The sequence below is a fragment of the Arthrobacter sp. AOP29-A2-19 genome (assembly GCF_058138025.1).
This window is the reverse complement of sequence record NZ_CM176894.1, coordinates 677,114-734,784: the sequence shown is the minus strand read 5'-3', so window position 1 is coordinate 734,784 and position 57,671 is coordinate 677,114. Positions and strand designations below refer to the sequence as shown.

The window sequence follows — 57,671 nt, the reverse complement described above, 5'->3', positions numbered from 1 at the left end:
TATTTCGTGGAACGCCGATGCTAGACATTTTGACATGGGCCTAGGCGCCCCGTGGCGGCAGCAGGCGGGCGATGCCTATCCTGTTCAGGGGATAACTGGCGCCTGCATGCTCGTGCAAAAAGCAGTGCATGACCGAATACGCGATCGGAGCGGTCACTTCTTCGATCCGCTTTTCATCGCGTACCGGGAAGACGCGGAGTTAGGTATCAGGGCGCACGCAGGTGGAGTGGAGTCCATGATCGCTCCTGTAAACGGAATCTCTCATATCAGGTCTCAGAGAGGGTTCAAGCGCACGAATCCACTCGTCAACTTACTCGGCGTACGAAACAGATTCCTGATCCGCTGGACCCTGGGCAAGAGCCGCCCGGGCAGCCCGACGAGGGCAACTTTGCGAGACCTCATTGTGATCTTGGCGACGTTAACGATTGAACGTAACAGCATACCGGGCTTGATGGAGGCGTGGAGGGTGCGTCGCTATTGCCGGTCCATGAGAGATGTGTAGCGTCTGCGCGGTCTTGATTGACATCGTCCGTCAAATGCGCTTTCGTGACAGTAGGGCAATCAACCTGTGAGGGGCGGCCATGGATCACGTAGGCAGAAGGACTCTAATCGCCGCAGGGCTTCCCCTAATTGGTGCTGCGGCCGGCGACGCAAGCGTCCGTTCTCAATTGGGCGAAATCAGCCTCGCCCGATCGACACCTGTTGTGGACCAGGTCGTCGTAGCAGATCCTGGTAGCTTCGCTGGTATTGACCCCAGTGGAAGCTCAAATTCTCAGGCCGGCTTGCAGAAAGCCTTCGATGCCACGCCCGCGCACGGCAGTCTCGTCATACCCGAAGGGACGTATCGCGTTGAGGGCCTATTATCCAACCGCGGTCGGCCAATCCACATTTCAGCGTATGGTGCAACGCTAGTAAAAGCGCGTGACGCTAATACGCTATCTCTTTACCGTTCCTGGGATGCGACATTAGCGGTGCGCTCGGTCGCGCCAGACTCAATTCCTTCGGGCGGAACTTCCATACCAACGATCAAGATCACACTCGCCACAGCCGCCGCATGGGCGCCCGGAGACATCGTGAAAGTCTTCGCGGATGACCCAATCCCGGGGGCTCGGCCGGGGACTGATGGAACCGCTTCACGCTCGGGACAGTATTTCGTTGTTCAAGCTCAAGCGGGCACAGAAGCGACTCTAATCGGCACCCTGGTGGATTCGCTGTCTACAAACGTTCGGGTGGCGCGCATGGCGACGGGCAACATCACACTTCGTGGTGCCACGTTTCGAACCGTCGCCGAAGGCCTCACCGCGCAATGGAAAACTGGACTATGCGTATTCAATGGCGTTGCAGGCGCTCTGGTTGAAGATGTAACTGTAACCTCATCGCCAACGGCCGCTATCAACATGAAATCGTGCTTCGGTTACCACATCCGTAACGTGTCGATACGATACGCGAGAGATGTTCCAGAACAAGGCACTTTCGGATACGGCATTATCGACACCTCCGGAGCATTCGGCACAATATCGCAACTTAGCGCGTCATTTGTCCGCCACGCATACTCAGACGACTCCGCTCGCATTAGCAGCAATTCAACAGATGTCAGTGCGTATGGACGATCCTATGGGCACCAAATCATAGATAGCGAGTGTTCCGGTGCAACTGCAGCGGCGTTCGATACGCACCACGCGGCGGAAGGAATAGTCTTCCAAAATTGCCGAGCCTTTGACTCTGCTGCTGGTTTCTCACTACGCGGTCGAAAGCACCGAGTCAACGACTCATCGGCACGAGGATGCCCATATGGAATCCACGTTTTTACGGAGGCTGGAGGTGAATCTTGGGGGCATTTAGTCAACAATTTCCAGGCAATTGGTGCGTCGGCTTCCACTCTGCGTGTCCATCTAAATCAAACTGGCCATCCGCAGGCTGGGCAGCTGGAAAGGCGCCCGATTGACGTTGTGGGACTGAATTCCACCGATGCCGGCCCCGACTTCATCTATGCTGTAAACGCTACGCTGAGGATCACGAACGCGTCCATGCGGATTAGAGATGCGCTGCCGGACGGGAGTCGGTTAATCCATCAAAACAATGGTGCTGTATCGATCGAAAATATGGCCATCGACCTGACGCAGAACTTCTCCGGAACGACACTCGACATTTGGACAATTGTCGGTGGCGCATACACGTCGGCACGAGCAAATAATGTTGCCCTTTCGCTCGCAGGACAGAGTGCGCGAGTGCGTTACTTGACCGTGCGTTCCGGCTCGACGCCCATCCACTTCCGCAATGTCACCTTCTCCGAGCCACTGTCGAGCATCTTCAATCAGCTTTCATCGGGCTCGTTCGTGAACTGGGCAACGGATGATCGGAAATATTCGGCTTCAGCGCTCACGGCCAATCAATGGGACGTTGAGCAAAGCCACACGGCTCAGGGTATTGCAGGTTGTAGTGAGCGCAATATGACGCTAACGTCCGACCCGGGGGCCGTGCCACGGACGCTAACGACCCTACTCCCCGCGTCGTTTCATGGGCAGAACCTTACTGTCATCAACAGCGGATCGGCTAATACGATCAGAATTCGGCACGGGGCTGAGTTCGGCGTTCAATTGGCAAGCAAGGCAGACAAAGTACTTCAGCCGCGAATATCCCTGCGACTTATCGCGTTGCCAGACGGTTTATGGCATGAAGTGGCATAGCCCTTCGTTCCAATCACTTCGCTACTATTCTCCCCGCTGCTCAACCTGTGCCTCTGGCTTGTGGGCGTGAGTGCGGGAGGGTTTTGGCCACGACCCGCAGCAACTAGCGCCGTGTCACTTGTCCGCTGATCACAAGAGTTCTCCCGATCGCTCGACTGTTATATCTTGAAGATATTGGCTGCCATCGTCCAGTCGACGCTCAAGGCCCCTCCGACAAGTTCACGCGTCACAGCGCTCCCGCCTCAAGAACGCCGCCCGAAGAGCGTCCTATGCATACGCAAACCGCGACCACGTGTTGCCTTGGCCTGATTGCCAACCTGGGTCTCGCCACGGTCTAGCGCTGATGTGATGTCACAGCGCCCCCTGTTGACATTAAGCTGTCGCGGGCCCACTGTAATTCCACACATATTTCTTGGGGAAAATGTGTCAACTCACGTCACTTGGGGGCATTCTGATGGTGGATCTCTTCCGGCGGAACCTGCTGGCTGCAGGCGGTGCTTCCTTGCTGAGTCCGTACATGAATCACGGAGTCGGGCAAGCACCCACCGAACTACGAAGCGAACTAGGTGCACCTACCGCCACCGTGAACGCTACAGATTCTGAGGTCTGGAGCCTTCTTGAAAATCCGAATTCGCAAACGGCTGGAGTTCTTCGCAACACCATTCAGGCCGAGATCTCTACTCCTGGAACGGGCTCAGAGACGGCCCTCAGAGCGGCATACGGACACACAATATACGCGGAGGAGTACTTGCAGGCTATTTCCGATCCTCAAACGGCGCTGCAGGCTGCTATGGATGCAACGGCAAATGGTCAAAGACTGGTGATTCCAGCAGGTGACTACGAACTAAGTTCGCCACTGAAGGGGACGGGAAGAACGATCGTTATCGATGCATATGGCTCGAGGTTGATAGCTCTGGGGAATCACGGAGTTTTTTCATGGCAGGGGGCCTACGGTAGCGTGCATGCCGTGACGGCCATCGCGCCGACGCAAGTCATATCCAACGGGTCACCCCTGTGGGCTACATCGTTAACTTTGAAAACCGTTCCCAAACTGGCGCGAGGCGACATTATCAAGATTGTGTCGGACGATACCATTCCAGGCGCACGACCGGGTGACGACCAGTTGGCCTCAAGGCGCGGTCAATTTGCCGTTATTGACTCAGTAGTAGGCACCTCGGTGTTCGTGATGGGTACGCTCTTGGAGACATTCTCAACAAACGTCCGCCTGGCCAAGGTCGAAGATCATGCAGTTCACGTCCGTGGCCTAACTGCTAGCGCTTCGCTCAGCGGAGCTACGGCCAGCCTCTTGGGCTTCACTCGACTTATCGGGCCAACAGTTGACGACCTGCACATCGAACGATCGGGGGGGGCGGGCCTCACTTTTTTGGGCTGCTGCACTTACACGGTGCGGAATGCCTCGATCAACCACGGGGTTAATAACACCGCGGCTGGTCAGTACGGCTACGGAATATTGGACTGCTCAAGCACGGCGGGCAAAATCATTGGATGCTACGCGAGGCACGTGCGCCACGCCTACACGAACGACAGTCATCGGATCGCCGCGAACTCTCCACTCGATAGTTACGGGCGAACCATCAATACGGAGATCAACAGTATGACGGCGGTTGGCACGAGTGTCACCGCATTCGACACACACCATGCTTCTCAAGGCGTGCAATTTGTAAACTGCCAAGCGCTCGACTCCTTCACAGGCTTTGGGCTCCGTGGACGAGGCCATGTTGTCCGGGGTGGCACCGTTCGAGGAGGAAAGAACGCGATATTCATTTTTACCGAGGGAGCAGCCTGCGAATCATTTGGTCACTTGGTCGACGGCACCGTCATAGAAGATATGAAGGAAGCCCCGGTCAACGTCTATCTCAACAGCCACAACGGTGTCCGCGAGAACAGGGTAAGTACAATTCGTGGTCTACGCATTGCGTCAGCAAGCTACCTAAATGCTGCGATTCGTGCGCAAAATGCCACTCTGGAATTATGGGACATCAGTATTGTGGTGCCCACGTCCCTTCCTAACTCAGCCAAGCTGATATCGAGTCAAAACTCGGTGCTTAGCGGAGGCGACGTAGGGATAGATATCGTGGGCAACAGTTCGGGAGCACCCATAGCCCTGTTCGAGACTTCCGCTCGAAGTACCGTCGAACTGGACAGAATCCGCGTGAGGAATACCTCTGAATCGGCCAAGCGCACGCAAGCCATGCGGAACACTCTTGGGGATATTGTTCGTTTGTCAAACGTGACTATGGATTTTGCCCCAGCGACCTTGGTCACAACCGGTGCCGGGGACGTAGTTTTCGGCTATGGAGTGGTGACTACGGGAGAAAACTCAAGTGCGGTGAATCAGACGACCGTGGATATTGGCTCCTCGCTGCGAAGGTGCCCCGATGCGCTGTTTACTGCCAATCTAAAACCCGCCGGCGTGAGTATCACCCTGGCCCCGTTGCCCGTTGCGCGCCTACAGTCACAAGCGCTTCGAATTAACAACTTTGGATCCGCACGCTTGACTGTCCGTCATGGCTCCACATACAGAACAGAAATGATTGGGGCGAAGGACAAGGTGCTGGGCCCGAAGCAGGGGCTGACACTCTATTGGACCGGAGCGTCGTGGGCAGAACTGGCATAGCACGTAGGGCATTCGCCGCGCGTCGTTGAACGCTACGCGTCAGAACGTTGCGAAATGCACTTTATGGGCGGCCTTCGCTATCCCCCGCGTTCTAGGCCCTTCAGGCAGCCTTCGGACGCGGCTCGGCCAGCCGTGCGGCAGTCCCGCTCGCGAGGAATGCTGGCGGTCGCATCTCACGTTTCGATGGCACCAAGAAGGCACTTGTGAAGAACCAAAGTGGGAGAATTGAGCCATCAAGCATCCCCCAACCCGTGAGCGCAATGGGAAGGATTGCGGCTCCAAGCGCAATATATGCGCGGCAATCGGCTGAGAATGACCTCCTAGACAACATGCCACGAATGGATACTGCAAAGGACACAATCCAGTGCCCGAACAGAAGGACAGCGCCAATAACTCCCAGTTCAGCGATCGCCAGAAGGAAGGTGTTATGTACGGGCCATCCTTCGGCCGTGAGACTGTCAAATTGGCCAAAGTAGGCAACGTAATTCTTAGGGCCAACACCCTCCCACAAGTGGTCCGGAATATGATCCAAGGCCACACGCAGGAATCGCTCGCGTTCACCGCCCTCGGTGTCTTCACCAAATCTTTGGACGAGTTGATCCATGAATACGATGGCGCCTGTTCCAAGGACGACGGGAATCGCGATCTTGAGGCCCCGCGCTTTTTTCCTAGGCGCCAGGATGACCCAACCCACGAGAAGTACAGCGACGCCGACAATATTTGCTCGGCTGAGTGAAAGGAGAACAGGCAGGAGCCCTACTACGATCGAGCACGTAGCCAATTTGGATACCGACTTGTTTGCACTCACAGTGAAGGGCAACACCAAGGCCATGAGGCACAAGATTGCCTTCCCCACCGTTCCAGGGTGCGGGAATGTACCACTGCTCCGTCCCTCAGTAAGCTCGGCTGTAGTTTCTGCCACGGCGAATATTGGGAAACCGAGCGTCTGAAATACCGACACAGTCGCTTGGAAAATAAGGATTCCCAAGATGACCAAGATGAAAGCCCTGGCACTCCTCATATTTCCCTTAAGGCCACTGCGAACGGACGTGCCGACGACCCAAGCCATGCCCGCGAGTATCAAGTACGCGAGCCCAGGCGCAGTTTCTATGCCTCCAAACCAAAAGAAGGCCAGTCCGAATGCGCCGAATAGGGCGAACGGCAAGAAGCCGCCGACGGTTCGAAGCCGCAGTAGTCGACAGCAAGCGAGAAAGAGAGCACCACCGAGTATGGCTAACCCGTATGTACTCAGAGGATATGGAGAGACCTCCTTTGGAAATAGCGCCGTAGTGAGCACAAGCGTGCTCGCTACCAGCGTTGGTGCCCCGTAGCGGCCTAGCGCGATGAGAGCGAGAACGGCAAGGGTCACGCCCGCCAGCAGCACGTTTTCAGTCATTCATGTCCTTAGTCTTGGTTCATTTGCAACGCTCCGTGAACAAACTATTATCGGTTCCCTTTCAGCGTCGCTGCTACTTGCCTGAAATCTCGGCGATACGCCGAAAACAGGGCAACGAGACCAGCAGCGGCCAGCGCACCGGCCAATCCACCCGTGATACGCAGAATGGGCATCCAATCGTTCAGGATGGAGTGCGAGACCCCGATGGATGCGATGAAAACCAGGGCGGCGAGCAGAAGCGGCCGCACTACCGGCAGAAGCACACTACGGCGAGTTAGACCTGCTTTCGGAACCACGAACAATGTAAGCAACCCCCAGACAAGCATGTACCCAAGGGAAACGGCCATTGCAACTGCGTAGGCCCCACTCGACGCTGCAACCAACACTGCGGCTACCATCCCGATCCGACCAATCAGCGACCAACGAAATTGGGCTTGCGTCTGGTCGCTTGCAACAAATATCCAGAAGTAAGACCAGCTGAGCGCTTGAAATGCGCCGCCTATGCATAGCAACTGCACTATAGGACCGGCTGCCTCCCACCTCGCTCCGAGAAACACAACAACAATGGGGGAGGCCAATCCAGCCAGCAATGCGAAGCCTTGGAGGACTGAATAGGCCATTACCAGTTGGACCGTCGGAGCATCGCGTCCGAGAGTACCTCTGTGGAAACTCTTAGACATGAACGGAATAGCGACACGTCCAAGGGGGTTTGCCAGCTGTTGACCGGGGATTTTATACAGCTGGAACGCACGATTGTACACGCCGAGAACAGCAGGAGATTGAAGCTTACCTAGGACGAAGACGTCCGCGCTCTGCGAAATGTAATTGATGATTTGAATGCCGGCGGTACTCACGCCAAACCGCAAATGAGCGCGAATGCTCGTTCGTCTAGAAGGCCACGACGGACGCCATCGCGCGAAAAGCGCTAGTCCAATAAATTGCGAAGCGAATAGCGCGATTTGCTGCATAACTAACGCCCAAATGCCGAGCCCTGCGAAAGCCAGTCCGATAGCCAGGAACAGCGCGATCCAAGGGCTCAGAATGTCTACAACTGTTTGGCTCGTGAATCGCAGATTTCGAGACAACTCCGCTCGGAACTGAGCCGTGGCCGATGCGAGCACGAGACATATGGATAGAGCCTTCAACACGGCTTCCAGCGAGCCCAAACCGTAGAATCCGGCTATGAGCGGCGCAGATGTCCAAATGGCAGCAGCCATGGACGTGCCCAACAGCAGATTGGTCCAGAAGAGATTGGACTTCTCGGCATCGGATACCGATTTGGCGCGGATTGAAGACAACGAAAGTCCGAAGTCAGCGAAAATCGTCGCAACCCCGGTTAATGCCAATGCCACAGCAAAGACGCCGAACTCGGCTGGTTCGAGCAGGCGTGACATGACTGCGACCGAAATTACCTGCGCAACAAAAACAAGACCTTGACCTAGGAGTACCGTCTTAGCGGCACCGGCGGCCCCTCCTAAACGGGCCAAGACCGACCTCGACTGACCTCGCGGTAGAAGGCCACGTGCTGCCGCCCTATCACGTCCCATTCGCGGAGAGCCAACTTCGGGCTCTTGTCCGCAATGGCAACCACGAGGCTGTCAATATCCGGGAGCGAGCCTGCATCAAATCGTCCGCTGTACAGGTGCATCCAGCCGTGACCGACTTCATCACGCAGTTGCCGGTTGGTCTCCGTATCCGGAACGACAACCGGACGCCCTACAGATAGTGCCAACAGAACAGCACCGGAGTTGTACATATCACCATAGGGAAGGAGTGCAACCCGAGCTGACGCAAGTTCGTGAAGGAGTTCATCATCGCTCACGTAGTCAAGGAGCACCGTGAGATTACTGAGTCGTGAAGCAGTAGTGTGTAGATTCGCCCGAGTCGCAGCGTCATCGCAGGAACCAACTATCCTGAATGTGGCCTCCACACCCTCGACGGCGGCCAAAAGTCCCGTGATTCCCTTGTATGGCTTTACTCGACCGAAAGTAAGATAGTCGACGCTGCTGCCCGCTGAACTCGCGCTAGTCCGACCGTTTAAAAGTGGGCGATAGTGGCCATGCGGTATGAGTACATCTCTCTCGGCATTGAACCCATCATTTCGTACGCGCGACAGGAAGATGCGTCGCGGCTGGACGGCCTCGTAGAACTTATACGCCAGATCTTGAAGTCCAGATACTGGCTCGTGTGGCTTCAAATTGTGAACGGTGGAAACGATGCGCCGTCGCGTTATCAGGGCTATAACCAGGCCGAGGGCAAATAGCAGGGGCTTCACGCTTTGATTGAACCGATTGCGGCCTCGCAGGATTTCTTCCAACCAGTGGACGTGGAGCAGATCGTAGCGCGCGGTTAGGAAGCGACCCCAACTAAATGGGTAGGCGACTACTTGCGGAGCGACGGCTTGTTTTAGGAGTGGGATGAATGGATTCGTGCGAGGTCCGTCGGGACCGGTCGAAAACATGACCTTGAGCGGTTCACCCATGTGATTTTCCATTCCCCGCATGGCCGCTCCACAATTCTGCTGGAAAAGCCCCCAAGAGTGGCTGGCTATCCCAATTGAGCGGTTCAGTGGCGCCAAGTCGGATAGCATCTTCAACATCACGCGCCAGTTCTGGCAGTTCGCGACCAGTTCCTTGGTAATAGTCCCTGTACTTGAACGAATGTTCACTCTTGGATTCAATTAGCCGATTTGGTATCCCCATAGCATCAGCCAGCACGATGGCGTGCAGTGACGAAGCAGCAACGAAGTCTGCACGAAGAATACTCGCCGCGATGGACCATAGATTCGAAGTCGGGGCGACAAGCGCCTCATGCGATCGGTATCTCGCTAGGTCGTTGAGGTTGGGTATCACGACCAATTCCTGTTTGGGCGCGTCACTTGAGGCAATCTCCGTCGCATAAAGTCGCGGAAACAGCAAGCCAGGGTCACCATAAATCGATGGCACTTCATGGCCGGCGGCTTGAAGGACACGCCGGGTTAGCGGACCCCGAACCGCGCGGATAGAGATAGGCGCGCTAAGCGCGTAATCAGCCTCAACCTTCCCATTGACGCCGCTCCCCCAGACCGTGTCTCCCGCCTTTGCAAAGTGGAGAACGGATCCCACTGAGAGCAGCCGCCCCGACCGAGACTTCGTCCGAGTGTCTAGGTATAGGGAAGACGCGACGGCTTCAACGACCATTGGGCCCAGAAGGTCGCCGAAGTTATTTAGGCGTCGCCGCAGAGGAACGAAACGTCCGAGAGGGCCGGACACCATGGGAATTCTAGGATTCCAATGGAAAAGCTCCACGTTGTACCCCGTCCTAAGGCTGAAGGCGAGCAGATGCTCGCAATGGCGATGAATGGCTAAGTTCACTCCATTCCATCACGTAACGAGAACTCGAGCCTCCCCGACGAAGTCGAGGTCACAAGTCTCGTCGCACCCACGGATGGGCCCTGCACACAATTGGCCCCATGATGTGTTGCGCGCTACATGGGCCCCCTGCGAGTCATTTAGGACCATGTTCCCCGAGACATGACAAACTCAACTTGAGTCTTATCGTCTCTAAGACAAGGGATACTTTTGGAGAAGGAAGAGCAATCGTGAAGATATCCGTGATCGGCACTGGGTATCTAGGTGCCACACACGCCGCATGCATGGCTGAATTAGGGTTCGACGTCCTTGGCCTGGACGTTGATGAAGAAAAGATCCGACGGCTGAGTCAGGGGATCCTACCCTTCCACGAGCCCGCATTGCCGGAACTCCTCAAGAAGCACATCGCGTCCGGGAAGCTTCGGTTCACGACATCCTACGAGGAGGTCGGCAGATGGGCGGACGTACATTTCATCGGTGTGGGCACTCCGCAGAAGCCAGGCGATAATGCCGCCGACTTGAAGTTTGTCGACGCGGCCGCAGTTTCGCTGGCCCGGAGCATAACCAAAGACGCACTCATTGTGGGCAAGTCCACGGTGCCGGTGGGGACCGCGCGGAGGCTAAAGGAGCTCATTCAGGATAATCAGCGGGCGGGACTCTCAATAAGGCTGGCATGGAACCCCGAGTTTCTTCGCGAGGGCTTCGCGGTCAAAGACACGCTGACGCCCGATCGATTGGTCGTCGGCGTCGACGATGCGGCGTCGGAGGACGTCCTCCGGGCCGTCTATGGCGCAGCCCTGCAAACGGGCACGCCCTTCATCTCCACCGACTTCGAAACGGCCGAATTGGTGAAGGTTGCGGCGAACGCCTTCCTCGCGACCAAGATCTCCTTCATCAACGCCTTCTCGGAAATCACAGAGCAAGTGGGCGGCAACATTCGCGTTCTCGCGGACGCCATAGGCCACGACGCCCGCATCGGTCGACGGTTCCTGAACGCCGGTGTGGGCTTCGGCGGGGGCTGCCTTCCCAAGGACATCCGGGCACTCCAGGCCCGCGTCAGCGAGCTTGGCATGGACCGGACCATGCGCTTCCTGACCGAGATCGATGAAATCAACCTCCGGCGCAGGGACCGCGTCGTCCACCTTGCCGAAGAAATGATCGGTCCTGTCGAGGGCAAGAAAATTGCCGTGCTGGGCGTCGCGTTCAAGCCCGACAGTGACGACGTTCGCGATTCCCCCGCATTGGACGTCGCCGCGCGTCTGTTCAACTCCGGTGCCGAGGTTAGCGTCTACGATCCACAGGGCAACGCCAACGCGTCAAGGCGGTTTCCCCGCCTTGACTATGTCGACTCCTGGACAGCTGCGACCGCTGAAGCAGACCTTGTGATTCTCCTTACGGAATGGCAAGAATTCCGCGACTTGCAGCCAGATGATCTCAAAGCCAATGTCGCCAGTCTGAACTTCATTGACGCTCGAAATGTCCTCGACATTCAGGCGTGGCAGGATTCGGGGTGGACGATCGCGGCCCTCGGCCACAAGTTTGTTGCCACTACGCCGGCCGCGCTTCCAGTTTGAGTTCGCGCTATTACTGCCCGGGGGGGGCTTAGTTAATTGAAAGTCTTAGGCGAGCCGTGGAGTCGGGGAATCCCCCGCTTACTAGCGGTCATCGATGCCGTGGTTATCGCGGTGGCTCTGATAGTCGCTCAGCTTCTTCGATTTGGTCCCGACGCGAATGCTGAAATCGGGATCGGGTTCGGGGTAGGAGTAGACGCCCGCTACTCCGTTCTGGGCCTCCTGATCGGCCTTGCCTGGTGGACATGCCTGTCGGCATGGAACGCTCGAGATATCAAGATCGTTGGCGTTGGCTCGGAGGAGTACAAGCGTGTCACCGTCAGTTCGCTCTACGTCTTCGGCGCCATCGCCATCGTGTCCTACGCGGCGAATATTCCGACGGCGCGAGGCTACGTCGGCGTCGCCCTACCAGTAGGGCTCTCTCTGCTCTTGATTTCCCGCTTCGTCTACAGGCGCATCGTGGTTGGACGGCGCCGCGACGGCAAGTACACCAGACGGCTGCTGCTGGTGGGTGGACCGTCGGCGGTAGCACACCTTCACAAGAACTTGAGCGGTGCCCCGGCGGCTGGCTACACGCCCGTCGCCGCATTCCTGCCGGGGTTCGCAAGGCAGTCGCCCACCGGGGACGAACTAGCAGTGCCCGTGGCCGGTGTGGGACACACGTTGGCGGACATCCTCCTGGCCATCGAGGCTTATAAGGTGGATGCGATTGCCATATCTTCTGGCTCATCCCTCAAGCCGCGTGTGATTCGCCAACTCGGATGGGAGCTGCACGCGAGGGGCATCTCCATGATCATGGCGCCCGCGCTGACGGATGTTGCGGGACCGCGCATTCACACGGTTCCCGTTGCGGGACTTCCACTCATCCACGTCACCACGCCCAAGCTGGAGGGTCTTAAGGGATTGGGGAAGCGCGCCTTCGACATCGCCGGTAGCGTCCTCGGAATAATCGTCCTGAGTCCCGTCCTGCTGGCCCTGACGATCGCGGTCGTGCTCGACAGTCCCGGCCCAGCATTCTTCCACCAGGACAGAGTCGGCAAGAACGGGTCACTTTTCCGCATGCACAAGTTCCGCTCCATGGTGGTGGACGCTGAGGCCCGGCTGAACGAACTCGCAAAGGCCAGTGAAGGCAACGGCGTCCTGTTCAAGATGAAGGGTGACCCGCGCATCACGAAGCTCGGAGCATTCATTCGCAAGTACAGTCTGGACGAGTTGCCTCAACTCTGGAATGTCCTGGTCGGAGAAATGAGCATCGTCGGCCCGCGGCCGCCCCTACCCGCCGAGGTCGAAACATATGAACAGTACGTGCATCGCCGGCTGCTTGTGCAGCCCGGCATTACCGGTCTGTGGCAGGTCAGCGGCAGGTCGGACCTCTCCTGGGAGGACAGCGTCCGGTTGGACCTCTACTACGTGGAGAACTGGTCGCTTATGCAAGACCTTGTCATCCTGTTCCGAACGGTCAAGGCGGTCGTGGCGAAAGACGGCGCCTACTAGGCCAGGCAAGTTGCCATGAGTTCGCATTCGAAAATCAGCATTGGAGCAACATACGTGAGCAAGTCAGTTGCCATCATTGGCACCCGTGGATACCCCAGCTACTACGGGGGATTCGAAACCGCAGTACGAAAACTCGCACCGTATCTCGCCGAGCAGGGCTGGGATGTCACGGTGTACGGGCGGCCCGGGGCTGTCAACGCAGACGACGAAACCCGGGACACCAGGGTGAAAAGCGTGCAAACCCGAGGAATCGAAACAAAGCAACTGAGCACACTCACCTACGGTCTGACGTCGGCGCTCTCGGCTGCGCGGAACAAGCCAGACGTCGCACTGATCATGAATGTCGCCAACGGATTCTGGTTGCCCATCCTCAAGGCACGCGGCATACCTACGGTAGTCAACGTCGACGGTATTGAGTGGGAACGAGCCAAGTGGGGCAACGCCGCGCGCAAGATGTTCCGCTCCGGCGCGCGATTCACAGCGACCTTCGCGAACCACTTGATCGCCGATGCGATAGAAATCCAGCGACGCTGGGAAGCGAAAACACATAGGAAGCTCGAGTTCATTCCCTACGGAGGAGACGTCGAGGAAAACCTCCCCGTTCCCCGGGGTGTCACGCCGGGCAACTACGCGCTACTCGTCGCCCGGTTCGTCCCCGAGAACTCAATTCTGGAGTTCCTCGAGGCGGCCAAGACCATCGCCAAAACTCACGATGTCGTCTTGGTGGGAACGGCAGGGTACCAGGATCCGATCGAGGACAAAGTCCGTCAACTCGTCGACAGCGAGCCACGCGTCACATGGCTCGGACACGTGAGCGACGACGAATATCTCCACGGGCTGTGGCAGCACGCTGGCGTGTATTTCCACGGACACAGCGTGGGCGGCACCAACCCCGCGCTAGTGCAGGCAATGGCTTGCTCCACACCCACGGTTGCTCGGGACACGCCATACAACCGTGAAGTTCTCGACGACGCCGCCATCTTCGTTCCGGCGGACGGCCAGGCCATCGCGGACGCGTGCCACGCGGTCCTCACCGATTCCGACTTGCGTCGCGAACTGGGCGAGAAAGCCTTCGTGCGCTCCCGGAAGTTCTACAGCTGGGAAGACGTCTGCGAGTCATACGAAAACCTGATCATCAAGGCGGCGGAAGCGGGAAGCCGTCACCTCAAGTTCTAGCGGATCCAATCACCCGTGGTCGGTTTCGTGGCACCCACATTGCCAGCGAAAGACACTGATCGCACAAGAGATCTCCCGCCCGCGCTGACAGCGCTCATTGCATGCAGGTAGGCCGACGATCCAGCAAGGTCCGTGAGGTACCGGGTCGTCGGCCTCCTTGTGCCCGTGGCTAGCGCGGCACCGAGGATCCCGGTGAGAACATCCCCGCTCCCAGCAGTCGCCAGTTCCGGACCAGCCGAGTTGCACACGACGGCGTAACCTTCCGGCGAGACACACACCGTGGCTGGCCCCTTCAGCAGCACTACGGACGAATAGCCGACAGCCGCCCAGCGCGCCCAGCGCACCGGATCGCGCTCGATCGTCGACCGGTCCACCCGCATGCCCGCCCGCTCCAGGAGCCGTTGCAGTTCGCCGGCGTGCGGAGTAAGGACCAGGTTGCCGTGTCCGTCCTCGGGCGTAATCGTGTCCAGGGCGCTGGCGTCCACCACGCACGGTAGCCCGGAGGCGATGGCGACCTTCGCCGCGGCAATCTGAGATTCATCGTCTCCGATCCCGGGGCCAACGGCCCACGCCTGGACGCGGACATCGGCATTCTCTGCGGCGACAGCTTCCGGCACCGCTTGCGCCAACAGTGGGCGCACCGATTCGGGCGTGATCGTGCGCAGCATCCCCAGGCCCGTGTTGACCGCCGCCGTCGCCGAGAGGATCGCGGCCCCGGGGTACTGGGCCGAGCCCGCGACCAGGCCCAGGACGCCGCGCGTGTACTTGTGGTCGCCCGGCCGCGGCCGCGGGCGGAGCCTGGCGGCGTCGTCGGACTCGATGACGTGGAGGTCGGGCTCGCCCAGATGCGGGCGGAGGCCGATGTCCACCACCTCGATCCGGCCCGAGAGCAGGTGGCCCTTGCCCACGGTGAGGCCGGTCTTGAGCGCGCCGAAGGTCACCGTGAGGTCGGCCCGGAGGGCGGAGTCGGGAGCGTCGCCGGTGTCGGCGTCGACGCCGGAGGGAAGGTCGCACGCCACCACGAGTGCCCCGCCGGGGATCTCCGGGAGCTCCACCCCGCCCTTCGCGCCGGTGCCGAGCACGGCGTCGATGACCAGGTCCACACCGTCCAGCGCGGTGGAGGCGGCGCGCCAGCGCCGGCTGTCGCCGCGGGATCCGCTCCCGTTCGTTCGTCGGCCGTCGACGACCCTGCCCCCGGCCTTCCTGAAGGCGGCCAGCCCGGCGTCGTGCGCGTTCTTGCCGAGCAGCACGGCGGTGCACGCCACTCCCCTCTTCGCGAGGAGCGCCATGGCGAAGAGCGCGTCTCCCCCGTTGTTACCGGTGCCAACCAGCGCGGCGACGCGCGTCCCGTAGACCCGGCCGCGCTCGCGCCGCAGCAGTTCCGCTGTGTGCCGGGCGAGCCCGTGGGCGGCGAGGTTCATCAGCTCGGGGCCCCTGCCCGCCTCGAGGAGCGGCGCCTCGGCTGCCCGGATCTGGGTGCCGGTGTAGGCGGGGATCATGCCCCTACTTCTCCGCCACGACCATGGCCGTGGCCAGGTCGCCGTCGTGGCTGAGGGACAGGTGCCAGTAGAGCACGCCCTTCCGCGTGGCGGCCTCGGCGACCGTGCCGTCCATCAGCACGTGGGGGTCCCCCGCGGCGTCGACCACCACCTGGCAGTGCTGCCAGTTCATGCCCACCGGCGCCCCGAGCGCCTTGGCGACGGCCTCCTTCGCGGCGAAGCGGGCGGCCAGCGACCGCACGTTCAACTCCCGCTCGGCGGGGACGAACAGCCGCTCGCGGAGGGCCGGCGTGCGTTCGAGCTGCGCCTTGAAACGGGAAACCTGGACAACGTCCACACCAATGCCGACGATCATAGGGCGAGTCTATCGGCAGGATCCGGGGCGTTTGGCCGGACTACAGCGCCGGGCGCCTCCCGGCCCAGGGCATCAGCGACTCGATGGCCGCGCCGACGCGGAAAACCATGTTCTCCGCGAACGGGTGCCCGACCACCTGCACGCCGGTGGGGACGCCGTTCGCCGCCAGGCCGCTGGGGACCGCGAGGACCGGGCAGCGGTTGGCCACGTTGAAGGGGCTGGTCATGTGCGCCTCCCAGTAGTGGCCCAGCCGGCGGGAGCCGGCGTCGATCCCGTCCAGGTAGTCGCCGTCCGCGTCCAGCGAGGCGACGGCCGACGTCGGGCACAGCAGCGCGTCGAACCCCTCCATCGCGGCGGCCAGCTCCGCCTGGATCCGGGCGTCCATGGCCAGTCCCTCGGCGAGGGTGTTCCGGGCCGCCGCTGCGGCGGCGTCCCCGATGAACCGCGCGGTGTAGGCGGCCACGGGCTCGTCGCTGCCGCCCGTCTCGGCGGCCATGGCGGGGCCCAGGATGTGCCCGAAGTGCGTGAAGATGGTCTCGCGGATCCGGTCCGTGGTCCACGGCAGGCCGACCTCCACCACGTCCGCGCCCGCGGCCCGCAGCGCCTCGGCCACGGCCCGGGTGTTGGACTCGACGGCGGCGTCCACCGGGTAGTCGCCCAGGGTGGCGCTCAGCGCGATCCGCAGCCCCGCCACGGGCGCGTGCTCCAGCGCGATGGGCGCTCCGGCCGGGACGGTGAAGTGGTCCGCGGCGTGCGGGCCGGACATCACGTTGGCCAGCAGGGCGGTGTCCGCGACGGTCCGCGCCATCGGCCCGTCCCCGCGGTACCAGTCCGCGGACAGCGGCGGGGCGCCCGGGATCCGGCCGTAGGGCGCCTTGTAGCCGACGGTCCCGGTGAAGCCCGCCGGGATGCGGGTGGACCCGGCGATGTCGCTGCCGGTGGCCAGCGGCGCGAGCCCGGCCGCGAGCGCGGCACCGGCCCCGCCGGAGGACCCGCCCGGCGAGCACTCCAGGTTCCACGGGTTGCGCGTGACGCCCCACATGGGGCTGTGCGTGACGGTGGCGCAGCTGAACTCGGGCGAGGTGGTGCGGGCGTGGACGATCCCGCCGGCCGCGCGGATCCGCTCCACCACCGGGTGGTCCGCCGCGGCCGTGCGCCCGCGGTGCGCGCCCAGGCCCTGCTCCAGGGTCCGGCCGGCCAGGGCGTGCTTCTCCTTGGTGGCGACCGGGAGCCCCAACAGCGCGCCGGGGGGCGCGCCGGCGTCGTCCTCCGCCCGCGCGTAGCGCGCCTCCGCCAGGCGGGCCGCGGCGAGCGCGTCCTCGAACAGCGTCTCGGTGAGCGCGTTGACGGCGCCGTTGACGGCCTCGGTCCGCGCGATCAGCGAGCCCATCAGCTCCACCGGCGAAAGCTCGCGGCCGCGGAACAGCCGCAGCGCGCTGGCGGCGTCCAGGTAGTGGAGCTCGTCGACGCGGGCCGGCGCCCCCACGCTAAGCGCCCGCGCCCGCGGCGGCGAGCGGCGCGGCGCCCGCCGGCAGGGCGCCGCGGACCATCTCCCACGCGACGCCGGCGAGTGCGTCCACGCCCGCCGCCATGTCCTCGTCCGTGGTGAACTCCCGCTCGCAGTGGGAAACGCCGTCGACCGACGGGATGAACATCATGACCGTGGGGACGATCCGGTTCAGCGCCACGGAGTCGTGCCCCGCCATGGTGCGGATCCGGCGGGCGCCTAGGCCCAGGTCGGCGGCCACCTTCTCCGCCAGCTCGATGCCTTCCTCCGGGTAGTACTGGATGCCGCGGACGTCGAAGTCGCGCACGTTGATCTTGATGTCGTGTTCGATGGCGAGCGCCTCCATCTTCGCCAGCAGCGTGGCGCGGGCGGCGTTGACCGTGTCCGGGCTGGCGGAGCGCAGGTCGGCGACCAGGCGGACCCGGCGCGGGACCACGATCGGCGAGTTGGGCTCCAGGGTCAGCTGGCCGACGGAGGAGACCAGCGCCTCCTCCTCGAAGTCGCCCGTGACGTCGTGGACCATCAGGACGATCTTCGACGCCGCGACCAGGGCGTCGTGGCGGTCCGCCATGGCCGTGGCGCCGGTGTGGGACTGCTCCCCCAGCACCTCGATGTCCAGCTTCTGGGTGTGCCAGGAGTAGTCGACGGCGCCGATCGTATAGCCCTCGCGCTCCAGGATCCGGCCCTGCTCGATGTGGATCTCGGCGTAGCCGGCCACGTCCGGGCGCTCGTCCGTGCCCAGGTAGCCGATGGACTCCAGCGCCTCCCGGACGGTGGTGCCCTGCAGGTCCCGGACCTGCAGCATGCTCTCCTGGTCCATCAACCCGGCGAACACCGAGCTGCCCATGATCGACGGCGCGAACCGGCCGCCCTCCTCGTTGAACCAGTTCACGACGCACAGGTTCAGCGGCGGCGTGCCGCCCTCCTCGCGGAGCCGCTCCGCCACGCGCTCGGCGGCGTGGAGCCCGGCGACGACGCCGTAGGCGCCGTCGAAGCGGCCGCCGAGCGGCTGCGAGTCCAGGTGCGAGCCGATGAGGATGTACGGCGCGCCGGGCGCGAACTCGACGAGGGCGAACATGTTGCCGATGCCGTCCACGCGCACCTCCCAGCCGCGCTGGGCGGCGAAGGCGGCGAACCAGTCGCGGCTGAGCCTGTCCTCCGGCGTGGCGGCCTGGCGGTCGACGCCGTTGTTGTCGGTGGCGCCGAAGGTGGCGACGTGGTGGAAGTCGGTGAGGAATGCTTGGGCGTTCACGGTGGAGCTCCTGGTGTTGTCGCGTCGGTTCTAGTGGAGGGTGCCGCGGGTCTCGGGGACCTTGGTCAGCGTCAGCAGCAGCAGGACGATGACCGCGGCGACCGCGAGGTAGATGCCGGGGGCGATGTTGTTGCCCGAGGCCCCGATGAGCGCCGTGCCGATGAACGGGGCGGTGCCGCCGAACAGGGCGTAGGCCACGTTGTAGCTGACGGCCGCGGACGTGAACCGGGTGCGGGTCGTGAAGATCTCGACGAAGAAGGTGTAGCAGCCGCCGCCGTAGATGCAGAGCGGGACCACGAACAGCAGCTGCCCGACGATGGCCAGGGCCAGGGACCCGCTGGTGACCAGCATGAAGCACGGGATGGCGAAGACGGCGATGGCCGCGGCGCCGGCGATGAGCATGGGCTTGCGTCCCACCTTGTCGCCGATGATGCCGCCGATCGGGAGCAGGATCGCGTAGAGCAGCAGGGCCGCGGCGTTGGCCATCAGCGACTGTTCGCGGGACAGGTTGCCGCTGGTCTGCACGAACGGGACGAAGTAGCCGACCAGGAAGTAGAAGCCCATGGCGGTCAGGCCCATAACGAAGACGACCTGCAGCATGCGCAGGCGGTTCTCGCGGAAGGCCTCGCGGATGGGGCTGTACTCCTTGGTCTGCTCCTGGGCGGCGACCTGCTTGAACGCCTCCGACTCCTCGGTGCGGGAGCGGATCCACAGCCCGAAGACGGCCAGCGGCAGGGCCAGCAGGAACGGCACGCGCCATCCCCAGCTGGTGAAGGCCTCGTCGCTCATCGTCTGGCTGAGGACCAGGATCATGGAGCCGGCGACCACGGAGGGCAGCGCGGTGGCGGCGAGCGTGATGTTCAGCCAGAAGCCGCGGCGGTCCACCGGCGCGTGCTCGAACACAAACGCGGGGGCGCCGACGGACTCGCCGCCCGCGGAGAAGCCCTGCAGCAGCCGGCAGAGGACCAGCAGGATCGGGGCGAGCGCGCCGATCTGGGCGAACGTCGGGAGCAGGCCGATGCCGGCCGTGGCGGCGCCGATGGTCAGCAGCGTGATGTAGAGGACCTTGCGCCGGCCGATCTTGTCGCCCAGCGCGCCAAAGAAGAGTCCGCCGAGCGGGCGGATGAAGAAGGCGACGCCGAAGGTGGCGAACACGGAGAGCAGCGCCACAACCGGGCTCTGGCTGGGGAAGAAGAGCTGGGAGAGCATCACGGCGGAGAGGCCGTAGAGGGAGAAGTCGTAGAACTCGATGAACTGGCCGACGCTGCCTCCGGCGAGGACGCGCTTCTGCAGTCCGGTGGACTTGGTGCCGCGGTTGAATTCCGTGGCGCTGGTGGGCGCCGCGCCGGTTCCGGACTCGGCCGCGAGCGACTGTGGTGTTGTGTTCATGGCAGCAACCGTACGGAGGCGGCGTTTCGCGCCGGGGCTGCGGTGTTTCGCGACGGTGAATCCATGCTTGCGGTGTTGTTTCGCGAACGGCCGTCCGTGCCGGTGTGTCGCGAAACACCGTTGTAACGCTGTTCCTGCTCGGTCATGGGAACTCCTGGTAAGTGGGCTGTGCACACCAGTCTGGGTGAGCTGGATCACACCTGTCCAATTGATTCTTTTGCAAGTTTGCATCGACCCACTCGATGCAAACGGCGTCCGACAGGGGCGCCCTTGCAAGCGTCCTAGTCAGCGGTGCCGGGCGGGCCGGGTCTAGCCGCGCGGCGCCCCGTAGAGCCTCAGGCAGACCTCTTCGAAGGCCAGGGCCTTCCGCGTGGGGCGGACGCCGTCGGGACGGACCAGCAGGACCTCGATCGGCGGGAGGTCGTCGGCCAGCCGCAGGGGCACCACGCGCCCGCCGGCGTACGTCTGGTTGTGGTGCAGGCGCTGGTTGAGCACGGAGTAGCCGTGCCCCTTGCCCACGAACGACCGGACGGTCTCGTAGCCGGTGGCGCGGTGCCGGATGCGCGGCTCCACCCCGGCCAGCCGGAACAGCTTGAGGAAGTACTCGCGGGTGTGCGGGAGGTCCAGGAGGATCAGCGGGTCCTCGGCCAGCTCGGACAGCCACACCTCTCGGTCCGGGTCCGCCGCCAGCCGGTGGCCGGCGTGGACGATCACGTGGGCGGGCACGCGCTCCACCACGTGCGTGGTGAAGCCCTCCTCCAGCCCGATGTCGTACATCAGCGCCACGTCGCAGCGCCCCTCGGCGAGCGCGCGCTGGATGAACTCCTGGTCCCCCTCGAGGAAGGAGACGTGAACCCCCGGGTGGCTGCGCCCGAAGGCGGACAGGATCACCGGCGCGCGGAAGGGTGCGAGCGGGGCGAAGACGCCGACGCGGAGCTCCCCGTCCAGGGAGTCCGATTCCCCCGCGACGATTCCGTGGAGCCGGTCCGCCTCCTCGAGGAAGGGCCCGAGCTCCCGCGCCAGCCGGCGGCCGGACTCGGTGAGCTGCAGGCCGCGGCGCGGCAGGCGCACGAACAGCGCGGCGCCGAGCTCCGATTCGAGCTGGGCGATCGCGGAGGAGAGCGTGGACTGGGTGACGTTCAGGCGAACGGCCGCCTCTGTCATGTTCTGCGTCTGGGCGACCACCGCGAAGTAGCGCAGCTGGACCAGCGTAAAGGGCTTCGGCACTCCCCCATTCTCCCCCGGCCGGCGTCAGCGCTTCGCGGCCGCCATCGCGTCCATCACCGAACTGCCGGCCAGCCGCGGCAGGGATCCGTCGGCGGCCGCCTCCAGAGCGGCGACGATGCGGCGCCCCACCTGGTTCGTCGTGCCGCCCATGGCCGCGCCGCCGAGCCCCTCCATCTCCCCCAGGACGCCGACCACGGCCGTCTCCACGGCCCGCGCCGCCTCGGCCTCGCCCAGGTGGGCCAGGCACATGGCGAGCGAGAGCACGGCCCCGGCCGGATTCGCCAGTCCGCGCCCGGCGATGTCCGGCGCGGAGCCGTGGATGGCCTCGAACATGCTGGGGTGGCGCCCGTCCAGGTTCAGGTTGGCGCTGGCGGCCACGCCGAGGCCGCCCTGGATCACGGCGCCCAGGTCCGTGATGATGTCGCCGAACAGGTTGTCGGTGACGACGACGTCGAAGCGCTCGGGCGAGACGGGCAGGTGGAAGCACATCGCGTCCACGTGCACGTAGTCGGTCTCGACGTCGGGGTAGCGGACGGCGACGTCGTTGACCGTGGCCTGCCACAGGTTGCCGGCCTCCACCAGGATGTTGGTCTTGTGGCAGAGCGTGAGCTTCTTCCGGCGAACGGCCGCGAGGCGGAACGCGTAGTCGACGACGCGCTCGACGCCGGCACGGGTGTTGACGGACTCCTGGACCGCGACGGCGTTGGGGGTTCCGGCGTGGACGGTCGAGCCGCGGCCCACGTAGGCGCCCTCGGTGTTCTCGCGCACGATCACCAGGTCGCAACGCTCCGGTTCCAGCCCCGCCATGGGCGTCTTCACGCCGGGATACAGCCTGACGGGACGCAGGTTCACGGCCTGCTCGAACGCCTGGCGCATGGCCAGGATAAACCCGCGCTCCAGAATTCCCGGCGCCACGGACGGGTCGCCCATCGACCCGAACAGGATGGCGTCCTTGTCCTGGAGCCGCGCGCGGACGGCGCCGTCGAACAGCTCCCCGGTCTCCAGGTAGTGCCGCGCGCCGGCCGCGATCTCCTCGCGCCGGGTCGTGAATCCGTAGAGGCGCTCGGCCGCGTCCAGCACCGCGACCGCGCAGCCGGTGACCTCCGGGCCGATCCCGTCCCCCGGGACGATCGCCAGGGAGTACGTGCGCCGGTCCGGCGCGGGAACGTCGGGAGTGGTCATGGTCATTGCCTCCACGGATGATTGGCTAGTAGTCTGCTCATGTTACTGGTAAGACCACTCGTTAAACAGGGGCCCGAGGCCGCGCCCGGAACAGGAGACGCCCGTGGGCACCGATTCCCCCTTCCCCACCCGCTTGGCCGCGACGCTCCCCGTCGGCGAGGCCGGCGTGCAGTGCTCCGCGCAGTCCGACGTCGTATTCCCCTACGACGGGTCGGTGGTCGGGCGGGCCCCGGTGGCGGACGCCGCGACCGCCGCGACCGCGATGGACGCCGCCGCCGCGGCCGCGCCTGCCATCGCCGCCGCGAGCACCGGGCTGCGGCGCTCGGTCCTCGCCGACGTCCGCGCGGCCCTGGCCGGCCACTCCGCGGAGCTCCAGAAGCTGCTGGTGCTCGAGACCGGCAAGCCGGCGGTCGACTGCGCGGTGGAGATGGCCCGCACCCTGACCACATGGGAGGCCGCGTCCGAGGAGGTCACCCGCACGACAGGCGAGACCGTCCCGCTGGACCTCCAGCCGCTGGGCAGCGGCATGCTGGGCTACTACACGCGCCGGCCGGCCGGCGTGATCGTGGGCATCGCCGGGTTCAACTACCCCGTGCTGCTGGCGAGCCACAAGATTGCCCCGGCGCTCGCCGCCGGCTGCCCCATTGTCCTCAAGCCCTCCCCCGACACCCCGCTGGCGACGCTCTGGATGGTCGACCTGATCCGCGGGGTCCTGGAGTTCCACGGGCTCCCCCGGGCGACAGTCCAACTGGTGAACGGCGGCACGGACGTGGGAGAGACCCTGGTGGCGGACCCCCGGGCCGCCGTCGTCTCCTTCACCGGATCCGCCGCCGTCGGCCACCGGATCGCCCGGGCGGCGGCCCCGCGCAAGGCTGTCCTCGAGCTCGGCTCCAACACCGGCCTGATCGTCGACGCGGACGCCGACCTCGACGCCGCCGTCGACGCGGTGATCCGCGGCGCCTTCTACGCGAACGGGCAGGCGTGCATCTCCGTGCAGCGCGTTGTCCTGCTGGAATCCGTCGCCGAGACGTTCGCGGACAAGCTCGCCGCCCGCCTGCCGGAGGTGGTCGTCGGCGATCCGCGCGACCCCGCCACGCGGGTGGCCCCGGTCATCAACGCCGCCTCGGCCGGGCGGATCAACGCCTGGGTCGACGACGCGCTGGCCGCGGGGGCGCGCGTGGTGGCCGGCGGGCCCGCGGCCGATCCCGCCGGGCGTGACGAGCCGGCCCTCGTCCGCCCGACGGTGCTGGCGGGAGTGCCCCACGACTCCCCGCTGTGGTGCGAGGAGATCTTCGGGCCGGTGGTCTGCCTGGACAGCGTCGGCGGCATGGACGAGGCCATCAGGCTGGTCAACGACTCGCGCTACGGGCTGCAGGCGGCCGTCTACACCCGCTCCCTCGCGAACGCGTTCGCGGCCATCAACCGGCTCGACGTCGGCGGGGTGGTGGTCAACGAGATCCCCGGCTTCCGCTCGGACATCATGCCGTACGGCGGCGTGAAGGACTCGGGGACCGGCCGGGAGGGCCCCCGCTGGGCCATCGAAGAGTTCACCGTCACCCGCATGGCCATGATCCGCCCCGCCTGAGCGCGGCCGTACCCACACCCCTTCGAAAGGACCGCCGTGAACGCTAACCCCGGCATCGACTACACCAGGCTGTTCCGCCTGGACGGACGCAAGATCATGGTCATCGGCGCCGGAAGCGGCATAGGCCGCGAGTCCGCGCTGGCGCTGGCGGCGCACGGGGCGGACGTGGTGTGCGCGGACCGCAACCTGGACGCCGCCGCGGAGACCGCGGAACTGGCGGGACGCCCGGCGGTGGCGTACGCGCTCGACGTCACCGACCTCGACGCCGTGACCGCGGCGGCCGCCGCGCACACCGACCTCGATTCGCTGGTCTTCACTGCGGCGACCAACGTCCGGAAGCGCATCGCGGACTACACCATGGACGAGTTCGACCGGGTCGTGAACCTGAACCTGCGGGCGTCCTTCGCCTTGATCCGCGCGTTCGCCCCGGCGATGGCGGCGCGGGGCGGCGGGTCCATCACGGGCTTCGCCTCCATCCGCGCCTCGGTGGTGGAGCCCGGGCAGGGCGCCTACGCGGCGACCAAGGCCGGGATGGTGCAGCTGCTGAAGACCGCCGCCGCCGAGTTCGGGCCGCAGGGCGTCCGCGTCAACGCGATCGCGCCCGGCGTTGTGGAGACCCCGCTGACCGCCCAGATCACCTCCAACGCCGAGTGGTACCAGGCCTACGCGTCCAAGAGCGCGCTGGGGCGGTGGTCGCGTCCCGAGGAGCTGGCGGGCGCCGTCGTCTACCTGTGCTCCGATGCCGCCAGCTTCGTCACGGGCTCCACGCTCACCGTCGACGGCGGGTGGACGGCGATCGACGGCCGCTTCACCCCGCCGGACTGACGGCCGCCGAGGCGGGTCAGGGCACCAGCGACCAGTCCGGCGCCGCGTCACCGCGCACGGACTCGTACCAGGCGGCCGCCGCCAGGACGCGGTCGTCGGCCCCGACCCGGCCGGCCAGCTGCAGCCCGATGGTTCGGCCGTCCGCGGTGAACCCGCAGTTGACGGTTGCCGCCGGCTGCCCTGACATGTTGTAGGGCACGGTGAAGGAGATGTGCGCCATCGGCAGGTCCGGGTCGTTGACCGGCATCGGCTGCTCGGCCGCGAACGCCGCCATGGGCGCGACGGGCGACAGGACCAGGTCGAAGGGCTCCGTGGCCGCCCGCGTGGCCTGCTGGACCTCGGCGAAGCGGTGGTAGTTCCGGACGGTCTCCACCCCGTCGTACCGCTTTCCGCCCTCGCACCAGCGGGCGATGTACGGCAGGACGTGCGCCCGCGCCGCCTCGTCCAGCGCGCTGTAGTCGGCCCAGGAGCGCGTGCGCCAGAAGGCGTCGATCCCGGCGAGCTGGTCCGGCGCCATAAACGGGGTCAGGGGAACGATCGCGGCGCCGGCGCCGGCGAACACGCGCGCGGCCCGCTCGACGGCGGCGGCGACCTCCGGGTCCACCGGCGCCCCGGAACCGGCGTCAAGCTGCAGGCCGATCCGCAGCCCGCGCGGGGCCGCCGCGCCCGCGGCCCAGTCCATCGCGGGGAACTCCCGGGCCGAGTAGTCGCGGCGGTCCGGGCGGGCGATGACGCCCATCAGCAGGGCGGCGTCCGCCACCGAACGGGCCAGCGGACCGGCCGCCCGCCCGAGGTACGGCGCGTGCAGCGGGACCAGCCCCGCGCTCGGCTTAAGGGTGGCCAGCCCGGCCCACGTCCCCGGGAGCCTGATGGACCCCCCGATGTCCGTGCCGACGTGCAGCGGGCCGTATCCCGCGGCGGCCGCGGCGCCGGCGCCGGCGCTCGATCCGCCCGTGGTCAGGGCCGGATCCCAGGCGTTCCTGGTGATGCCGTGCAGGGAGGACACCCCGGAGGAGAGCATGCCCCAGTCCGGCATGGTGGTGGAACCGAGGATCACCATGCCGGCCTCCAGCAGCCGGTCGGTGACCGGGGCGTTCTCCGAGGCGGTGGGCGGGTTGGGGACCGCGGTGCCCGCGGGGACCTCGATTCCCGCGCGGGGAATGTTCTCCTTGACGGTGACCGGGATCCCGTCGCAGGCGGAGAGCTGGGTTCCGGAGGCCCAGCGCGCGGCGGAGGCGGCCGCGTCGCGCCGCACCTGCTCCGGGTCGTGGCGGTAGAACGCGTTGAGCACGGGCTCGCGTTCGGCGATCCGCGCCAGCACCGTCTCCGCGACCTCGCGCGGGTCCAGGCCCTCGGCGTAGCGCGCGGCGAGGGCGGTGGCGGGAAGGTCGAGCGTCTGCCTGGTCATGGGAACTCCTTTATACGCCATGGGCGCGGTTCATTCGGGCTGGTTCGCGACCAGTTCCTTGGCCAGGACCTCGCTGCGCAGGTTCATTGAACTGGCGACGAGCTTCTGGGTGTACGGGTGCTGCGGATCCGCGTAGACGGACTCGGTCATGCCCTCCTCGACGATTTCGCCGCTGCGCATCACCACCACGCGGTCGCAGAGGTGCCTGACCACGGCCAGGTCGTGGGAGACGAACACCAAGGTCAGCCGGTACTGCTCGACCAGGTCCGAGAGGAGGTTGAGCACCTGCGCGCGGACGGACACGTCCAGGGCGGAGACGGGCTCGTCGGCGACGAGCACGCGGCGGCGGCAGATCAGCGCCCGGGCGATGGAGATGCGCTGCCGCTGTCCGCCGGAGAACTGGTGGGGATAGCGTTCCAGCGTCTCGGCGCCGAGCCCCACGGCCTCCAGCATCTCGGTGGCCATCCGCCGGCGGTCCGCGGCGGTCTCGGTCCGCCCGGGAACCAAGAGCGGCTCGGTGATGATGTCCAGCACCTTCATCCGCGGGTCCAGGGACCCCATGGGATCCTGGAACACGATCTGGAGCTCCTGGCGCAGCTGGACCAGATCGGCCTCCCGGGCCCCGGCCACCTCGTTGCCGGCGACGACCACCGAGCCGGCGGTGGGACGGTCGAGGCCGGCGAGGATGCGCAGCAGCGTCGTCTTGCCGGAGCCGGACTCCCCCACCACGCCGAGCCGTTCGCCCGCCCTGACCTGGAAGTTCACGTCCTTGAGCGCGTGCACCTCGGTGGGCTTGCCAAAGAGCCGGGTCCTGCCGCGGGTGTAGGTACGCCCGAGGTTGCCCACGGTGATGACCGCGGGTCCCGTGCCCTCGGCCGCCGGCGCGGCCACGGCCGCGGACGCTTCGGCGGCCAACTGGCGCGCCTCCTCCACGCTCGGCGGGACATAGGCGGCGGACGAGGCGACGGTGAAGAGCCGGCCCTCGCGGTCCGTGGCCTCCAGGTCGCTGGCGGCCAGCAGCCCGCGCGTGTAAGGGTGCCGGGGCGTCGAGAAGATGTCCTCCGTGGCCCCTTCCTCGACGATCCTGCCGTTGTTCATGACCAGCACGCGGGTGCACATGTTCGCCACCACCGCCAAGTCGTGAGTGATGAACAACAGGCCCGTTCCGCGCAGGACCACGGACTCGAGGACCAGGTCCAGGACCTGGCGCTGCACGGTGACGTCGAGCGCGGTGGTGGGCTCGTCGCACAGCAGCAGTGACGGGTCGTTGGCCAGGGCCATGGCGAGCATCACGCGCTGCCGCTGTCCCCCGGAGAGCTGGTGCGGGTAGGCCTTGGCAGCCTCAGCGGGGTCCGGAAGCTTCACCGAGGCCAGCATGGACACCGCCTTGGCGTTGGCCTCCCGGCGGGAGGCGACCGTCCGGTGCTGGAGCATGATCTCCGCCACCTGGGCACCCACCTTCATCAGGGGGTTCAGCGCTGTCAGCGGCTCCTGGAAGACCATGGCCATGTCGCGGCCGCGGATCTTGCGCATGGTCGCGTCCGGCGCGTCGACGAAGTTGGCGTTGTGCCCGGCGAGGGTCACCGAACCGGAGGCCTGGAGCCCCTCCGGCAGCAGGCCCATGATGGCGGTGCTGGTCAGCGACTTGCCGGAGCCCGACTCGCCGATCAGTCCGATGCGTTCGCCCTGCGCCATCGCGAAGGAGACGTTCTCCACCAGGGGCACTCCGCGGATCCCGATGCCGAGGTTCTCCACGTTCAGGAGCGTGTTGCCGGGGACTCCCGCCGGATTGTTCATCAGCGCTCTCCATTCAGTTTCGGGTCAAAACGGTCGCGGAGGGCGTCGCCGAGCAGGTTGAAGCCCATGACCGCGACCGCGATGGCCAGGCCCGGCCACACGGCGAGCATGGGTTCCGTGCCCCAGAACTCCTGCGAGGTCTGCAGCATCCGGCCCCAGGACGGGATGGGGGGCGGGGTGCCCAGGCCCAGGAAGGACAGCGCGGCCTCCGCGAGGACGGCCAGGCCGAAGGTCACGGAGCACTGGACCACCACCATGCCCGCGATGTTGGGCAGGACGTGGCGCCGCGCGATGCGCAGCGCCGGCTGCGACGACGCCCGGGCCGCCTGCACGTATTCGGTGCTCATCACCTGCAGCGTGCCGGAGCGCGCCACCCGCGCGAAGCCGGGAACCGAGCCGATGCCGATGGCGACCATGGCCGTCATCGTGCTGGCGCCGAACACGGCCGAGAAGACGATGGCGACCAGGAGCGCCGGAAACGCGAGCAGGACGTCGGCGAAGCGCATGGTGGCCTCCTCCACCGCCCCGCGCCGCATGCCGGCCAGGATGCCCAGTGGTGTGCCGACCACCAGCGCGATCAGCACTGCTACGACCCCCACGAGGAGCGTGATCTGCGCGCCGGCGAGGATGGCGGAGAAGGTGTCGCGGCCAAACTTGTCCGTGCCCATCAGGTGTTCCGCGCTGGAGCCCTGGAGCCGGTCCGCGGGCATCGCCTGGACCGGATCGAACGGCGTCCAAAACAGCGACACGACGGCGGCCAGGACCACCAGTCCCACCAGGACGGATCCCGCGATCATGCTGCCGCCCGGCGGGCGCCTTTTCCTGACGCGGGTCCGGGGCGTTGAAGTGGTTGTCATGGACTGCCCCTTAGGCCGATTTCCGGATGCGCGGGTCGACGACGGTGTAGAGGACGTCGACCACAAGATTGATGACCAGGGTGATGCCAACGAGCACCATCACGATCGATTGCACCGCCAGCATGTCCCGGTTGGCGACCGAATCCAGCAGCATCGATCCGAGGCCCGGGATCGCGAACACCTTCTCGATCACCACCGCGCCGATGATCAACGCGGCCAGCTGCACCGACGTGACGGTGATGACCGGGATGGCCGCGTTGCGCAACCCGTGCTTGACCAGGGCCTTCATTGGCGAGAGCCCCTTGGCCCGCGCCGTCCGGAGGTAGTCCTCGCTCATGACCTCCAGCACCGCGGAACGCACGTACCGGGTGAGGATGGCCGCCTGGACGGAGGCCAGCGCCACCACGGGCAGCGTGACGCGGGACAGGAAGTCGGCGAAATCCCGCCCGGGGGGCGTCCAACCGTTGGCGGGGAACCAGCCCAGCCCCAGCGCGAACACCACCACCAGCATGATTCCGGCCAGGAAGCCGGGAATGGCGATGCCCAGCTGGCTCACCGCGCTGATGATCGCGCCCGAGGCCTTCCGGTGCCGCACCGCGGCGAGCGTGCCGAAGGGAATGGCGACGATCAGGGCCAGCAGCATCGCCAAGACCACCAGGATCAGGGACACCTGGACGCGGTCGGCGATCAGCGGCGAGATGTCGCTCCGCGTCACGTAGGACATTCCGAAGTCGCCGAACGGCAGGCCCAGCACCCAGTCGAGGTACTGGGCCACCAGCGGCCTATCGGTGCCGAACTCGCGCTGCATCTGGGCCAGAAGCTCCGGCGTCGCATGCTCGCCGAGGGCGATCTTCGCCGGGTCGCCGGGCACCGCGCGCAGCAGCAGGAAGACCATCACCGTCGCGACGGTGAACGTGACCACGAACCTGAGAAGGTTGGTGAGGATTCTGGGGATCATGCCGCCGGCCTTCCCGCGCCGCTACTGCCAGCCGATGTCGGTCAGGTCCAGCGCCTCGGTGACCGAGTTGGCGGGGATGTTGGCGACCCCGGCCTTGGCGACCACAACGTTCGGGAAGATGAAGAGCGTGTCCGCGCCGGCGTCGTCGACGATGGTGCGGACCACCTTCTTCATCCCGTCCACGTACCCGGCCTCGTCGGCCTTGTCCGCGGCCGCCGCCAGCGGAGCGATCTCCTTGTTGTCGAACCCGAGGTAGTAGTCCGGGTTGTTGAACATCGTCAGCACGTCGCGGGCCTCGACCGCCAGGACCACGGACATCTGGTAGTCGTGCTGCGTGAAAACCTTGTCCAGCCAGACCGCGGGGAATTCGGCGCTCTCGATGGTCGCGTTGATTCCGACGTCCTTGAGCTGGGACACCACGATCTCGGAGACGGCGGAGGCGTAGGGGCGCGTCGGGACGGTGAACACGATGTCGAGGTTCTCGACGCCGGCCTCCTTCAGCAGCGACTTGGCCTTCTCGGGGTCGTACGGGTACACCGCGTTGAGGTCCTCGTAGTACGGATCGGTCGGCGGCACCGGGCCGCCGACGGCAGTGCCCAAACCGTTCCAGGCGGTGTCGACGACGGCCTGCCGGTCGATCGCGTACATCACGGCCTGCCGCACGCGCACGTCGTCGAAGGGCTTGGCCTTGTTGTTCATGGACAGGACGATCTCGCCGTTGGAGGTCCCCTCGATCACCTGGTAGTTGCTGTCCGTCTCGAAGGAGTTGACCAGCTCCGGGGCCTGCATGTTGTAGACGACGTCCACGTCGCCGGACCGGAGGGCGTTGGTGGTGGCGACCGCGTCGCCGAAGTAGCGTAGCGTCGCCTTCTGGACCTTGGGCGCGGTCCCCCAATAGTCCCCGCGGGCCGCGAACTCGATCGACTCGCCGCGGGTCCAGGACTCGAGCTGGAACGGACCGGTGCCGACGGCCTCGTTGGCCAGGTCGTCCACGCCGGAGGGGTCGAACATTGCGCCGACCAGCGTGGTCATGCTGAAGAGCCAGGCGTTGGAGGGCTGCTTGAGGGACACGGTGACGGACGTGGGCGACTCCACCGTGACCGAGTCGACGATGTCCATCTTCGCCTTCATGCCGGAAACCCAGGCGTCCGACTGGACGCGTTCGATGGAGAACTTCACGTCGTCGGCGTCGAAGGCCTCGCCGTTGGAGAACGTGACTCCGTCGCGGAGCGTGAAGGTGTAGTCCTTGCGGTCCTCCGACAGCTCCCAGGACTCTGCGAGCAGCGGCTGGATCTCGCCGTCCTGGTCCACCTCCACCAGGCCCTCGTAGACGTTGGACATGAGCGCCTGCGGAATGGCCGCCCCGGCCGTGGTGGTGAAGTCCAGGTTCACGGGCTCGCCGGTGAGCGCCACCACGATGTCCGTCCTCGCGGCGCCGTCCGCGGTGTCCGCGCCGCCCGATCCCGCGTTGCATCCCGAGAGGGCCAGGGCGGCGGTGACGGCCAGGGCCGGGACGGCCAGGGTTTTCTTGCCCAAGTTTCGCAGCGGCATGTCCGGTCCTTTGCTTGTTACTAGTCCGAGTGCTGATGATCCCAGGTTTCCGTTCAGGTGACGGCCACCACAGGTTCATTGTGATCCATGCAACGGGGAATTGCACGCATATTTCTACTGAGTTCGATGGTAAGACCAGTTGGATGAATTTGGCCGTAAACTGTGAGGCATTGCAACATCGGCAGCCACACCCCACCCGAGGGAGCACCTTGACGACGAACTTCACCCCTGCCGTCCCGGTCCGCACCTACGAAAGGGTCGTGGAGCAGATCGAGTCCGCGATCACGTCCGGGAGCGTCCGCCCGGGAGACCACCTCCCGTCCGAGCGGGAACTGATGGTCCAGTTCTCGGTCTCCCGGCCCACCATCCGCGAAGCCCTGCGGGTCCTGCAGTCCATGGGCCTGATCGAGTCCAAGCCCGGGGGGCGCGGCGGCCCCCTGGTCCTCGAGCCCTCCCCCGCGTCCCTCACCCGGTCCTTCGCGACCATGGTGCGGCTGGAGTCCCTGTCCATGACGGAGCTGGTGCAGTTCCGCCTGGTTTTGGACTCCTCGGCGTGCCGGCTCGCGTCGGCCCTGCACACGGAGGAGCAGCTGGAGCGCATGCGCTCGTGCATCGAGCGCATGGAGGGCGAGGTGGGGAAGGACGCCGAAGCGTTCGCCCGCGCCGACATGGACTTCCACCTCGCCGTCTGGGAGGCCAGCGGAAACGCCCTCTTGGCCATGTGCGGGCGCGCCGTGGCCGGCGCGATCCTGGAACTCATCACGCGGCAGTTGAAGGACTCCGGCTCCACGGAGCGGACCGAGGCGGAGTCGGCCGCGCTGGACCGCGGCATCTTCGAGGCCATCGCCGCGGGCGAGGCCGCCGAGGCGGGCAGCCGCGCGCGGGCCGCCATCTACGACCGGTACGCCTCGCTGCTGCCCGCCACCGACGGTGCGGGACTCGACTCGCTCATGGGCTGACGCGGCCAACGGCCCCTGCGCGCGCCGGGCGGTCCGTCGCCTTGAGGCCTGGCGCCCTTCGGGGCAAGACGAACTGGAGCTTGGCGCCCCGCGGCGCGAGGCGGACTAGGCGCCGGCGGCCCGATCCCCCGCGCCGACGCCATCGAGGCGGTCCAGGTGCGAGGCGCCGGGCGCGGGGTCCGGTCCCGTCACGTGCGTCTCCCACCAGGCGGTCAGGTTCTCGTGGAGCGTTTCGAGAATGTGCATGCGGGTCGCCTCTCGCGTCGGTCGTGCAATCGCCATTGATTGCCGCCAGCATTGCACAACTTGTGATCCGCACCACAATTAGTTAACTCCTACCTCACTAGTTGTTTTGGCAACTTTCGCCCCGCTGCTTGACGCCTCCCCCGCATGGCCCGCATCTTGACGGTTCGCCCGATCTGTCGGACGGTCGGTGGGGGCGCACGCCCCCGCCTGACCGGAGGAGAGCACGCATGGACCGCTTGGTCGACAAGTCCATCGGGGCGCACATGATCGCACCCAAGGAACGACTGCCCGGGGAGGCGTCCGGGCCGGGCCTCCCCCGCCACGTGGGCCACGTGGTGGTGGGCGGAGGGATCGTTGGGCTGAGCATCGCCGCGCACCTGGCGATGCGGGGGGCGCCGGTGGCCGTCCTGGAGGCCAACGTGCTCGGGTCCGGGACCACCTGGCACGCCGCCGGGCTGGTGACGGCGAGCCGCTCCACCACGGTGCTGACCCGGCTCGCCTCCTACGGCAGGGACATGTACGCGGGCCTGCAGGAGCTAACCGGAATCGACGTCGCCTTCAGCCCGGTCGGCTCGCTGATGGTCGCCCGGACGGACGGCCGCGCGGCGGAGGTCGAGTACGCGCACGACGTCGCCCGGCTCAACGGCGTGGAGGCGCACGTCCTCACCCCGGAGCAGGTGCTCGGGCACTGGCCCGCCGCGGACCCGGCCGGCATCCGCAAGGCCCTGTTCGTTCCAGGGGACGGGCACGTCAACCCCGGCCACGCGGCCATCGCGCTGGGCAAGCTCGCCGCCGACCACGGGGCCGCCCTGCACGAGCGGGTCCGCGTCACCGGAATCCTGGTCGAGGGTGGCCGCGCGACGGGCGTGCGGACCACCGCCGGCGACGTCCTGGCCGACACCGTCACGCTCGCCGCCGGGCTGTGGACCCGTGACCTGGCGCGGACCGCCGGGGCGCACGTGCCGGTCTATCCCGCGGAGCACGTCCACGTGCGGACGGCCCCCGTCGACGGCGCCGACGGCCTGCCCGTCTTCCGCGACCTGGACAACCACTACTACATCCGCGCAGAGGGCGGCCACCTGCTGGTCGGGGCCTTCGAGCCGCACGGCCTGCCACGGACCGTGGAGAGCGTTCCCGCGGACGGGTTCGCGGAGTTCCCCGCCGACTGGGGGCACTTCGCCCCCGTCCGAGCCAAGGCCGAGGCCGCCGTCCCGCTGCTGGCGGACGCCGGGTTCGAGCGCTTCCTCAACGCGCCGGAGGGCTTCACACCGGACGGGGACTTCGCCCTCGGCGAGACCGCGGAGGTGCCCGGGCTCTACGTCGCCGCCGGGTTCAACTCGCAGGGGATCATCTTCGCGCCGGGCGCCGGCAAGGAGCTGGCCGCCTGGATCCTCGACGGCGCCCCGGCCTTCGATGCCTCCGCCGTGGACGTCCGCCGGTTCTCCCGCCACCAGGCCAGCGCGCGCTACCTCCACGCGCGCACCACCGAGGCCCTGGGGCGGCTCTACGCCATGCACTGGCCGCAGCTGCAGCCCGCCACGGCCCGCGGCGTCCGCCGCTCACCGCTGCACGAACGCACGGCCGCGCTCGGCGCCTGCTTCGGGGAACTCAACGGCTGGGAGCGCGCCAACTGGTATGGGGACCCGGGGACGACGCCGGCGTACGACTACGGCTTCGGCCGGCAGCGGTGGTTTGGGCGCGTCGGCGACGAACACCGGGCGGCGCGCACCGGCGTCGCACTCTTCGACCTCAGCTCCTTCGCGAAGATCGAGGTGGCCGGCCCCGCCGCCCTGGACGTGCTCCAGCGGACGGTGACCGCCGACGTCGACCTGCCGGTCGGGAAGTCGGTCTACACCCTGGCCCTCAACCGGCGGGGCGGCATCCAGCTCGACGGCACGGTGCTGCGGCTGGGCCGCGACAGGTTCTGGTTCGTCGCGCCGGCCGCGGCGCAGGACCTCGCCCTCCAGCTCCTGCGCCGCGCCGCGGACGGCCATGCCGCCGCGGTCTTCGACGCGACCGCGGGCTGGGCCACGATCGCGGTGATGGGACCCGAGAGCCGAAGGCTGATGGCGGCCGTTTCCCCCGCGGACTGGGCCAACGCGGACTGGTCCAACGGGGCCTGGTCCAACGCATCGCTTCCCTACACACACGGCCGGGAGGTGCAGCTGGGAGACGGGTACGCCTACGCGCTGCGCGTGAGCTTCGTCGGCGAACTGGGCTTCGAGCTGTACGTGCCGGCGGACCTCGCCGTGAACGCCTTCGACGCGCTCTGGGACGCCGGCGCCGGATTCGGGGCCCGCATGGCCGGCTACCACGCCCTGGACACGCTGCGCAGCGAACGCGGGTTCCGGCATCTCGGCCACGACATCGGCCCGGCGGACGACCCCTACACCGCGGGCCTGGGGTTCACGGTGGCCATGGGCAAGCCGGCACGGTTCACGGGACGGGAGGCGCTGGAGGCGCTCGACCGGTCCGCCCTCCCCGAGCGCACTGTCCACGTGTTGCTCCACGACCCCGAGCCGCTCCTCTTCCACGACGAGGCCGTCTCCGTCGGCGGGCGCGTGGTGGGCCGCATGACCAGTGGCGCCTACGGCCACACGCTCGGCGCCGCCGTGGGGCACGCCCGCATCGCCGCGGACGCCCCGGACGGGCCCGCGACGGTCCGCATCCGCGGCGCCGACGTCCCCGCGACGCTCGGCCGCCGCCCCTTCTACGATCCGCAGGGCAGGCGGATGCGGGGCTAGCTCCGGCGAGCCGCGCCGCGGGCCGCCCCGCCGATGACGCGGGCCGGCACTGCCGAACGGCGGGCCACCCGATGACGGTCGTGTAAATTCCGCCGCCGACCCTAGCGGCCGGACTATCGGCGTCGTATCGTCGCTCTCAACACTTCGTATAGTGAACCGGATCACAGGAGGGGGCTCCATGCCGTCGAACGCCGTGGACGGGACGGGGGACATCGGCGCGCGGATCCGCGCGGCGCGGACCGTCCGCGGGCTGTCGGTCCGGCGGCTGGCGGGCGACGCCGGCGTCAGCCCCGCCTTCGTCTCCCATCTGGAGAACGGGCGCTCGGGCGCCAGCATCTCCACGCTGCGGCGGATGTCGCGTGCGCTCGGCCTGACGGTCGCGGAGCTGATCGACGGCGACAATCCGCACGGCCGCGGCGTGCTCCGCCACGGCGAGCGCACCGTGATCCTCTCCGAGGGCGGCCTCACCAAGTACCTGCTGTCCTCCACACCCCTGCGGAACCTGGAGGTGTACCTCGGCGTGCTGGAGCCGGGGGCCGGGACGGGCGGGGAGCTCTACACGCACGGCGACGCCCAGGAGATGCTGCTGTGCCTCCGCGGCGCGGTCGACGTGGCCGTCGGGGACACCAGCCACCACCTGGAACAGGGGGACCTGGTGGACCTCAACACCTCCGTCCCGCACGGCCTGCGCAACAACGGCGCCGGCCCCGCCGAGGTCCTCTGGATCATCAGCCCGCCCACACCCGACTAGCACCCCGCCGAACGGAAGAGAAGCGCAAGTCCGCCACACCGGAACCCATCCTGGAAAGGAAGTCCCATGAAGAAGACAAGTACCCGCGTGAGGATAACCCTGGCCCTCGGAGCCGCGTCGCTCCTGGGCCTCACCGCCTGCGGCGGGGGCTCGGCCCCGGCCCCGGAGGTGGACCTCGGGAGCGAGCCGGCCCAGGCCGGGACGGTCAAGGCCGGCGCGCTCGACGGCACCACGCTGACGTTCGCCTCCTACGGAGGCATCTACCAGGACGGCCAGATGGAGGCCGCCGGCACACCGTTCGGCGAGGAGTCCGGCGCGGAGATCCTCTCCGACGGCCCCATGGAGTACGCGAAGATCCAGGCCCAGGTCGAATCCGACAACGTCACCTGGGACGTGGTGGACATGGACTCCACGTGGGCGGCGGGCCAGTGCGGCAAGAACCTCCAGAAGCTCGACTACGACATCATCGACGTCTCCCAGGTCCCCGAGGGACTCGTCAGCGACTGCTACGTGCCCGCCATGCAGTACGCCAACGTCATGATGTCCAACAACGCGAAGTACGGCGGCAACGGGCCCCAGACCTGGGAGGACTTCTTCGACACGGAGGCCTTCCCCGGCAAGCGGGCGATCAACGGCGGCGACGTCGGACCCATCCTCGAGGGCGCCCTCCTCGCCGACGGCGTGGCGGAGGAGGAGATCTACCCGCTGGACGTCGACCGGGCGCTCGCCAAGCTCGGCACCATCAAGGACAGCCTGATCTACTGGAAGACCGGCGCCGAGTCGCAGCAAATGATCGAATCCGGCGACGCCGACATCGCCGTCGTCTGGTCCGGGCGCGCCTACTCGGCCGTGAAGAACGGCGCGGACTACTCGCCCGCCTGGGACACCGGCATGCTGGTCATGGACGTCATCGGCGTCCCCACCAACGCGAAGAACCCCAAGGCTTCCATGGCGTTCATCAACTACTACCTGGGCAAGGAGCAGCAGGAAAAGCTGACGGAAACGACGTCTTACTCCCCCGTCAACAAGGAGGCCGAGCCGGACGTCGACGACCTGGCCAAGCAGTACCTGGTGACGTCGCCGGACGTCGAGTCCAAGATCTTCAAGACCGACTTCGCCTGGTGGGGTGAGAACTACCCCGCCGCTCTGGAGAAGTACCTCGCTTGGATCAACGGATGACCACGGTCCTCGGCAGCGCAGTGGGGTCCGCCGTCCCGGCGGGCCCCGCCGCCGGGCGCCCCGCGCCCGGCACCACGCCCCACGGCCGCCGGAACAACTGGGCGGTCTTCTTCCTCCTGCTCCCCGCGGCGCTGCTCACCCTCGGCATCTTCTCCTACCCCCTGGTGGTGGCCCTCTGGCGCAGCTTCGCGTTCCCCGAGCTGGGACTGCAGAACTACGAGTGGTTCTTCGGCAGCGCCAGCAACCTCGGCATCCTCTGGCGCACCCTCTGGGTGGCGTTCCTGACCATGGCCATCTGCCTGGCGCTGGCCTACCCGTACGCGTACCTAATGACGATCTCCGGGAAAAGGACCCGCAACGTCCTGCTGATCCTGGTCATGGTGCCGTTCTGGACGTCGCTGATGATCCGGACGTTCGCGTGGATCATCCTGCTGCAGGACAACGGGCTGGTCAACGCGGGGCTCGAGGCCATCGGGATCGGTCCCCTGGCCCTGATGCGCAACCCGATCGGGGTGCTCATCGGCATGGTCCAGGTGCTGCTTCCCTTTATGGTCCTGCCACTCTACAACGCCATGTCCGGGGTGGACCTGCGGCTGATGCAGGCCGCCACCAGCCTGGGCGCCACGCCAACGGTGGCCTTCATAAAGGTCTTTGTCCCGCTGGCCATGCCCGGCGTCCTCTCCGGAAGCCTGCTGGTGTTCATCCAGGCCCTCGGGTTCTACATCACGCCCGCGCTGCTGGGGTCCCCCACCGAAATGCTTATCTCCCAGTACATCTACACGCAGGTCAGCGGCCAACTCCAATGGGGCCGCGGCGCCGTGCTCGGCGTCGTCCTGCTGGTGGCCGTGCTCATCCTGCTGGCGGCCATGGCCGCGCTGGGCAGGCTGGGCCGCAAACGGGCCACCGCACCCACGCCTGACGGGGGCGCAGCATGAAAACCTCCGCCACCACCCGGACCCTGCTGTGGGTGTTCTCCGCGCTGGTCGCCGCGATCCTGGTGCTGCCCACGCTGATCGTCATCCCGCTCAGCTTCACGGACAAGGCTTCGCTGACCTTCCCGCCCACCGGCTGGTCCACCGAGTGGTACCAGAACTTCTTCACGGACCGCGCGTGGCTGAAGGCCATGGGCAACTCCATGCTGGTCGGCCTGATCGTCACGGTCGTGGCCACGGCGATCGGCACGGCGGCCGCCGTCGGACTGCGGCGCTGGACCAACCGCAGGGCCTCCGCCGTGGGCCAGGCCCTGATCCTGGCGCCGATGGTGGTTCCCGCCATCATCATTGCGATCGGCGTGTACGCGGTGTTCCTCGAGGCGCGCATGCTCGGCACCCTCCTGGGCTTTGTCCTGGCGCACACCGTGCTGGCCGTGCCGTTCGTCGTCGTCTCCGTCGCCGCGACCCTCACCGGGTACGACGACCGGCTGACGCTGGCCGCGATCAGCCTGGGCGCCAACCGCATCCAGGCCTTCCGCCAGGTCACCCTGCCGCTGATCATGCCCGGCGTGGTCTCCGGCGCCCTGTTCGCGTTCGTGACCTCGTTCGACGAGGTGGTGGTCTCGATCTTCATCAAGAGCCCGTTCCTGGAGACCCTCCCGGTGAAGATGTACGCGTCCGTCACCCGAGACACCGACCCGACCATCGCCGCGGCGGCCACCATGATCATGCTTCTGACCACCACCATCATCACCATCGGCCTTCTAGGCATGCGCAGGAGGAAACGTGGCTAAGACCCAGCTCGTGGACGGCGGGCCCGGCACCCGCATCGACATCACCAACGTGACCAAGAGATACGGGGACGCTGCCGCCGTCGAGGACGTCACGCTGACCATCGAGCCCGGGGAGTTCATCACGCTGCTGGGGCCCTCCGGCAGCGGGAAAACGACGACGCTCAACCTCATCGCCGGGTTCACCGACCTGACCGCGGGGCACATCGAGATCGACGGCAAGCGGGTGGACAACATCCGCGCGGACAAGCGCGGGCTGGGCGTGGTGTTCCAGCACTACGCGCTGTTCCCGCACATGAGCGTGGGGCAGAACATCGCGTTCCCGCTGGTTCAGCGCAAGGTTGCGCGGGCGGAGCAGAAGCGCCGCGTGGCGGAGGCGCTGGCGACCGTGGGACTCGCGTCCTACGCCGACCGCTACCCCGCCGAGCTCTCCGGCGGCCAGCAGCAGCGCATCGCGTTCGCGCGCGCCATGGTCTTCGAGCCGCGCGCGCTCCTGATGGACGAGCCGCTCGGCGCGCTGGACAAGAACCTGCGCGAGAAGCTGCAGCTGGAGATCAAGCGCATCCACCAAGAGGTGGGGCGGACGTTTGTGTTCGTCACCCACGACCAGGAGGAGGCCCTGGTCCTGAGCGACCGCATCGCGATCTTCAACAACGGGCGGATCGAACAGGTCGGCGCCAGCTCCCGGCTGTACGAGGCGCCGCAGACGCTGTTCGTGGCCACCTTCATGGGCGAATCCACCGTGTTCCGCGGGACGCCGGACTGGTCCGGGGACGAGTGGACCCTAGGCTTCCACGGGGCGGTGCTGCGCGGACGGCGGACCCCTTTCGCCGGGCCGGCCGCCCTGGTGCTGCGCCCGGAGCACATCAGGCTGGCGCGCTCCGCGGAGCGGGTTCCGCCGGGCCACCTCGGCTGCCCCGTCACCGTGACGCAGAGCATCTACCTGGGCTCCGGGCGCAAGTTCGAGCTGCGGCTGCCCGACGGCTCCACCGGAATCGTCCGCGGGTCCCTCGCGGACGGCGCGGACATCGGGGCGGGCGAACAGGCCTACGCGCACTGGGACCCGGAGACGGGGTCGCTGCTCCCGGACACCGGCGAGCAGTCCGTCACGTAGCGCGGCAGTCGGTGACCGCGGCCAATAACCCCCAACGAGAAGAGACCCGATGACAGTCAACGGCAACGTTTCCTTCTGGTACGCGGCGGCCGGTGTGCCCGCGCCGCGGGCGCCGCTGCCGGGAGACCTCGAGGCCGACGTCGCCATCGTGGGCGCCGGCTACACCGGACTCTGGACGGCGTACTACCTCAAGAAGGCGGAGCCGTCCCTGAACGTGGTGGTGCTCGAGTCCCGCTTCGCCGGCTTCGGCGCGTCCGGGCGCAACGGCGGCTGGCTCGCCAACACGATCACCGGCGGGCGCACGGGCTACGCGCGGTCCCACGGCCGGGAGGTCACGGGGCGCTTCCAGGAGCTGTTCAACGAGTCCGTCGACGAGGTCATCCGGGCCGCCGCCGACGAGGCAATCGACGCGGACATCGTGAAGGGCGGCGAGCTTCTGGTGGCGCGCAACGCGGCGCAGCTGGGGCGGCTGCGCGAGCTCGCCGCGGAGGAGGCGCGCTGGCCGGAGGACGACGCGCGGCTCCTGGACGCCGAGGAGACCCGGGGCCGGGTCGGCGTCGCCGGGGCCGTGGGAGGGATGCACATCCCCCACTGCGCCCGCATCCACCCGGCCAAGCTGGTCCGGGGCCTGGCTGGCGCCGTCGAGCGGCTCGGGGTCCCGATCTTCGAGGACACCGAGGTCCTCGAGATCGTCCCGGGCTCGGCGGCCACCGCCCGGGGCCGCGTGCGCGCCCGGACCATCCTGCGCGCGACCGAAGGCTTCACCGCCAACATCAAGGGCCTGCACCGCGAGTGGCTGCCGATGAACTCGTCGATGATCGTCACCGAGCCGCTGCCCGGGGACTTCTGGAGGGACGCCCGGTGGGAGAGGCGCGAGACGCTCGAGGACCTGGCCCACGCGTACGTGTATCTGCAACGCACGGCGGACGACCGCATCGCGATCGGCGGACGCGGCGTCCCCTACCGCTTCGGCTCCAAGACGGACATGGACGGGGCCACCCAGCCCCAGACCATCGTGGCGCTCACGGCCATGCTCAACGAAATGTTCCCCGCGACCCGCGGCGCCGCGATCGACCACGCCTGGGCAGGCGTGCTGGGGGTTCCCCGCGACTGGAAGTCCACCGTCAACTACGACCCGGCCACGGGCCTCGGCTTCGCCGGAGGGTACGTGGGGACCGGGGTGACGGCCACGAACCTGGCGGGGCGGACGCTTCGGGACCTGGTCCGGGGAGACCGGACGGAGCTCACGGCCATGCCCTGGGTCAACAGGACGGTCCGCAAGTGGGAGCCGGAACCCCTGCGTTGGCTCGCCGTGAAGACCATGTACGCGGCCTACCACCACGCGGACCGGAGGGAACGCGACGGGCGGGCGACGACGTCCGGCGTCGCCCGCTTGGCCGATCGGGTCTCCGGGCGGACGGGCTAGGTGCGGGCACGGGACACGGCCGACCTGGTCCTGCGGGGCGGCCGCATCTTCGACGGCGCGCGCAGGCATCTGACGGCGACCGCGGTGGCCGTTGTGGACGGAACCATCGCCGCCGTCGGGAGCGACGACGACGTCCGCGAGCGTTTCCCGCACGCCCGCGACGTGTTGGACGTGCGCGGCGGCCTGGTGACGCCGGGGTTCGTCGACGCGCACGTGCACGCCGCGTTCGCCGGATACGAGGCCACGACGTGCGACCTTTCCGGCGCGCTGGGCCGCTCAGACTATCCCGGGCTGGTCCGCGCCTACGCCGACGCGTCCGACCCCTTCGCGCCCGACCCCGGCGGCACGACCGCGCGCGGATGGATCACAGGCGCGGGCTGGTCCATGGCGCACTTCCCCGGAGGCAATCCCACGGCCGCGGAACTGGACCTGGTGGTCCCGGACCGCCCCGCGTTCCTCCTCAACCGCGACCACCACGGCGCATGGGTGAACTCCGCGGCGCTCCGACTCGCGGGCATCCACGCCGGCACCCCGGATCCGGCGGACGGGCGGATCGAGCGCGGCTCCGACGGCTCCCCCAGCGGGGCACTGCACGAGGGCGCCATGGACCTGGTGACCCGGATCCTGCCCGAGCCCTCCATCGAGCGCCTGGCGGCAGGCATCCTCGCGGCCCAGGAGCACCTCGCGGGCTTCGGCGTCACGGGCTGGCAGGAGGCGATCGTCGGGCAGTACGCGGGATACCCGGACGTGGCCGCGGCCTACCGGCACACCATCGCGGACGGAACGCTGCGGGCGCGGGCCACGGGCGCGCTGTGGCTGCCCCGCGACGCGGACTCGGTGCCGCTCGCCGACCTCGTCGGCAGCTTCGTTGAGCGGCGGGCGGCCAACGCCGCGCGGGGCTTCCGGACGGACACGATCAAGCTGATGGTGGACGGGGTTCCGGAGAACAGGTCCGCCGCGCTCGAGGAACCGTATCTGGAACCGTGCGGTTGCTCCGGTGTGGCCGCGGCGGCGGGCGGCTGGTGCCCCAGCGAGGACCGCGGCATGTCCTACCTCGGCCCCGAACTCCTCAACAGCGTGGTCCCGGCCCTCCACAACGCCGGCTTCAACCTGCATTTCCACGTGATCGGGGACCGTGCGGTCCGGACGGCCCTGGACGCGGTCGCGCTGACCCGCCCCGCGGGCGGCCCCGCGGGACTGCGCCACCACATGGCGCACCTGCAGATCGTGAACCCCCGCGACGTCCCACGGTTCGCCGAGTTGGGCGTCACGGCCAACCTGCAGGCGCTGTGGGCCTGCAACGACGCGCAGATGCGCGAGCTGACCTTGCCGATCCTGGGCACGGAACGCGCCGCGTGGCAGTACCCGTTCGCGGACCTGGACGCGAGCGGGGCGGAGCTGGCCATGGGGTCGGACTGGTCGGTCTCCACCCCGGATCCGTGGCAGGCCATCCATGTGGCGGTCAACCGCACGCCGCCCGGCCGCACCACCGAAGAGCCGCTGCTGCCTCGCCAGGCGCTCGGCCTGCGCCGCGCGCTGGAGGCCTACACGGCGGGATCGGCCCGGGTGCTGCACTTCGACGACGCCGGACGCGTCGCCGTGGGCGCGCGGGCGGACCTCGCCGTCAGTTCAGTGGATCCGTTTGGGCTGCCGGCCGGCGAGCTGCACACCGTCCGCAACGTGGCCACCGTCGTCGCGGGCAGCCTCGCCGCCGACGCGCTGCCCGGATAGGCGCGCCGGGCTCGACACCCGCCCCGTGGCCGTCCATGCTGTTCGGCATGGACACCGAACTCGCGAGGGAACTGCTGGCCGACGGCTTCGGGCGGGTGCGGGAGAACGTCTCCGCCGTGCTCGACGGGCTCGACGCCGACGCGCTCCTGTACCGTCCCGATGCCGCCGCGAACCCCATCGCCTGGCTGGTCTGGCACCTGACACGCGTCCAAGACGACCACGTCGCCGGCATCGTGGAGGTGCTCGGCGGCGCGGAGCCTCCCGCGCGGGGCTTCGGGCGCGCCCCGGGCGGCCAAGCCTGGGCCGAGGGCGGGTGGGCGGAGCGGTTCGGCCTCCCCTACTCCCCCATGGCCTCGGGATTCGGCCAGGACGCGGACGACGTCGGGCGCTTTACCACCGTGGACCCGGTGTTGCTCGACGGCTACCACGCCGAGGTGCACGCCAGGACGCTGGACCTGGTCGGGGGCATGGACCGCGGCTCCTACGCCAGCATTGTCGACCGCCGCTGGAACCCGCCCGTCACGGCCGCGGTCCGCCTGATCAGCGTGCTGGACGACACCGCGCAGCACGTGGGCCAGGCCGCCTACGTGCGCGGCCTGGCCCAGAGGCGAGCTTAGCCGGGACGAGCCGGCCGGACGGGCTACTCGACGGTGACGGACTTGGCCAGGTTGCGCGGCTGGTCCACGTCGAACCCCTTGGCCGTGGCCAGCTCGCACGCGAACAGCTGCAGCGGGACCGTGGCCAGCAGCGGCATCAGCAGCGGCGCGGTCTGCGGGACCGGGAAGACGAACTCCGCGTACTCGCGCACGGTCTCGTCCCCCTCCTCCGAGATCACCAGGGTCTTCGCGCCGCGGGCGCGGACCTCCTGGATGTTGGAGACCACCTTGGAGTGCAGCGAGTGCCGGCCCCGCGGCGACGGGACCACCACGAACACCGGCTTGCCGTCGTCGATCAGCGCGATCGGGCCGTGCTTGAGCTCGCCGGCGGCGAAGCCCTCGGCGTGGATGTAGGCGATCTCCTTGAGCTTCAGCGCGCCCTCCATCGCCACCGGGTAGCCGACGTGGCGCCCCAGGAACAGCACCGACTCGGCGTCGGACATGGAGCGCGCCAGCGCCTTGATGTCCTCGGCGCGGTCCAGGACGTTCTGGATCTTGGCCGGGATCTCGTGCAGGTCCGCCAGGATGTCCCTGATCTCGCCGGTGAACAGGTTGCCGCGCAACTGCGCCAGGTACAGGCCCAGCAGGTACGTGGCGGTGATCTGGGCAAGGAACGCCTTGGTGGAGGCCACCGCGATCTCCGGGCCGGCGTGCGTGTAGAGCACGGCGTCGGACTCGCGCGGGATCGTGGAGCCGTTGGTGTTGCAGATGGACAGCGTCTTGGCGCCCTGCTCCTTGGCGTAGCGGACGGCCATCAGCGTGTCCATGGTCTCGCCCGACTGGGAGATGGAGACGATCAGCGTGTTGGCGCCGACGATCGGGTCCCGGTAGCGGAACTCGTGGCTGAGCTCGACCTCCACCGGGATGCGGCACCAGTGCTCGATCGCGTACTTGGCCACGGAGCCGGCGTAGGCCGAGGTTCCGCAGGCCAGCACGATGATCTTCGAGATGTTCTTCAGGTCCTCGGGGTCGATGCGCAGCTCGTCGAGCATCATCCTGCCCTCGGTGTCCGCGCGCCCCAGCAGGGTGTCCGCGACGGCCGCGGGCTGGTCGTGGATCTCCTTCTCCATAAAGGACGGGTAGCCGCCCTTCTCCGCCGCGGCGGCGTCCCAATCGACGTGGAACTCCTTGCCGGTGGCCGGGTTGCCGAAGAAGTCGGTGATGCTGTGCGACTCGGGCGTGATCGTGACGATCTGGTCCTGGCCGAGCTCTACCGCGCGGCGGGTGAAGTCGATGAAGCCGGACACGTCCGAGCCCAGGAAGTTCTCGCCGTCACCCAGGCCGACGACGAGCGGGGAGTTGCGGCGGGCGGCGACGACGACGCCGGGCTGGTTCTTGTGCACGGCGAGGAGCGTGAACGCGCCCTCCAGCCGGCGCGAGGCCTCCTGCATTGTCAGGGTCAGGTCGCCCTTGCCGCCATTGTTGTAGATCTCTCCGAGGAGCACGGCCGCGACCTCGGTGTCCGTCTCCGACAGGAAGGTGTGGCCCTTGGCCAGCAGTTCCTTCTTGATCTCCGCGAAGTTCTCGATGATGCCGTTGTGGATGACGGCCAGGTTGCCGCCGTCGGCCAGGTGCGGGTGCGCGTTCCTGTCAGTGGGCCCGCCGTGGGTGGCCCAGCGGGTGTGGCCGATGCCGGTCATGGACGCGGGAAGCGGGTCCGCCTCCAGCAGGTCCACCAGGTTGGTCAGCTTGCCGGACTTCTTGCGCGCCTCGACGCCGTCCTCGGTCAACACGGCGACGCCGGCCGAGTCGTAGCCGCGGTATTCGAGGCGTCGCAGGCCCTCGAGCACCACGTCCAAGGCGCCGTGCGTTCCGGAGGTCTTCGTCGCGAGGCCTACGTAGCCAACAATTCCACACATGCGCTCAAGATTACCGTGCGCGCACAGGACTCACGGCAACCCCGGCGCGAAGTGTTTTAGGAATCACCCCCGACTGTTGGCAGAATGCGGTGGGTGAATGGTCAACGAGTGCACGACGCCGGAGTCTCGCCCTACGTCGAATTGGAGCGCCAGACGTGGGCCCGGCTCGCGGACGAGATCGAGCAGCCCCTCAACGAGGAGGACCTCGACCGCCTGAGCGGACTCGGCGAGCAGCTGGACCTGGACGAGATCCGCGAGGTCTACCTCCCGCTGTCCCGGCTGCTGAACCTGTACGTCCAGGGGGCCTGGCAGATCCACCAGGCGACCAACACGTTCCTCGGCGAGAAGACCCAGCGCACGCCTTTCGTCATCGGCGTCGCCGGCTCCGTGGCGGTCGGCAAGTCGACCACGGCGCGCGTGCTGCAGGAGATGCTCCGCCGCTGGCCGGACACCCCCAACGTGGAGCTGATCACCACGGACGGGTTCCTGTACCCCAACGAGGTCCTCGAGCGCCGCGGCCTGATGCACCGCAAGGGTTTCCCCGAGTCCTACGACCGCCGAAGCCTCCTGCGGTTCGTCTCCGAGGTCAAGTCCGGGGCGGACGAGGTCCGGGCCCCGTGGTACTCGCACCTGACATATGACATCGTCCCCGGCAAGGAAGTGGTGGTGCGCCGGCCGGACGTGCTGATCGTCGAGGGCCTGAACGTGCTGGCGCCGGCGCGCGTGCGGTCCGACGGCACCGCAGGGCTGGCCCTGAGCGACTTCTTCGACTTCTCCGTCTACGTGGACGCCCGGACAAACGACATCGAGGAATGGTACGTTCACCGCTTTATGCGGCTGCGCGACGGAGCGTTCGCCGACCCCGCGTCCTACTTCCACCGCTACTCGGTGCTTAGCGACGACGAGGCGCGGGAGACCGCCCTGCGGATCTGGCGCAGCATCAACGAACCGAACCTGCGCGAGAACGTGCTACCCACCCGCGGCCGCGCCCAGCTGGTGCTCACGAAGGACGCGGACCACTCGATCCGGCGGATGCTGCTCCGCAAGATCTGAAGACCGCGGGCCACCCGTAATCCAAATGTCACGGGATCCCGTGCAGAAGTTAACAAGAATTGTGCCGAAGCGCCCCCACGTGGGGTTTGTGGCGCTGTACGCTGACGAACATGATCCAAGGATTCAAAGATTTCATTATGAAGGGCAACGTCGTTGACCTTGCCGTTGCTGTTGTTATGGGCGGCGCCTTCGGGGCCGTCATCACCGCCTTGGTGGACAGCGTCTTGATGCCGCTGATCTCCATGCTGGTGGCCTCCCCCGACTTCGACAACTTTCTGGTCTTCGGCCAGGTCAAGTTCGGCGTTTTCCTGACCGCCCTCGTCAATTTCCTTCTTGTGGCCGCCGCCATCTACTTCGTCGTTGTGATGCCGATGAACAAGATGATCGAACGCCGCAACGCACGCCTGGCCGCCGGCCAGGAACCGGCCCCCGAGGAAGTGGACGCCTCCGTCCTCCTCCTCACCGAGATCCGCGATTCCCTCAGGAACCGCGCCTGACCACGCTCCACTCGCCCCGCATCCAAGATGCGGGACAGGGGACTCCGCCACCGGCGGGGTCCCTTGTTTGCGGGCCCGCCCTCCGGCCCCGCCGTTCGGCGTCGCCTAGAGTGAACGCGTGACCGTCAAGCAGGAATTCTGGCAAGAAGAGGCCGTGCCGCTCTCCGCGGCGCTGGTCGCCCACATCGCCGAACGGCGCGGCCTCCGCTGCCTCATCATCAAGGGCCCGGCTGCCGTGGCGGCGGGCATGCGGCCCGCCCGCCCCTCCGCGGACACCGATGTGCTGGTGCACCCCGCCGATTTCGAGGCCCTCTGCGCGGCCCTGGCCGAACGCGGCTGGGAATCGCGCCCGTTCGAGGACGGTGTCGGCACGCCGAAGCACTCGGTGACGTTGTACCACCCGCAGTGGCCCACCGACCTTGACGTCCACTTCCGCTTCCCCGGTCTCGACGCCGACGAGGCAGCCTCCTTCGAGGCGCTGGCCCGCGCGGGCACAACGCACGGTTTCGCGGGCCGGCGGGCGCCCGTGCCGGACGTGCGCGGCCACTTCATCATCCAGGCGACCCATGCCATCCGTAATGTGGCGTCCGTTCCGTTCCGCGCGGCAGGGCAGGCGGACTTCGACCATCTTGTGGCCCGCCCCGACCTGCCCGCCTGGTCAGAACTCCTGCCCCTCATTGAGGAGACTGGCTCCCTGGCTGCCCTGGAGCCCATCCTGCGGAAGGCCTACCCCGAGTCGAGCGAGTTGGAATTCCCGCCGCCGAGCGAGGATTGGCTACTTCGAAACAAGGCCACACTTCCCGGAGCTATAAAGATGCACCATCTGCTCAGCGCACCGTGGCGTGACAAGTGGAGCGTACTCGCACGCTCGCTCGCACCGTCCGTGGAAAGTTTGGCCGCATCCGATCTTGCCCTCCGCACCGCGGACGACGCCTCGCTGGCCCTGCGGCGACGCGCGCGGCTCGGCCGCTTCCTGCGGCAGCTGCCGGCCACGTCGCGGCAGGTGCTGGAGATCCGCCGGGCGACCCGGCGTCGCACAACGAACTAGCTGTCCACCAGCGCCGGCGCCGATCCCAGGACGATGCGGAAGGTGCTCCCCTGGCCCACGGCGCTCTCCACCTCGATGGTCCCGCGGTGGGCGTCGACCAGTTCCTTGGTGATCGCCAGTCCCAGGCCGGCGCCGGCGATGGCGGCGTTGCGGACGGAGGAGGTGCGGAAGAACCGCGTGAACAGGCGCTCCAGCTCCTCCGGGCTCATGCCCATGCCCGTGTCCGCGACCTCGAGGACCACGTCGTCGTCGCGGCGGAAGGCGGAGACGGTGATGGTTCCCCCGGACTTTGTGTACTTGACCGCGTTGGACAGCAGGTTGTCCACCACCTGGCCCAGCCGGCGGTCGTCGCCCACTGTGGGCAGCGGGCCACGGATGTCGCTGCGCAGCTCGATTCCCGCCTGTTCCGCGCGCACCGACTGGGACTGGACGCACGAGTCCACGATCCCGGCCAGGTCCACCCGTTCCTTGTCGATGACCAGCTGGCCCGTGGCGGCGTCGAGCAGGTCGCCGACGAGGCCCAGGAGGCGCTCGGCGTTCCGGCGCGCGACGCCGATGTAGACACCCACCGAGCTTGCGAGGTCCGGATCGTCCTGCGCCAGCTCCAGGTAGCCGATGATCGACGTGAGCGGGGTCCGCAGCTCGTGGTTGACGTTGGCGAGGAACTCGTCCTTGGCCGTGAGCGCCTCGATCAGGTCCGTGACCTCGTGGAAAACGACCACCGAGCCGCGGCGGCGCCCGTGCTGGTCCGCGATGGTCTTCGCGGAGGCGTCGTAGGCCCCCTGGTTGTCGCCCTCCCCGATCCACACGAGCTGCCCGGAGTACTCCTCGCCCAGGACGGCGCGGCGCACCGGCCGGTCGTCCGCCTCGAGCGGGGTCTTCCGGTCGGCTCCGAAGATCAGCAGCTGGCGCTCGTTCGGGTCCGCGATGTCCCGCGGCGTGGCCTGCCGGTGGATCGACTCCTGGCGGGGGTTCATCAGCACGTCGTGCCCGTTTTCGTCCACGACGACCACGCCGACGTTGGCCGCGTTCAGCACGCCGTTGAGCAGCAGGGTGCGCGTCTCCGCCTCGCGCAGGGCGCCGGCCAGGCGGCGCTCGGTGCCGGAGACGATCGCGGACATCACGGACACGGAGACGGTGAAGGCCAGGATCATGATCGGCATTAGTAGTGGGCGCAGCAGGTACGCGAAGCCCTCGCCGGCGTCCTCGTTGACGCGCTGGATGTAGACCACCAGGAGGGGTATGACAAAGGACGCCAGCCGGACCAGCCGCGGATGGATCCGCGTCCAGGCGAGCCAGAAGAACGGCAGTCCCAGCAGGATGGACAGGCCGGCCAGCGAGTGGTGGCCCGCGATGGCCACCAGGGACAGGCCCACGACGTCGGCCAGTGGCACCAGCAGCTGCATTTTCTCGCCCCTGCGGCCCGTCGGCACGTAGAACACGCCGACCGTGGCGGCCGCGATGATGGCGACACCGACCCACAGGATCGGGTTGTCCAACGTGTGGTGCCAGTGGACCACGGAGATGAGCAGCAGGACCACCAACGTGGCGATGGCCGTCGGCGCCTGGTTCAGCACCACCGCCGTCCGGCCCGAGATGTTGCCGGCCTCGCCCCTCAGGTCGATGATGTCGAAGATGCGCCGTGCGCGGGATGGGTCGGTCAAGGTGCGGTCACTTCCGGACGTCGCGGGCGGATCGGGGCGGTTGCTGGGGGCCGGCCGGGCCTCAGACGAGCGCCACGGCCTGCTGCACAACGCCGGCGAGCCGCTGGGCGACCGCGTCGGCCGTCTCCTGCTCCGTGGCCTCGACCATCACCCGGACCACGGGTTCGGTTCCGGAGGGGCGAAGCAGGACCCGGCCGGAATCGCCGAGTTCCCGCTCCGCAGCGCGGACGGCGTCCGCAATGTCCGTGTTGGCCGTCACGGCGGCCTTGTCGACGCCCTTGACGTTGATGAGCACCTGCGGCAGGACCGTCATGATGCCGGCCAGGTCCTTGAGGCTCTGGCCCGTGCCCGCGACCCGCGCCGCCAGCTGGAGGCCGGTCAGGACGCCGTCGCCCGTGGTGGCGTAGTCGGCGAAGATCACGTGGCCGGACTGCTCCCCGCCGAGGTTCAGGCCGCCGGCGCGCATGGCCTCCAGGACGTAGCGGTCGCCGACCCCGGTCTCCAGGAACTCGATGCCCTGCTCGCGCATCGCGATCTTGAGGCCGAGGTTGCTCATCACGGTCGCCACCAGCGTGTTGTCCGTGAGCTTGCCCTGGGCCTTGAGCGTGGTGGCCATGATGGCCATGATCTGGTCGCCGTCGACCACGTTGCCCTCGTGGTCCACTGCGAGGCAACGGTCCGCGTCGCCGTCGTGCGCGATGCCCAGGTGGGCCCCGTGCGCCAGGACCGCGGCCCGCAGGTTCCCGAGGTGGGTGGAACCGTAGCCGTCGTTGATGTTGATGCCGTCGGGATCGGCGCCGATGACCACCACGTCCGCCCCCGCGGCGGAGAAGACCTCGGGCGAACAGCCGCTGGCGGCGCCGTGGGCACAGTCCAGGACCACCTTGACGCCGTCGAGCCGGTTGGGCAGCGTCCCGAGCAGGTGGACGATGTAGCGGTCCTCGGCGTCCGCGAAGCGCCGGACGCGTCCAACGTCGCCGGCGACCGGGCGGAGCGGCTCGCGCTCCATCTCGGCCTCGATGGCGTCCTCGAGGGCGTCGTCGAGCTTTTGGCCCCCGCGGGCGAGGAACTTGATGCCGTTGTCCGGAGCGGCGTTGTGGGACGCGGAGATCATCACGCCGAAGTCGGCGCCGAGGTCGGCGACCAGGTAGGCGGCGGCCGGCGTGGGGAGCACACCGGCGTCGAACACGTCGACGCCCGCCGCGGCGAGCCCGGCCTCCATGGCGGCGGAGATGAAGTCGCCGCTGATCCGGGGATCGCGGGCGATCACGGCGACCGGCCGCTTGCCCGCCGGCACCTGGTTGAAGCCCAGCACCACTGCCGCCGCCTGGGACAGCTGCATGGCAAGTTGGGGCGTGATCAGAACATTCGCTTTTCCACGGACGCCGTCCGTGCCAAATAACCTAGCCATAGTCGCTCCATCATATGGCCGGGCAAGGCATTGCCAACCTTTTCGCTGGTCAGCCCGATTCGCTCCGCGCACGGAAAAGGCGCGGGACCCCCTCGGGGATCCCGCGCCTTCGCTGTGCCTAGCGGCCGAGGGAGACGTCGTCGCTCTCGAGCTCGGGAAGCACCACGCCGTACTCGGTGGAGAGCCACTCGCGCAGATCGTCGCCGAAGTCGCTGGTCTCCACGGCGAGCTTGACCACGGCCTTCACGTAGCTGAGCTTGTCGCCCGTATCGTAGCGGCGGCCGGTGAAGACAACGCCGTACACGCCGCCGCCCTCGCCCTCCATGCCCGCCAGTTCCTGCAGCGCGTCCGTGAGCTGGATTTCTCCGCCGCGGCCCGGCGCGGTGCGGTCCAGGACCTTGAACACCTCGGGGTGGAGCACGTAGCGCCCGATGATGGCCAGGTTGGACGGGGCGTCCTCGACGGCGGGCTTCTCCACCATGCCGTTGATGCGCACGTAGCCGTCCTCGGACACCTCCGCGACGTCGGCGCAGCCGTAGGAGCTGATCTGGTGCTCCGGGACCGGCATCAGGGCGACGACGGATCCGCCGGTGCGCTCCTGGACGGCGATCATCTCGTCGAGCAGGCTGTCCCGCTCGTCGATCAGGTCGTCGCCCAGCAGCACCGCGAAGGGCTCGTTGCCCACGTGGTAGCGGGCACGTAGGACGGCGTGGCCGAGGCCCTTGGGATCGCCTTGGCGCACGTAGTGGATGTCGGCGAGGTCCGAGGCGTGCTGGACCATGGCCAGCTTCTCCAGGTCGCCCTTTTCCTTCAGGACGAACTCGATGTTCGGCACGCGGTCGAAGTGGTCCTCCAGGGGACGCTTGTTGCGTCCCGTGACCATCACGATGTCGTGCAGCCCGCTGCGGACCGCCTCTTCGACGACGTATTGGATCGCGGGCCGGTCGACGACCGGGAGCATCTCCTTGGGCATGGCCTTCGTGGCCGGCAAGAACCTGGTCCCGAGACCCGCCGCCGGAATCACTGCCTTCGTGATCATCAGTCTTCCCCCTTTTTACACAAAGCGTTGTTGGAAACAGATGCTACAGGTTTACGGCGTCAGTTTCCCTTTTCGTCAAGCCGCACCGCAACAGTTGCATTTCGGCGTCAGGGCAAATCCCCGATCCACGTGGTGTTCTGCGGAAGCCAGGTTTCGGTGGCGCCGAGCGCGACCACCACCTTGTTGCCGGCCCGCTGGACGATCGCTCCCTGGCGTGGCGCCGGGAGCGGATCCAGCGTGGTCCAGGAGTCGGCCGCCGGGTCGTAGGCCACCACCTCCGCAGTCGGAGCGAAGTTGTCCACCTGTCCGCCGGCCAGGATGATCTTGCCGTCGGAGACGAACGTCCCGCCCTCGAGGTGGCTCTTGGCGGTGGGCATGTCCGCCAGGCGCGTCCAGACGTTGGTGGCCGGATCGTAGACGTGGGCGTCCTTCTGCTGCAGGTGCAGGCGGTGGTGCTCGTGCTCTCCGCCCATCACGTAGATTTTGCCGTCGACGGCCGCGACGGTCGCGTGGTCCTTGGGATTGGGCTGCGGCGCGGCCGTCGACCACGCGAGCGTCGCGAGATCCAACACCCAGTGGTCCGCCACGTTGGTGTGCATGTCCGCCTGCAGGCCGCCAATGTAGTGGAGCTTGTTGCCAACGACCTTCGCCGCCCCGGCCCCGCGGGGCGCGGGCAGGTCCGGCAGCCTGGTCCAGGTGTTGTCCAGCGTGTCCAGCCGGTAGATGGTCGACGTCGTATCCTGCTGGGGCGCGCGGCTGTCGTCGAGGTCGCCGGCGAATCCGCCCGCGAGGTAGATGTAGCGGCCGTCCGTGGTGGTCCCCTGGTGGGTCTCGGCGAGCCCGGCGGGCATGTTCCCCAGGTTTGTCCAGACGCCGGTGGCGGGGTTGAAGCCGTAGTAGCCGCGCCGGACCCGGTACTGGTTGTCGAACCCGCCGAAGCTGTAGATGGTTCCGTTCACCGTAGAGACGGCGGTCTCGTAGCTGACCTGCGGGGCCGAGGGACCGGAGGCCCAGCTGGCGGGCCAGGCGATCCCGTCCGGGTCGGCGGGCCCGGTCGGGTCCGTGGGCGTGGTGCTCCCGGCCGGGTAGACAACCTCGATGGCGGACACCGTGGGCTGGTTGGCGGACGCGGAGAATTGGATGTTCAGCGTCCCGTCGGTCACGGCGATCGTGTGGGTCGTGACCAGCGCGGTGGCGGCCCCGACCCGCGCGAAGATGTCCAGGTTATCGAGCTCGACGGCGCCGCCCTCGAGGTTCACGTCGAAGACCCGCTGCCCCGCCGCGCCCGCGGGCGCCCATGGGTGGGCTCCGAACCACAGCTCGGCGAAGTGCAGCCTGACGGTGAACTCCCCCGCCCGCTGGAGGGGAATGGCGTAGGAGAACTGGCCGAGGTTTGCCGTAGCACTGCGTTCGTCGCGGTAGAGGACGTCGTCCTCCGTGCCGGCGATCGCGGTGGCGGAGCCGGTCCAGGTCTTCCCCCCGCCGGAATACGTGTCCGCGGCCCAATCGACGCCACCGGAGGTGGCCGCCGGCCCGCCGGCGTTGATGCGGAGGGGCGGAATGGCCGACGTCGGGGGGTCCACCGGGTCGGGATCCGCGGGCGCCTCGGGGTACACCACCTCGATGGCCGCCACCGTGGGCTGGTTGGCCGAGGCCGCGAATTCGAGGTTCAGCGTCCCGTCGGTCACGGCGATGTCCGTGCTGGCGACGAGCGCCGTCGCCGAGCCGGCCCGGGCGAAGACGTCCAGATTGTCCAGCTCCACCGCGCCGCCCTCGAGGTTCACGTCGAAGACGCGCTGCCCCGCCGCGCCCGCGGGAGCCCACGCGTGCGCGCCGAACCACAGCTCGGCGAAGTGCAGGCGGACAGTGAAGGTCCCGCCGCGGGTCACCGGAATCGCGTAGCCGAAGGAGCCGAGGTTCGCCGTCGCACTGCGCTCGTCGACGTACAGGGCGTCGTCGTTCGTGCCGGCGATGGCCGTGGCGGAGCCCGTCCAGGACTTGCCGCCCGTGGAGTAGGTGTCCGCCTGCCATTGGACCCCGCCGGCCACCAAGGCGGGGCCGCCCGCGTTGATGCGGATGGTCTCCTCGTCGGCGGCGGCGGCAGGCACCGCCGACAGCGGCCCCGCCGCCAACGCCAGCGCCGCGGCGATCGCCGCCGCAGAGGCCGTCCTCGTGCGTGTTCCCGATTGCTGTTTCCGTTCCATGGTCAACGTCCTCTCGATGTGCTGCCGGCGGGTTTCAGTTCGCGTTCGGCCCTGCGGTTGGCGGCGGCGCGTTCCGGGCCCCGCGGGCGGAAGGTGGGTGTGTTCGGAGGGGCGGCCGCGCGCTCCAGCCGGGTCCAGAGGAAGAGGCATTTCAGGAAGTAGGCCGCGCCGACCCCCGCGGCGGCCCCGGTACCGCCCCACTGCCAGGCCCCTCCCGCGATGAGCGCCAGGGTGACGGCGGCGAACACCATGCCGTTGCGGGCCACGAAACCGGCGTGGCCCTGCCCCTGCAGGATGCCGCCCAGCGGGGACGCCAGCGACACGAACGGGAGCGAGCAAAGTCCCCAGGCCAGCATTGGCGCCGCCCCCGCGAACGCGTCGCCGAAGAGCAGCCGGACGATCGGGCCGCTCGCGAGCGCCAGTCCGCCCAGCGGCACCAAGGCCGCGACGGCGGAGACGACCAGGACGCGGCCCAGCCGCTTCCCCTCCGCGAGGGGGTGCCGGGCGGCATGCGGGAGCACAACGGCCGCGGCCGCGCCGCCGACCAACATAAACGGCCGGATCAGCCGCTCGGCCGCGGAGTAGAGCCCTGCGGACTGCACGGACGCCAGCGCGCCGATGAGCGCCGCGTCCAGCGTCCGCGACGCTGTGCTGACGTTCGCGACGACGTACGGAACCAGCGCCCGGTACATCGCCGCGGCCGTCGGCCGCGGTCCGGGTTCGGAAACGCGGCGCCGCAGGTCCGCCCGCACGTGTGCCAGGCCGAAGGCGGCCGACGCCAGTTGTCCCACCACGTAGGCGGCCACCGGGTCCACGCCCAGCGCATGGAGGGCGAACATCGCGGCGAGCGTGAGCGAGCGGCGCACCGTGATGGAAACGATGACCACGCGCTTGGCCCGGTCCGCCACCGCAACGGTCAGTCCGGCCTCGACGAACTGGTCGGCGGCGAGGGCCAACGGCAGGAGGCACAGCCACGGGGACAACGCCCCCGCCGCGGCGGGCAGGGCCAGGACAACGCCGAAGAGCAGCCCCGCCGCCGCGTTGCCCAAGAGGTTCAGGCGCAGCCCCAGTGCCACCTCTCCGTGGTCGCCCCGGGCCCTGGCCCGCGGAATGTAGCTGGAGAGTCCCCAATCGGACACGGTGAAGAGCACCATGCCCACACCCGTGACGATCGCGACCACGCCGAAGGTCTCGGCCCCGACCCACCGGGCCAGCAGGATGACCGTCAGCGCCTGGAAGCCGCTGGCCGCGCCACGCGAGAGCAGCAGGGCGGCGAACTGCCCCCTCACGCGTAGCTCCTGCCGCCGGCGGCGAACCGCTCGCGGAGCAGCTGGGCGACGTGGTGCGGCGAGGAATGGAGCCACATCATCGCGAAGTGGAACACCCGGCGCCGCAGCGGTTGCGCGGGGTGCCTGTGCGCGAGGTGGAGGTCGCGCCGGAGCAGGCGCAGGTCCCTCGACCCGAGCCGGTCCCGGTGCTTGTCGATGTAGCGCTCGATGCCGGCCACGCGCCGCGGGCCCCGGGAAGACAGGTGGTCCTGCCCGTCGCCGTTCTGGACCACCAACTCGCGCTCCACGACGGCGTACGTGGAGCCTCGCCTCAGGCTCCGCACCAGGAAGTCCAGGTCGTTGTAGACGGGCAGGCCGGCGTCGAACCCGCCGACCGCGTCGAAGGCCGAGCGTCGGACCACGAAGTTGCTGCCCGTCATGCCCGGGTTCAACGCCACGCAGTCCGCCGCGTCGATACCGGCCCGCATGGCCCAGGAGCGGCGGCCGGGTTGGCCGCCCACCTCGATGGTGCCCCAGGCGATGCCGAGGTCCGCGTCCGCGGCCCGGAGGCGCTCGACGCAGGCCTCAAGGAAGCCGGGCTCCCAGCGGTCGTCGTCGTCCAGGAACGCCAGCAGCGGCGTGGTTGCGAACGTCGCGCCCAGGTTCCGCGAACTCGAGGCACCCTTGGGATCGTTGCCGCTGCCGTCGACGTACAGCGTGGGAACCGGGCCGGTGGCGGACTCGACGCGGGCGCGCACGTCGGCGGAACCCGTGTCGTCCACAACCACAACGAGGGCCGGCGGAAGGGTCTGGCCCTGGGCCGATTCGACGGCGACCATCAAGGCCTCGATCCGCCGGTGCGTGGGGATGATGCACGTGACCGCCGTGGGCGGGCCGGCGGTGGGGCTGGCTCTCTGTGTCATGCCGGTTCCTTCGATGGTGGGGTCTGCGTTGCCGTGAGGACGCGGCCGGGATTTCCGACAGCCGTGGCGCCGGCGGGCACGGGCACCAGGACCACGGCTCCCGCGCCGATGCGGGCCCCGGCTCCGATGGCGATGTCGCCGATGATGCTGGCCCCGGCCCCGACGTCGACCCCGTCGCCGAGGCGCGGCGCAGGGGCTCCGGCGGCCTTGGATCCGACCGTGACGTTTTGGCGGAGGGTGACGTTCCGGCCCAGCTCGGCGCCGGCGTGCACCACCGTTCCGATGCCGTGGTGCACCGCGAGGCCGGGTCCGATGCGGGTGCTGACCGGCATGTCCAGCCCCACCATGAACAGCGCGGGCCACCGGTAGAGCAGGGTGGTGGCGGGCGCGAGGCGTCTCAGCGGCCCGCTGTGTGTGCGCGCCGCCTGGGCCAGGCGGAACAGCACCAAAAGCACCTGGATCTGGGGCTGTC

Annotated in this window: 45 protein-coding genes and 1 pseudogene (2 of these 46 running past the window's edge); 21 read left to right on the top strand and 25 right to left on the bottom strand. The window is 67.5% G+C overall.

The annotated features are described in order from the left end of the window. The 3 genes from AC3ZJJ_RS03310 to AC3ZJJ_RS03300 form a co-directional block, all read left to right on the top strand. Window positions 1-502 carry the 3' portion of a glycosyltransferase family protein gene (locus tag AC3ZJJ_RS03310; RefSeq protein WP_489893839.1) on the top strand. Its footprint begins 452 nt before the window's first position, so only the last 502 of its 954 coding nucleotides appear in the window; the start codon falls outside the window, past its left edge; it ends in the stop codon at window positions 500-502. Window positions 503-704: 202 nt separating this feature from the next. Further along, a complete protein-coding gene (locus AC3ZJJ_RS03305; RefSeq protein WP_489893838.1) occupies window positions 705-2,687 on the top strand; it encodes a hypothetical protein in 1,983 nt (660 codons plus the stop codon). Between the two features lie 583 nt (window positions 2,688-3,270). Then, a complete protein-coding gene (locus AC3ZJJ_RS03300) occupies window positions 3,271-5,325 on the top strand; it encodes a hypothetical protein (protein WP_489893837.1) in 2,055 nt (684 codons plus the stop codon). Between the two features lie 100 nt (window positions 5,326-5,425). Here AC3ZJJ_RS03300 and AC3ZJJ_RS03295 read toward each other — a convergent pair whose 3' ends face one another. From AC3ZJJ_RS03295 to AC3ZJJ_RS03280, 4 genes and pseudogenes are all read right to left on the bottom strand, one after another. Then, window positions 5,426-6,721, bottom strand: coding sequence for an O-antigen ligase family protein (locus AC3ZJJ_RS03295; protein ID WP_489893836.1), 1,296 nt, complete (start codon window positions 6,719-6,721; stop codon window positions 5,426-5,428). Between the two features lie 47 nt (window positions 6,722-6,768). After that, entirely contained in the window at window positions 6,769-8,115 is a 1,347-nt protein-coding gene (locus AC3ZJJ_RS03290) for a lipopolysaccharide biosynthesis protein (protein WP_489893835.1), read from the bottom strand. Window positions 8,116-8,195: 80 nt separating this feature from the next. Further along, entirely contained in the window at window positions 8,196-9,389 is a 1,194-nt protein-coding gene (locus tag AC3ZJJ_RS03285; RefSeq protein ID WP_489893834.1) for a glycosyltransferase, read from the bottom strand. Between the two features lie 64 nt (window positions 9,390-9,453). Beyond that, window positions 9,454-9,900, bottom strand: a pseudogene (locus AC3ZJJ_RS03280) (hypothetical protein); the annotation flags it as partial. A gap of 401 nt (window positions 9,901-10,301) precedes the next feature. On the opposite strand from AC3ZJJ_RS03280, the gene AC3ZJJ_RS03275 reads away from it, so the two are divergent. The 3 genes from AC3ZJJ_RS03275 (at window position 10,302) to AC3ZJJ_RS03265 (ending at window position 14,312) form a co-directional block, all read left to right on the top strand. Continuing rightward, complete coding sequence (locus AC3ZJJ_RS03275) at window positions 10,302-11,645, top strand: UDP-glucose dehydrogenase family protein (protein WP_489893833.1); 1,344 nt, start codon at window positions 10,302-10,304, stop codon at window positions 11,643-11,645. A 111-nt stretch (window positions 11,646-11,756) separates the two neighbouring features. Beyond that, window positions 11,757-13,136, top strand: a complete 1,380-nt coding sequence (locus AC3ZJJ_RS03270) for a sugar transferase (protein ID WP_489893832.1) — start codon at window positions 11,757-11,759, stop codon at window positions 13,134-13,136. 54 nt (window positions 13,137-13,190) lie between these two features. After that, window positions 13,191-14,312, top strand: a complete 1,122-nt coding sequence (locus AC3ZJJ_RS03265) for a glycosyltransferase (RefSeq protein WP_489893831.1) — start codon at window positions 13,191-13,193, stop codon at window positions 14,310-14,312. Here AC3ZJJ_RS03265 and AC3ZJJ_RS03260 read toward each other — a convergent pair. The 7 genes from AC3ZJJ_RS03260 to AC3ZJJ_RS03230 all read right to left on the bottom strand — a co-directional run bounded on the left by AC3ZJJ_RS03260 (window position 14,309) and on the right by AC3ZJJ_RS03230 (window position 22,723). Beyond that, window positions 14,309-15,811 (bottom strand): NAD(P)H-hydrate dehydratase, encoded by a 1,503-nt coding sequence (locus tag AC3ZJJ_RS03260; RefSeq protein WP_489893830.1) that lies wholly within the window; start codon window positions 15,809-15,811, stop codon window positions 14,309-14,311. The two genes, AC3ZJJ_RS03265 and AC3ZJJ_RS03260, sit on opposite strands and share 4 nt — an antisense overlap. A gap of 4 nt (window positions 15,812-15,815) precedes the next feature. Then, a complete protein-coding gene (locus AC3ZJJ_RS03255; RefSeq protein ID WP_489893829.1) occupies window positions 15,816-16,166 on the bottom strand; it encodes a holo-ACP synthase in 351 nt (116 codons plus the stop codon). A gap of 40 nt (window positions 16,167-16,206) precedes the next feature. Then, window positions 16,207-17,652: an amidase gene (locus AC3ZJJ_RS03250; RefSeq protein ID WP_489893828.1), complete on the bottom strand. Its 1,446-nt coding sequence runs from the start codon at window positions 17,650-17,652 to the stop codon at window positions 16,207-16,209. Window position 17,653: 1 nt separating this feature from the next. Then, the gene (locus AC3ZJJ_RS03245) at window positions 17,654-18,925 is read right to left on the bottom strand and encodes a M20 family metallo-hydrolase (protein WP_489893827.1); all 1,272 of its coding nucleotides are present in this window, start codon (window positions 18,923-18,925) and stop codon (window positions 17,654-17,656) included. A gap of 30 nt (window positions 18,926-18,955) precedes the next feature. Further along, on the bottom strand, window positions 18,956-20,314 hold the full coding sequence (locus AC3ZJJ_RS03240; RefSeq protein WP_489893826.1) for an MFS transporter: 1,359 nt from the start codon (window positions 20,312-20,314) through the stop codon (window positions 18,956-18,958). Between the two features lie 309 nt (window positions 20,315-20,623). After that, the gene (locus AC3ZJJ_RS03235) at window positions 20,624-21,541 is read right to left on the bottom strand and encodes a LysR family transcriptional regulator (RefSeq protein WP_489893825.1); all 918 of its coding nucleotides are present in this window, start codon (window positions 21,539-21,541) and stop codon (window positions 20,624-20,626) included. A 24-nt stretch (window positions 21,542-21,565) separates the two neighbouring features. After that, window positions 21,566-22,723 (bottom strand): 3-isopropylmalate dehydrogenase, encoded by a 1,158-nt coding sequence (locus tag AC3ZJJ_RS03230; RefSeq protein ID WP_489893824.1) that lies wholly within the window; start codon window positions 22,721-22,723, stop codon window positions 21,566-21,568. A 103-nt stretch (window positions 22,724-22,826) separates the two neighbouring features. On the opposite strand from AC3ZJJ_RS03230, the gene AC3ZJJ_RS03225 reads away from it, so the two are divergent. Both AC3ZJJ_RS03225 and AC3ZJJ_RS03220 read left to right on the top strand, forming a co-directional pair. Further along, window positions 22,827-24,308 (top strand): aldehyde dehydrogenase family protein, encoded by a 1,482-nt coding sequence (locus AC3ZJJ_RS03225; protein ID WP_489893823.1) that lies wholly within the window; start codon window positions 22,827-22,829, stop codon window positions 24,306-24,308. A gap of 96 nt (window positions 24,309-24,404) precedes the next feature. After that, a complete protein-coding gene (locus tag AC3ZJJ_RS03220) occupies window positions 24,405-25,133 on the top strand; it encodes an SDR family NAD(P)-dependent oxidoreductase (RefSeq protein WP_489895657.1) in 729 nt (242 codons plus the stop codon). 16 nt (window positions 25,134-25,149) lie between these two features. Here the strand turns inward: AC3ZJJ_RS03220 and AC3ZJJ_RS03215 are convergent, their stop codons facing one another. Genes AC3ZJJ_RS03215 through AC3ZJJ_RS03195 form a run of 5 tightly spaced genes read right to left on the bottom strand, consistent with a single transcriptional unit; the run spans window position 25,150 to window position 31,704 of the window. Further along, entirely contained in the window at window positions 25,150-26,541 is a 1,392-nt protein-coding gene (locus AC3ZJJ_RS03215) for an amidase (RefSeq protein ID WP_489893822.1), read from the bottom strand. A gap of 30 nt (window positions 26,542-26,571) precedes the next feature. After that, complete coding sequence (locus AC3ZJJ_RS03210; protein WP_489893821.1) at window positions 26,572-28,338, bottom strand: dipeptide ABC transporter ATP-binding protein; 1,767 nt, start codon at window positions 28,336-28,338, stop codon at window positions 26,572-26,574. Continuing rightward, the gene (locus AC3ZJJ_RS03205; RefSeq protein WP_489893820.1) at window positions 28,338-29,195 is read right to left on the bottom strand and encodes an ABC transporter permease; all 858 of its coding nucleotides are present in this window, start codon (window positions 29,193-29,195) and stop codon (window positions 28,338-28,340) included. Before AC3ZJJ_RS03205 ends, AC3ZJJ_RS03210 begins: the two co-directional genes overlap by 1 nt. Before the next feature lie 10 nt (window positions 29,196-29,205). Next, a complete protein-coding gene (locus tag AC3ZJJ_RS03200; RefSeq protein WP_489893819.1) occupies window positions 29,206-30,153 on the bottom strand; it encodes an ABC transporter permease in 948 nt (315 codons plus the stop codon). Window positions 30,154-30,174: 21 nt separating this feature from the next. Further along, complete coding sequence (locus tag AC3ZJJ_RS03195) at window positions 30,175-31,704, bottom strand: ABC transporter substrate-binding protein (protein ID WP_489893818.1); 1,530 nt, start codon at window positions 31,702-31,704, stop codon at window positions 30,175-30,177. 209 nt (window positions 31,705-31,913) lie between these two features. Here AC3ZJJ_RS03195 and AC3ZJJ_RS03190 point away from each other — a divergent pair, with 209 nt between their 5' ends. Beyond that, window positions 31,914-32,663: a FadR/GntR family transcriptional regulator gene (locus AC3ZJJ_RS03190; protein WP_489893817.1), complete on the top strand. Its 750-nt coding sequence runs from the start codon at window positions 31,914-31,916 to the stop codon at window positions 32,661-32,663. A 105-nt stretch (window positions 32,664-32,768) separates the two neighbouring features. On the opposite strand, the gene AC3ZJJ_RS03185 is transcribed toward AC3ZJJ_RS03190, so the two are convergent. After that, entirely contained in the window at window positions 32,769-32,909 is a 141-nt protein-coding gene (locus tag AC3ZJJ_RS03185) for a hypothetical protein (RefSeq protein ID WP_489893816.1), read from the bottom strand. Window positions 32,910-33,136: 227 nt separating this feature from the next. Here AC3ZJJ_RS03185 and AC3ZJJ_RS03180 point away from each other — a divergent pair, with 227 nt between their 5' ends. The 9 genes from AC3ZJJ_RS03180 (at window position 33,137) to AC3ZJJ_RS03140 (ending at window position 44,194) form a co-directional block, all read left to right on the top strand. Next, window positions 33,137-35,653, top strand: a complete 2,517-nt coding sequence (locus AC3ZJJ_RS03180) for a GcvT family protein (RefSeq protein WP_489893815.1) — start codon at window positions 33,137-33,139, stop codon at window positions 35,651-35,653. A 178-nt stretch (window positions 35,654-35,831) separates the two neighbouring features. Beyond that, a complete protein-coding gene (locus AC3ZJJ_RS03175; protein WP_489893814.1) occupies window positions 35,832-36,404 on the top strand; it encodes a helix-turn-helix domain-containing protein in 573 nt (190 codons plus the stop codon). Between the two features lie 66 nt (window positions 36,405-36,470). Further along, window positions 36,471-37,583 (top strand): ABC transporter substrate-binding protein, encoded by a 1,113-nt coding sequence (locus AC3ZJJ_RS03170; RefSeq protein ID WP_489893813.1) that lies wholly within the window; start codon window positions 36,471-36,473, stop codon window positions 37,581-37,583. Continuing rightward, window positions 37,580-38,518, top strand: coding sequence for an ABC transporter permease (locus AC3ZJJ_RS03165; protein ID WP_489893812.1), 939 nt, complete (start codon window positions 37,580-37,582; stop codon window positions 38,516-38,518). The genes AC3ZJJ_RS03170 and AC3ZJJ_RS03165 overlap by 4 nt, the downstream gene beginning before the upstream one ends. Continuing rightward, window positions 38,515-39,309, top strand: coding sequence for an ABC transporter permease (locus tag AC3ZJJ_RS03160; RefSeq protein ID WP_489893811.1), 795 nt, complete (start codon window positions 38,515-38,517; stop codon window positions 39,307-39,309). Before AC3ZJJ_RS03165 ends, AC3ZJJ_RS03160 begins: the two co-directional genes overlap by 4 nt. Beyond that, window positions 39,302-40,420: an ABC transporter ATP-binding protein gene (locus AC3ZJJ_RS03155; RefSeq protein WP_489893810.1), complete on the top strand. Its 1,119-nt coding sequence runs from the start codon at window positions 39,302-39,304 to the stop codon at window positions 40,418-40,420. The genes AC3ZJJ_RS03160 and AC3ZJJ_RS03155 overlap by 8 nt, the downstream gene beginning before the upstream one ends. Before the next feature lie 49 nt (window positions 40,421-40,469). Next, window positions 40,470-41,846: an NAD(P)/FAD-dependent oxidoreductase gene (locus AC3ZJJ_RS03150; RefSeq protein WP_489893809.1), complete on the top strand. Its 1,377-nt coding sequence runs from the start codon at window positions 40,470-40,472 to the stop codon at window positions 41,844-41,846. After that, complete coding sequence (locus tag AC3ZJJ_RS03145; RefSeq protein WP_489893808.1) at window positions 41,847-43,577, top strand: amidohydrolase; 1,731 nt, start codon at window positions 41,847-41,849, stop codon at window positions 43,575-43,577. A 47-nt stretch (window positions 43,578-43,624) separates the two neighbouring features. Further along, window positions 43,625-44,194 carry a mycothiol transferase gene (locus tag AC3ZJJ_RS03140; protein WP_489893807.1) on the top strand — a complete coding sequence of 190 codons (570 nt, stop codon included), beginning with the start codon at window positions 43,625-43,627 and terminating at the stop codon, window positions 44,192-44,194. Window positions 44,195-44,217: 23 nt separating this feature from the next. Here AC3ZJJ_RS03140 and glmS read toward each other — a convergent pair whose 3' ends face one another. Next, window positions 44,218-46,092 (bottom strand): glutamine--fructose-6-phosphate transaminase (isomerizing), encoded by a 1,875-nt coding sequence (gene glmS / locus AC3ZJJ_RS03135; RefSeq protein WP_489893806.1) that lies wholly within the window; start codon window positions 46,090-46,092, stop codon window positions 44,218-44,220. Window positions 46,093-46,185: 93 nt separating this feature from the next. On the opposite strand from glmS, the gene coaA reads away from it, so the two are divergent. The 3 genes from coaA (at window position 46,186) to AC3ZJJ_RS03120 (ending at window position 48,690) form a co-directional block, all read left to right on the top strand. Continuing rightward, a complete protein-coding gene (coaA, locus tag AC3ZJJ_RS03130; RefSeq protein WP_489893805.1) occupies window positions 46,186-47,145 on the top strand; it encodes a type I pantothenate kinase in 960 nt (319 codons plus the stop codon). 110 nt (window positions 47,146-47,255) lie between these two features. After that, window positions 47,256-47,642: a large conductance mechanosensitive channel protein MscL gene (gene mscL / locus AC3ZJJ_RS03125; RefSeq protein ID WP_489893804.1), complete on the top strand. Its 387-nt coding sequence runs from the start codon at window positions 47,256-47,258 to the stop codon at window positions 47,640-47,642. A 118-nt stretch (window positions 47,643-47,760) separates the two neighbouring features. Beyond that, a complete protein-coding gene (locus AC3ZJJ_RS03120) occupies window positions 47,761-48,690 on the top strand; it encodes a nucleotidyltransferase family protein (protein ID WP_489893803.1) in 930 nt (309 codons plus the stop codon). Here the strand turns inward: AC3ZJJ_RS03120 and AC3ZJJ_RS03115 are convergent. From AC3ZJJ_RS03115 to AC3ZJJ_RS03085, 7 genes are all read right to left on the bottom strand, one after another. Further along, entirely contained in the window at window positions 48,687-50,354 is a 1,668-nt protein-coding gene (locus AC3ZJJ_RS03115) for a sensor histidine kinase (protein ID WP_489893802.1), read from the bottom strand. The two genes, AC3ZJJ_RS03120 and AC3ZJJ_RS03115, sit on opposite strands and share 4 nt — an antisense overlap. A 61-nt stretch (window positions 50,355-50,415) precedes the next feature. Further along, on the bottom strand, window positions 50,416-51,765 hold the full coding sequence (gene glmM / locus AC3ZJJ_RS03110) for a phosphoglucosamine mutase (protein WP_489893801.1): 1,350 nt from the start codon (window positions 51,763-51,765) through the stop codon (window positions 50,416-50,418). A 118-nt stretch (window positions 51,766-51,883) separates the two neighbouring features. Beyond that, complete coding sequence (gene galU / locus AC3ZJJ_RS03105; RefSeq protein ID WP_489893800.1) at window positions 51,884-52,804, bottom strand: UTP--glucose-1-phosphate uridylyltransferase GalU; 921 nt, start codon at window positions 52,802-52,804, stop codon at window positions 51,884-51,886. A 107-nt stretch (window positions 52,805-52,911) separates the two neighbouring features. Beyond that, window positions 52,912-55,008: a malectin domain-containing carbohydrate-binding protein gene (locus tag AC3ZJJ_RS03100; RefSeq protein WP_489893799.1), complete on the bottom strand. Its 2,097-nt coding sequence runs from the start codon at window positions 55,006-55,008 to the stop codon at window positions 52,912-52,914. Between the two features lie 2 nt (window positions 55,009-55,010). Then, a complete protein-coding gene (locus tag AC3ZJJ_RS03095; protein WP_489893798.1) occupies window positions 55,011-56,297 on the bottom strand; it encodes a lipopolysaccharide biosynthesis protein in 1,287 nt (428 codons plus the stop codon). Next, the gene (locus AC3ZJJ_RS03090; RefSeq protein WP_489893797.1) at window positions 56,294-57,199 is read right to left on the bottom strand and encodes a glycosyltransferase family 2 protein; all 906 of its coding nucleotides are present in this window, start codon (window positions 57,197-57,199) and stop codon (window positions 56,294-56,296) included. Before AC3ZJJ_RS03090 ends, AC3ZJJ_RS03095 begins: the two co-directional genes overlap by 4 nt. Then, window positions 57,196-57,671: the 3' portion of an LbetaH domain-containing protein gene (locus AC3ZJJ_RS03085; protein ID WP_489893796.1), read on the bottom strand. 103 nt of this gene lie beyond the right edge of the window; only the last 476 of its 579 coding nucleotides appear in the window; the start codon falls outside the window, past its right edge; the stop codon is at window positions 57,196-57,198. Before AC3ZJJ_RS03085 ends, AC3ZJJ_RS03090 begins: the two co-directional genes overlap by 4 nt.

Bases quoted from the DNA above. Each gene is read 5' to 3' on its own strand.
- AC3ZJJ_RS03295 (WP_489893836.1), bottom strand. From the start codon at position 6,721: ATGACTGAAAACGTGCTGCTGGCGGGCGTGACCCTTGCCGTTCTCGCT.
- AC3ZJJ_RS03290 (WP_489893835.1), bottom strand. From the start codon at position 8,115: ATGTCACGCCTGCTCGAACCAGCCGAGTTCGGCGTCTTTGCTGTGGCA.
- AC3ZJJ_RS03260 (WP_489893830.1), bottom strand. From the start codon at position 15,811: ATGATCCCCGCCTACACCGGCACCCAGATCCGGGCAGCCGAGGCGCCG.
- AC3ZJJ_RS03255 (WP_489893829.1), bottom strand. From the start codon at position 16,166: ATGATCGTCGGCATTGGTGTGGACGTTGTCCAGGTTTCCCGTTTCAAG.
- AC3ZJJ_RS03240 (WP_489893826.1), bottom strand. From the start codon at position 20,314: ATGAACACAACACCACAGTCGCTCGCGGCCGAGTCCGGAACCGGCGCG.
- AC3ZJJ_RS03230 (WP_489893824.1), bottom strand. From the start codon at position 22,723: ATGACCACTCCCGACGTTCCCGCGCCGGACCGGCGCACGTACTCCCTG.
- AC3ZJJ_RS03220 (WP_489895657.1), top strand. From the start codon at position 24,405: ATGGTCATCGGCGCCGGAAGCGGCATAGGCCGCGAGTCCGCGCTGGCG.
- AC3ZJJ_RS03215 (WP_489893822.1), bottom strand. From the start codon at position 26,541: ATGACCAGGCAGACGCTCGACCTTCCCGCCACCGCCCTCGCCGCGCGC.
- AC3ZJJ_RS03210 (WP_489893821.1), bottom strand. From the start codon at position 28,338: ATGAACAATCCGGCGGGAGTCCCCGGCAACACGCTCCTGAACGTGGAG.
- AC3ZJJ_RS03205 (WP_489893820.1), bottom strand. From the start codon at position 29,195: ATGACAACCACTTCAACGCCCCGGACCCGCGTCAGGAAAAGGCGCCCG.
- AC3ZJJ_RS03200 (WP_489893819.1), bottom strand. From the start codon at position 30,153: ATGATCCCCAGAATCCTCACCAACCTTCTCAGGTTCGTGGTCACGTTC.
- AC3ZJJ_RS03195 (WP_489893818.1), bottom strand. From the start codon at position 31,704: ATGCCGCTGCGAAACTTGGGCAAGAAAACCCTGGCCGTCCCGGCCCTG.
- AC3ZJJ_RS03185 (WP_489893816.1), bottom strand. From the start codon at position 32,909: ATGCACATTCTCGAAACGCTCCACGAGAACCTGACCGCCTGGTGGGAG.
- AC3ZJJ_RS03180 (WP_489893815.1), top strand. From the start codon at position 33,137: ATGGACCGCTTGGTCGACAAGTCCATCGGGGCGCACATGATCGCACCC.
- AC3ZJJ_RS03175 (WP_489893814.1), top strand. From the start codon at position 35,832: ATGCCGTCGAACGCCGTGGACGGGACGGGGGACATCGGCGCGCGGATC.
- AC3ZJJ_RS03170 (WP_489893813.1), top strand. From the start codon at position 36,471: ATGAAGAAGACAAGTACCCGCGTGAGGATAACCCTGGCCCTCGGAGCC.
- AC3ZJJ_RS03165 (WP_489893812.1), top strand. From the start codon at position 37,580: ATGACCACGGTCCTCGGCAGCGCAGTGGGGTCCGCCGTCCCGGCGGGC.
- AC3ZJJ_RS03160 (WP_489893811.1), top strand. From the start codon at position 38,515: ATGAAAACCTCCGCCACCACCCGGACCCTGCTGTGGGTGTTCTCCGCG.
- AC3ZJJ_RS03150 (WP_489893809.1), top strand. From the start codon at position 40,470: ATGACAGTCAACGGCAACGTTTCCTTCTGGTACGCGGCGGCCGGTGTG.
- AC3ZJJ_RS03140 (WP_489893807.1), top strand. From the start codon at position 43,625: ATGGACACCGAACTCGCGAGGGAACTGCTGGCCGACGGCTTCGGGCGG.
- glmS (WP_489893806.1), bottom strand. From the start codon at position 46,092: ATGTGTGGAATTGTTGGCTACGTAGGCCTCGCGACGAAGACCTCCGGA.
- mscL (WP_489893804.1), top strand. From the start codon at position 47,256: ATGATCCAAGGATTCAAAGATTTCATTATGAAGGGCAACGTCGTTGAC.
- glmM (WP_489893801.1), bottom strand. From the start codon at position 51,765: ATGGCTAGGTTATTTGGCACGGACGGCGTCCGTGGAAAAGCGAATGTT.
- galU (WP_489893800.1), bottom strand. From the start codon at position 52,804: ATGATCACGAAGGCAGTGATTCCGGCGGCGGGTCTCGGGACCAGGTTC.
- AC3ZJJ_RS03100 (WP_489893799.1), bottom strand. From the start codon at position 55,008: ATGGAACGGAAACAGCAATCGGGAACACGCACGAGGACGGCCTCTGCG.
- AC3ZJJ_RS03090 (WP_489893797.1), bottom strand. From the start codon at position 57,199: ATGACACAGAGAGCCAGCCCCACCGCCGGCCCGCCCACGGCGGTCACG.